This is a genomic window from Chitinasiproducens palmae, assembly GCF_900095735.1.
Lineage (GTDB): Bacteria > Pseudomonadota > Gammaproteobacteria > Burkholderiales > Burkholderiaceae > Chitinasiproducens > Chitinasiproducens palmae.
Genome location: NZ_FNLO01000001.1, coordinates 1 through 57,671, shown reverse-complemented (window position 1 = coordinate 57,671; position 57,671 = coordinate 1). Strand labels below are relative to the sequence as shown.

33 protein-coding genes and 1 pseudogene (1 of these 34 running past the window's edge) are annotated in these 57,671 nt (G+C 67.1%); 23 read left to right on the top strand and 11 right to left on the bottom strand.

The window, feature by feature from the left end; genetic code table 11:
• The 8 genes from BLU54_RS00180 to BLU54_RS00145 all read left to right on the top strand — a co-directional run.
• Positions 1 to 2,267: the 3' portion of an amino acid adenylation domain-containing protein gene (locus tag BLU54_RS00180; RefSeq protein ID WP_091903393.1), read on the top strand. 1,180 nt of this gene lie to the left of the window's left edge; 2,267 of the gene's 3,447 nt are visible here — the last part of the coding sequence; the start codon falls outside the window, past its left edge; it ends in the stop codon at positions 2,265 to 2,267.
• Between the two features lie 136 nt (positions 2,268 to 2,403).
• Complete coding sequence (locus tag BLU54_RS00175) at positions 2,404 to 4,629, top strand: TonB-dependent siderophore receptor (protein WP_211435271.1); 2,226 nt, start codon at positions 2,404 to 2,406, stop codon at positions 4,627 to 4,629.
• A 100-nt stretch (positions 4,630 to 4,729) separates the two neighbouring features.
• Positions 4,730 to 19,354 carry a non-ribosomal peptide synthetase gene (locus tag BLU54_RS00170; protein ID WP_091903389.1) on the top strand — a complete coding sequence of 4,875 codons (14,625 nt, stop codon included), beginning with the start codon at positions 4,730 to 4,732 and terminating at the stop codon, positions 19,352 to 19,354.
• The gene (locus BLU54_RS23935) at positions 19,351 to 23,421 is read left to right on the top strand and encodes a penicillin acylase family protein (protein WP_211435270.1); all 4,071 of its coding nucleotides are present in this window, start codon (positions 19,351 to 19,353) and stop codon (positions 23,419 to 23,421) included. The genes BLU54_RS00170 and BLU54_RS23935 overlap by 4 nt, the downstream gene beginning before the upstream one ends.
• A 78-nt stretch (positions 23,422 to 23,499) precedes the next feature.
• Complete coding sequence (locus BLU54_RS00160; protein WP_091903387.1) at positions 23,500 to 24,414, top strand: ABC transporter substrate-binding protein; 915 nt, start codon at positions 23,500 to 23,502, stop codon at positions 24,412 to 24,414.
• Positions 24,407 to 26,404, top strand: coding sequence for a Fe(3+)-hydroxamate ABC transporter permease FhuB (gene fhuB / locus BLU54_RS00155; RefSeq protein WP_211435269.1), 1,998 nt, complete (start codon positions 24,407 to 24,409; stop codon positions 26,402 to 26,404). Before BLU54_RS00160 ends, fhuB begins: the two co-directional genes overlap by 8 nt.
• A 32-nt stretch (positions 26,405 to 26,436) precedes the next feature.
• Positions 26,437 to 27,255, top strand: a complete 819-nt coding sequence (locus tag BLU54_RS00150) for an ATP-binding cassette domain-containing protein (RefSeq protein WP_091903385.1) — start codon at positions 26,437 to 26,439, stop codon at positions 27,253 to 27,255.
• A 118-nt stretch (positions 27,256 to 27,373) separates the two neighbouring features.
• Positions 27,374 to 29,104, top strand: coding sequence for a cyclic peptide export ABC transporter (locus tag BLU54_RS00145; protein WP_091903383.1), 1,731 nt, complete (start codon positions 27,374 to 27,376; stop codon positions 29,102 to 29,104).
• Positions 29,105 to 29,258: 154 nt separating this feature from the next.
• Here the strand turns inward: BLU54_RS00145 and BLU54_RS00140 are convergent, their stop codons facing one another.
• Positions 29,259 to 29,861, bottom strand: a complete 603-nt coding sequence (locus BLU54_RS00140) for a nitroreductase family protein (protein ID WP_235837719.1) — start codon at positions 29,859 to 29,861, stop codon at positions 29,259 to 29,261.
• Positions 29,862 to 30,181: 320 nt separating this feature from the next.
• Between BLU54_RS00140 and BLU54_RS00135 the strand changes: the two genes are divergently transcribed.
• The gene (locus BLU54_RS00135; protein ID WP_091903381.1) at positions 30,182 to 30,925 is read left to right on the top strand and encodes a 4'-phosphopantetheinyl transferase family protein; all 744 of its coding nucleotides are present in this window, start codon (positions 30,182 to 30,184) and stop codon (positions 30,923 to 30,925) included.
• Between the two features lie 5 nt (positions 30,926 to 30,930).
• On the opposite strand, the gene BLU54_RS00130 is transcribed toward BLU54_RS00135, so the two are convergent.
• Both BLU54_RS00130 and BLU54_RS00125 read right to left on the bottom strand, forming a co-directional pair.
• Positions 30,931 to 31,290, bottom strand: a complete 360-nt coding sequence (locus tag BLU54_RS00130; RefSeq protein WP_091903379.1) for a zinc ribbon domain-containing protein YjdM — start codon at positions 31,288 to 31,290, stop codon at positions 30,931 to 30,933.
• Between the two features lie 201 nt (positions 31,291 to 31,491).
• Entirely contained in the window at positions 31,492 to 32,976 is a 1,485-nt protein-coding gene (locus tag BLU54_RS00125; protein WP_091903377.1) for an MFS transporter, read from the bottom strand.
• Positions 32,977 to 33,072: 96 nt separating this feature from the next.
• Here BLU54_RS00125 and BLU54_RS00120 point away from each other — a divergent pair, with 96 nt between their 5' ends.
• The 4 genes from BLU54_RS00120 (at position 33,073) to BLU54_RS00105 (ending at position 37,124) form a co-directional block, all read left to right on the top strand.
• A complete protein-coding gene (locus BLU54_RS00120) occupies positions 33,073 to 33,633 on the top strand; it encodes a TetR/AcrR family transcriptional regulator (RefSeq protein WP_091903375.1) in 561 nt (186 codons plus the stop codon).
• Positions 33,634 to 33,811: 178 nt separating this feature from the next.
• The gene (locus tag BLU54_RS00115) at positions 33,812 to 34,663 is read left to right on the top strand and encodes a class II aldolase/adducin family protein (protein ID WP_091903373.1); all 852 of its coding nucleotides are present in this window, start codon (positions 33,812 to 33,814) and stop codon (positions 34,661 to 34,663) included.
• Positions 34,664 to 34,805: 142 nt separating this feature from the next.
• A complete protein-coding gene (locus BLU54_RS00110) occupies positions 34,806 to 36,128 on the top strand; it encodes an MFS transporter (RefSeq protein WP_170844952.1) in 1,323 nt (440 codons plus the stop codon).
• 243 nt (positions 36,129 to 36,371) lie between these two features.
• A complete protein-coding gene (locus tag BLU54_RS00105) occupies positions 36,372 to 37,124 on the top strand; it encodes a YoaK family protein (protein ID WP_091903371.1) in 753 nt (250 codons plus the stop codon).
• Positions 37,125 to 37,158: 34 nt separating this feature from the next.
• Here BLU54_RS00105 and BLU54_RS00100 read toward each other — a convergent pair whose 3' ends face one another.
• Both BLU54_RS00100 and BLU54_RS00095 read right to left on the bottom strand, forming a co-directional pair.
• Positions 37,159 to 38,202: a GlxA family transcriptional regulator gene (locus BLU54_RS00100; RefSeq protein ID WP_091903369.1), complete on the bottom strand. Its 1,044-nt coding sequence runs from the start codon at positions 38,200 to 38,202 to the stop codon at positions 37,159 to 37,161.
• A gap of 158 nt (positions 38,203 to 38,360) precedes the next feature.
• Positions 38,361 to 39,140 (bottom strand): MBL fold metallo-hydrolase, encoded by a 780-nt coding sequence (locus BLU54_RS00095; RefSeq protein ID WP_091903367.1) that lies wholly within the window; start codon positions 39,138 to 39,140, stop codon positions 38,361 to 38,363.
• A gap of 403 nt (positions 39,141 to 39,543) precedes the next feature.
• Here BLU54_RS00095 and BLU54_RS00090 point away from each other — a divergent pair.
• The 3 genes and pseudogenes from BLU54_RS00090 to BLU54_RS00080 form a co-directional block, all read left to right on the top strand.
• Positions 39,544 to 39,792 (top strand): annotated as a pseudogene (locus tag BLU54_RS00090) (MBL fold metallo-hydrolase); the annotation flags it as partial.
• A gap of 400 nt (positions 39,793 to 40,192) precedes the next feature.
• The gene (locus BLU54_RS00085) at positions 40,193 to 40,663 is read left to right on the top strand and encodes an Rrf2 family transcriptional regulator (RefSeq protein WP_091903365.1); all 471 of its coding nucleotides are present in this window, start codon (positions 40,193 to 40,195) and stop codon (positions 40,661 to 40,663) included.
• On the top strand, positions 40,653 to 41,564 hold the full coding sequence (locus BLU54_RS00080; RefSeq protein WP_091903364.1) for an NAD(P)/FAD-dependent oxidoreductase: 912 nt from the start codon (positions 40,653 to 40,655) through the stop codon (positions 41,562 to 41,564). The genes BLU54_RS00085 and BLU54_RS00080 overlap by 11 nt, the downstream gene beginning before the upstream one ends.
• Positions 41,565 to 42,594: 1,030 nt before the next feature.
• Here BLU54_RS00080 and BLU54_RS00075 read toward each other — a convergent pair.
• Entirely contained in the window at positions 42,595 to 43,644 is a 1,050-nt protein-coding gene (locus BLU54_RS00075; protein ID WP_170844951.1) for an acyltransferase family protein, read from the bottom strand.
• 742 nt (positions 43,645 to 44,386) lie between these two features.
• Between BLU54_RS00075 and BLU54_RS00070 the strand changes: the two genes are divergently transcribed.
• Positions 44,387 to 44,605, top strand: a complete 219-nt coding sequence (locus BLU54_RS00070; protein WP_091903360.1) for a hypothetical protein — start codon at positions 44,387 to 44,389, stop codon at positions 44,603 to 44,605.
• A gap of 113 nt (positions 44,606 to 44,718) precedes the next feature.
• On the opposite strand, the gene BLU54_RS00065 is transcribed toward BLU54_RS00070, so the two are convergent.
• Positions 44,719 to 45,666: a LysR family transcriptional regulator gene (locus tag BLU54_RS00065; protein ID WP_091903358.1), complete on the bottom strand. Its 948-nt coding sequence runs from the start codon at positions 45,664 to 45,666 to the stop codon at positions 44,719 to 44,721.
• 93 nt (positions 45,667 to 45,759) lie between these two features.
• Here BLU54_RS00065 and BLU54_RS00060 point away from each other — a divergent pair, with 93 nt between their 5' ends.
• The 4 genes from BLU54_RS00060 to BLU54_RS00045 all read left to right on the top strand — a co-directional run bounded on the left by BLU54_RS00060 (position 45,760) and on the right by BLU54_RS00045 (position 49,276).
• Entirely contained in the window at positions 45,760 to 46,260 is a 501-nt protein-coding gene (locus BLU54_RS00060; RefSeq protein WP_091903356.1) for a lactoylglutathione lyase family protein, read from the top strand.
• A gap of 506 nt (positions 46,261 to 46,766) precedes the next feature.
• Positions 46,767 to 47,285 (top strand): SRPBCC family protein, encoded by a 519-nt coding sequence (locus BLU54_RS00055; protein WP_091903355.1) that lies wholly within the window; start codon positions 46,767 to 46,769, stop codon positions 47,283 to 47,285.
• 314 nt (positions 47,286 to 47,599) lie between these two features.
• The gene (locus tag BLU54_RS23930; RefSeq protein WP_211435268.1) at positions 47,600 to 48,043 is read left to right on the top strand and encodes a DJ-1/PfpI family protein; all 444 of its coding nucleotides are present in this window, start codon (positions 47,600 to 47,602) and stop codon (positions 48,041 to 48,043) included.
• Positions 48,044 to 48,160: 117 nt separating this feature from the next.
• A complete protein-coding gene (locus BLU54_RS00045; RefSeq protein ID WP_091903353.1) occupies positions 48,161 to 49,276 on the top strand; it encodes an NADH:flavin oxidoreductase/NADH oxidase in 1,116 nt (371 codons plus the stop codon).
• A 1,373-nt stretch (positions 49,277 to 50,649) separates the two neighbouring features.
• Here the strand turns inward: BLU54_RS00045 and BLU54_RS23530 are convergent.
• Positions 50,650 to 50,823 (bottom strand): hypothetical protein, encoded by a 174-nt coding sequence (locus BLU54_RS23530; RefSeq protein WP_170844950.1) that lies wholly within the window; start codon positions 50,821 to 50,823, stop codon positions 50,650 to 50,652.
• A 223-nt stretch (positions 50,824 to 51,046) separates the two neighbouring features.
• Complete coding sequence (locus BLU54_RS00030; RefSeq protein ID WP_091903347.1) at positions 51,047 to 52,153, bottom strand: NAD(P)H-dependent flavin oxidoreductase; 1,107 nt, start codon at positions 52,151 to 52,153, stop codon at positions 51,047 to 51,049.
• Positions 52,154 to 52,235: 82 nt separating this feature from the next.
• Between BLU54_RS00030 and BLU54_RS00025 the strand changes: the two genes are divergently transcribed.
• Positions 52,236 to 53,141, top strand: a complete 906-nt coding sequence (locus BLU54_RS00025) for a LysR substrate-binding domain-containing protein (RefSeq protein WP_091903345.1) — start codon at positions 52,236 to 52,238, stop codon at positions 53,139 to 53,141.
• A gap of 144 nt (positions 53,142 to 53,285) precedes the next feature.
• Here the strand turns inward: BLU54_RS00025 and BLU54_RS00020 are convergent, their stop codons facing one another.
• Together BLU54_RS00020 and BLU54_RS00010 are read right to left on the bottom strand one after the other, a co-directional pair.
• Positions 53,286 to 53,618: a BON domain-containing protein gene (locus tag BLU54_RS00020; RefSeq protein ID WP_091903343.1), complete on the bottom strand. Its 333-nt coding sequence runs from the start codon at positions 53,616 to 53,618 to the stop codon at positions 53,286 to 53,288.
• Between the two features lie 363 nt (positions 53,619 to 53,981).
• The gene (locus BLU54_RS00010; RefSeq protein WP_139169362.1) at positions 53,982 to 56,549 is read right to left on the bottom strand and encodes a right-handed parallel beta-helix repeat-containing protein; all 2,568 of its coding nucleotides are present in this window, start codon (positions 56,547 to 56,549) and stop codon (positions 53,982 to 53,984) included.
• A 557-nt stretch (positions 56,550 to 57,106) separates the two neighbouring features.
• Here BLU54_RS00010 and BLU54_RS00005 point away from each other — a divergent pair.
• Positions 57,107 to 57,671 (top strand): alcohol dehydrogenase catalytic domain-containing protein (locus BLU54_RS00005; RefSeq protein WP_170844949.1); only part of this gene is annotated, 565 nt, incomplete at its 3' end.

Here is a 57,671-nt window from a genome sequence, read left to right as displayed (position 1 = left end):
TCGATCAACCGCTGGGCGACACGGAGTTGCGGCTCGAACCGATCGTGGACGGAGAAGACGGCCTGCGCGGCCTGGTCCTGCGCTATGACCCGCGTCGCTACGACGCCGACGCAATGAGGACGCTGCTCGATCAATACCTGACGGTGCTTGCCGCAGTCGTCGATGTGCCGACACGCGCCTGGCAGGACGTCTCGCCGGAACCCGTCCAGATCGTCACGCGCCGCCTGGCATGGCAGGGGCCGGCGCGCGTCGCGAGCGACGCAACGGTTGTCGCGGCGCTGCTGCGGCACGCGCGCACGCAGCCCGACGCGCCCGCGCTGGCGGACGGGCGCGGCGTTCTGTCGTACGCCCAGCTGGCGACACGCGTGACGTCCGGGGCGGCCCAGCTGCACGCACGGGGCGTGGTCGCCGGCGACCGCGTGGCGCTGCGCAGCCCGCGCTCGGTCGAGGCCGTGGTCGCGATGCTGGCGATCCTGCATGCCGGTGCCGCCTATGTACCCGTCGACCCGGCGTGGCCCGGACCGCGTACCGAGGCGCTTCTGAGACAGGTCGCGCCGCGCCTGGCGCTTGGCGACGAGCCCGTCACGGCGTCGGCGGCCGCATTGCGTTCCCCGTCCGATGCCGCTGCGCCAGTCGATGCCGCGCTGCGCTGGTGCGATCTCGATGCCCTGGCCGCGGCGCCGCTGCCCGCCGCAGGCGTGTCGGTTCAGGCAACGCCGGATGCGAATCCCGACAGCATCGCGTACGTGATCTTCACGTCCGGCTCGACCGGTCAACCGAAGGGCGTGCCGATCGGGCACCGTCAATTACTCAATTACGCGGCCGGCGTTGCCGACGAGTTGGGGTTGGCCCCGTCCGAGCGCGTGGCGCTGACATCTAGCCTGGCGGCGGATCTCGGCAACACCGCCCTGTTCGGTGCATTTGTCGCCGGCAGTTGTCTCGTCGTCGCCGACGACAGCGACATGGCCGACGCACATTCATTCGCGCGCTTCCTGGAACGCGAGCGCATCGATGCCGTGAAGCTCACCCCTTCGCATCTCGATGCACTGTTGCCGGAGTCGGGCGGTGTGCTGCCCGGTCGGGTGGTGCTGGGCGGCGAGGCGGCGCTGCCGGCCCTGTTGAGGCGCCTGCGGCGCACGCGTGCCGACGTCCAGGTGTTCAATCACTACGGGCCCACCGAGACGACCGTCGGCGTGCTGATGCATCGGTGCGGCGGCACGGACGACGCAGCGGGCATCGGCTCGGGGCTGCCGCTGACGCGCCTGCTACCGAACTGTCGTGCCTACGTCTGCCAGACAGGCCACGACGGCGCCCTGTCGCTCGCGCCGACTGGCGCCGTCGGCATTCTCTATCTCGGTGGTGCGCAATTGATGGACGGCTATCTCGGACGCGACCCCGACGAGGGTTTCGTCGCCGATCCGTGGCAAGTGGGCGAGCGGCTTTATCGAACCGGCGATCTGGCGTGCTACCTGCCCGGCGATGGCGTGTCGTGGCTGGGTCGCGCGGACCGACAGGTCAAGATCCGGGGCTATCGCATCGAGCCTGCCGAAGTCGAAGCCGCCGGTCGGGACGTGCCAGGCGTCGCCCAGTTCGTCGTGCGCGCCTGGCAAGGCGGCGGACAGACACGGCTCGCCGGCTACGTCGTCGCGGCCGCGCCGACCACCGCTCCGACCACCGCAACGGCGCCGGTCAGCGACGCTTCCGCACAGTCGGCGGCGGGCGACGACTTGCTCGCGCGAGTGCACGCTGCGCTGACGCGCGCGCTGCCTCCGGCCTGGGTGCCCGATACGCTGCAAGCGCTGACGCATCTGCCGCGCCTAGGCAACGGCAAGATCGATCGCAACGCGCTGCCCGAGCCGGCGCAAAGCGAAGCGGGCGGGCGACCGGCGCACGGGCCACTCGAACAGTGGCTCGCCAGGACACTGGCGACACTGCTCTCCCGATCGGACGTCGACGTGGAGCGCGGGCTGTTTGAACTTGGCGGCGATTCGCTGACGGTGATCCGCTACGTCGCGCGCATCACGGAGGGCTTGCGTGTCGAGATCCTGCCGGGGCTGGTGTTCGCGAACCCGAGCGTCGCCGCGCTGGCGCGCGCGATCGATGCTCAGGACGGATCGGGCGCCGCGGCGCGGCGAGCGCAGGCCCGTCTGGCCTTCGACGCGATGTCGCCCGAGCAACAAGCTGCATGGCGCGATCGGGCCCGTCAGGCCGCCTCGTCGGCGTCGGGCAGTGCGCTGGCGAACGCTGACGCCACGCAACCGTCGTGAACACGCGACACAAAGTTTGATTGATGACACAAATGATAACCGTTATCATTTGCGCGACCGTGGGCTGAGCATACGGCCTTCGGACATCGCCGCGCCAGCAATGGCGCGTCACGAAAAATTCTCGGGGGAGGAGCGGATGGAGAGTCAGGAAACGGGGCGGGCAGCGCAGTTGCCACGGCCGAGCAGAATCGCGATTGCCGTGGCGGCGCTCGCACTGGGCCTGTCGCATGCCCATGCGCAGCAGGCGCCGCAGGCGGCCAGCGATGCGAGGCCAGCGACGGCCGCCAACGACGACACCGGTGCGGCACTGCCGATGATCAGTGTGGAGGGCGAGCGCGACGCGCTCGCTCAAAGCCTCAATCCGCCGACCACCGTCGGCTCCAAGCTGCCGCTGACCGCGCGCGAAATACCGCAGTCGGTGAGCGTGATCTCGCAGGAGCAGATCAAGGAACAGCACTTCGACACGCTGAAGGACGCAATGCAGTACGCACCCGGCGTGACGACGCTGCAGAGCGACTCCGACCGCGTCCAGTACTATGCGCGGGGCTTTCCGATCGAGTCCTACCTGATCGACGGTACGCCGACCTACGTGAACAGCAGTATCTCGGTGACCGCCGCGACGTTCTCGCCCAGCCTGGCGATGTACGACCGGGTCGAGGTGCTGACCGGGCCGTCCGGCCTGATGAACGGCTTCGGCGCGCCGGGCGGCGCCGTCAACCTGGTGCGCAAGCATGCACTCGACGCGTTCTCGGCGAGCGCCGAACTGACCGGCGGCACGCGGGGCAACGCAGGCGCGACGCTCGACGTGGGCGGCCCGTTGAACAAGGCAGGCACGCTGCGCGGCCGCGCGGTCGCATCGTACTACGGCGCCGACGGCGTGCAGGATTCGACCAACACCCGCAACAAGGTGCTGTATGGCACGATCGACGCGGACCTGACGTCGAGCACGCTGCTGCGGCTGGGGGCGAGCTACACCGAGTACACGTCCAACGAGCCGTGGATCTGGGGTATCTACAGCGATGGCACTTACGGCAACCTGCCGCGCAGCCATTACTACGGGGTGGGCTGGAACCGCGACACGTTCCGCACCACTGACGTGTTCGCCGAATTGCACCAGAAACTGGGCAACGGCTGGACCGCGAAGGCGGTGCTCGACTACACGTACGACCGCTCCACGACGCTGCAGGGCAGCGCCTTCAATCCGATCGACGCCTCGACCTATATCGGCGACTACAGCTCGACCAACAACGTCGCGTCCGAGAGCAAGACCAGTATCGACGTGTCGGCGAGCGGCCCGTTCACGCTGCTTGGCCGCACGCACAAGGCGACGATCGGCGCGAACTACGCGAGCATGGTCGAGCACCAGTCGCAGTACTACGCCGACGCGAGCGATCCGTTCAACGTCGTCGGCGTTGACGTGCGCAACATCATTTATCCGGAGCCGGCCTGGCCGTATTCGCCGGACACCACCAGCCGCAACTCGACCTATGCAAAGCAGTACGGCATCTACGGGCAGGCCCGGCTGTCGCTGACCGATCCGCTCACGCTCGTGCTGGGCGGCCGGCTGGGGTGGTACCGCTCGCGCTTCTCGCCTGATCCGGTGTACAACATCTGGTCGATGACCGGCAACTCGCTCGGCACGTCCGGCAAGTTCACCGGCTACGCCGGCTTGATCTACGACCTGAACAAGAACTGGTCGGTGTACGGCAGCTACACGAGCATTTTCCAGCCGCAGGACAACCTGATGACGACGAGCGGCCAGCTGATCCGGCCGATCACCGGCGATCAGTACGAAGCCGGCATCAAGGGCGAGTTCATGGGTGGGCGCTACAACACCGCGCTGGCCGTGTACCAGATCAACCAGCGCAACCGCGCGATGCTCGATCCGGACGATCCGACCTTCTCGCATTACATTGCGGTAGGCCGCGCCCGCACGCGTGGCTTCGAGCTGTCGGGCAGCGGCGAACTCGTGCCGGGGTGGCGGGTGTACGGCAGCTACACGTACAACAACAGCCAACTGGCCGATGCGAACAGCTACGACACGATCTCGTCGCCGTTCTCGTCGATCTCGCCGCATCAGTTGTTCAAGCTGTGGACGACCTATCGCCTGCCTGAGCCGCTGCACGGCTTGACGCTCGGCGCCGGTGTCACGGCGGTCAGCAGCACCGAGGCCAGCCGCAACGGCGTGACCGCCTACCAGGGTTCGTACGCCGTGTTCGATGCCTCGGTCAGCTATGCGTTCAACAAGAAGACCTCGTTGAGTCTCAATGCGCGGAACCTGTTCGACCGTGATTATTTCGCGGCCGCCTACGCACGCGGCCAACCGCGCACCGTGCTGCTGACGCTGCGCGCTGCCTACTGAGCGCGTACCGCGTTCGCCGCCGCCCCGTACGGCCCTGTACCGCTTTGTTCCGTGTCGTGACACGCAGTGGCGGCGGGGCGGTGCCCCGAGACACGACTACATGAAAGATCTCGACCGCGACCTCCTCGACCTTTTGATGCTCGATGCCTGCGATCAGGCGGACACGATCGACACTCGCAGCGAGGCCGGCGGCGACACTGCCGACGTCGCCGCGAGCGTCGCGTCGGAGGGGGCGGCGGCAGGAGCGGGCGGCGCGGACGAGACAGGCGTCATTACCAGAGCGCCGCTGTCGTTCGCGCAGCGGCGGCTCTGGTTTCTGCAACGGTACGCGCCGGAGGAAGACGCGTACCACATTTCCCGCGTGTTCCGCCTGCATGGCGCGGTGGCCGCGGACGATATCGAACGCGCGATCCGGGCGCTGATCGCGCGTCATGCGGTGTTGCGCACCCGTTTCGACGAGGTCGACGGCGAGCCGTCGCAGACGGTGCTCAGCGGGGCACCGTTCAACCTGGCGCGGCTCGACTGGCGCGCGCCCGGTGTGCCATCGCCGATGCCGATCGCTGCGACGGGAGACCTGGCAGGCGCGACGCCCGAGCCACGGACGGACCAGTCACGGACGGACCCGCCACAAGCGTCGCTCGACGCGCAGATTGCGGTGTTCGCCCAGCGCATGGCCCGGCAGCCGTTCGCTGCGGACGCGGTGCCACTGCTGCGCGCAAGTTGGATCGACCTGCCGGGCGACGAGCATGTGCTGGTCGTCACGATGCACCATCTGATTTCGGACGCGGCGTCGAATCTCATCTGGACCGGCGAATTCGGCGCGATCTGGGCCAATCTCCGCAGCGGCGCGGCGCCGCTCGCCGGCCTGCCACCGCTGGCCATGCAGTACGCGGACTACGCGCAACGGCAGCAGGCCGGCTGGCAGGCCGGCCGTTGGCAAGCCGAAGTCGACGGTTGGCGCGACTACCTTGCCGCCCCGTTCGGCCCGCTGCAACTGCCAGCGCCGCGCGCCCGGGAAGCCGGGCCGCAGCGCGGCGTCAGACATCGCACGGTGCCGGCGCAACTGCGCGCCGCACTCGACGCGTTTTGCGCGACGCAACGCACGACGCCGTTCCCTGCCTTGCTGGCGGTGTGGCAATTGACGCTGCAGCGTTACCACGGCGACGGCGATTTCCTGGTCGGCGTGCCGCTCGACGGGCGGCATCTGCCCGGCACGGCCGAACTGATCGGTTGTTTCGTCAACACCCAGGTCTATCGGGCCGTGTTGCGGCCGGCCGAGCCTTTCGCGCAACGCGTCGCAACCCTGGATCGCGAACGACGTGCCGCGCTCGACAGACCAAACGTGCCGTGCGAAATGGCGCTCACGGGCGCCGAGCGTCACGGCGGCGACGTCGCGATGTTCCAGACGCTGTTCAATTTTGGCCGCGCCGACGCCGAGGCGCGGCTGCGCGTCGGCGACCTGCGCGTCGAGACGGTAACGCTGGCAAACGAGACGCCACAGTTCGATCTCGTCCTCGTGGTGGAGTGGGATGAGGTGCCGCGCCTGTCGCTCGAATACGATCGGGCGCGCGTGGACGGTGTGTTGGCGGAGTCGCTGCTGGCGGATTTCGAAGCATGGCTGCAAGCGGTGCTGGAGGCGCCAGCCACACCGCTGGGGGCGCTGCCGCCGCCCACTCCGCATCGGACGACGCGCGCTGCCGCCGGCAACCCGGTTGTATCGATTGCCGAGGCCGGTGCGCCAGTCGACGCGTCGCTTGAAACACAGGCCGACATACCGGTTCATCTCCGTTTCGACGCTTGCGCGCAACGCTGTCCGGACGCAATCGCGTTGGTCCACGGCGACAGTTGCGTCGACTACGACACGCTGCGGCGCCGTGCCGATCGTCTCGCGCAGCGGCTAGTCGCGTCCGGCGTCGGACCGGAAACGACGGTCGGCGTGGCGTTGGAACGCTCGGTCGAGATGGTCGTCGCCTTGCTGGCGGTGCTGAAGGCGGGTGGCGCGTACGTGCCGCTGGATCCGGCGTATCCGGCCGAGCGTCTTGCCTACATCGTCGCCGACAGCGGCGTTCGCCTGATCCTGACGCGTCCCGACATCGCGGCCGCGCTCACGGTGCCGGCCGACGTGGTCTGTCTCGATCCGACCGACAGCGACAGCGCCAGCGACAGCAACAGCAACAGCGACAGCAACGGATTGGCCGGCGCCGACGCGCGGCAGGCGGCGCCGCCGTGCGCAGTGGCGCCGACGCACCCGGCCTACGTGATCTACACGTCCGGCTCGACCGGTCGTCCGAAGGGCGTCGCGGTGCCGCATCGCGCGCTGGCGAATTTCCTGGCGAGTATGGGCGCGCGGCCGGGCTTGCGGGCGGACGACTGCTGGGTTGCGGTGACGTCGCTGTCGTTCGACATTGCGGCGCTCGAACTGTTTCTGCCGTTGGTGACCGGCGCGCGTCTGGTGCTGTCAGATCGCGACACGGCGCGGGACGGCGCTGCGCTTGCGGCACTGCTGCGCACGTCGAGCGCCACCGTGATGCAGGCGACGCCGACGACGTGGCGCATGTTGCTCGACAGCGAAGCGGCGTTTCCGACGCTGACAGCGCTGTGCGGCGGAGAAGCGCTACCGCCCGACCTGGCTCGCGCGCTGCGCGCGCGCGGCCTGACCGTGTGGAATATGTATGGACCGACCGAGACGACGATCTGGTCGCTGCTTGGCCTGGTCGGCGAAGGCGCGCCGATGCTCGGCACGCCCGTGCGGGCCACCGAGGCGCTGGTGCTCGATGCCAGCCTGCGCGAGACGCCGGACGGCGTGCCCGGTGAACTCTATCTCGGCGGCCTCGGCCTGGCGCGCGGCTATTGGCGGCGCCCCGATCTGACCGCGACCCGCTTCGTGCCGCATCCGTCCGGGCGCGACGGCGCACGGCTCTATCGCACCGGCGATCTGGTGCGCCGTCACGCGGATGGTGCCCTCGAATACCTGGGCCGCATCGACCAGCAAGTGAAGATCCGTGGGCACCGGATCGAACTCGGCGAGATCGAGGCGGCGCTGCTCGAGTGCGCGGGCGTGCGCGAGGCGGCCGTCAGCGCGAGCGAGGGGCCGGCAGGTCTGCGTCTGCTTGGTTACGTGAGTGCCCGCGCGGGCCGGGCGCTCGATCCGGACGGCCTGCGCGCGGCGCTCGCACAGCGCCTGCCGGATTTCATGGTGCCGGCGCGCATTGCGGTGCTACCGGCGCTGCCGCTCACGCCGAACGGCAAGATCGATCGCAAGGCCTTGCCCGCGATCGCCGATGCCGGCACCGCCCATGCACCGCCGGTCGGTGCGACCGAAACCGCACTCGCCGAAGTGTGGCGCTCGGTGTTGCAGCTTGCCGCGGTGGGCCGCGACGACAACTTCTTCGCGCTGGGCGGCGACTCGATCCTGACGCTGCGCGCCGTTGCGCGTGCTGCGAAGGCGGGCCTGGCAACCACGCCACGACAATGGTTCGACACGCCGGTGCTGCGCGAGCTGGCGCGCGCCGTCGAGGTGCAAGCGACGGCCGGTGCGGCCGGCAGCGTGTCGATCCCGCTGCTGCCGCGCAGCGGTTCGCCCGCCCGGCTGCCTGCGTCGCCAGCGCAGCGTCGGCAATGGTTCCTGTGGTCGTTGCAGCCTGACAGCGCGGCATATCACATCACCGGCGCCGTGCGCCTGGTGGGCGCGGCCAACCCCGCGGCGCTGCGCAGCGCTTTCGACCGCATGGTGGCGCGGCACGAAGTCCTGCGCACTACTTTCGAGATGGATGCGGACGGTGCCTTGAGCCAGTGCATCCACGCCGCGCTGTCGATCGACTGGCGCGAGCTGCGCGGCGGCGAAGCGGACGCCTCCGCCGTCGTACAGGACTGGCTCGACGCACCGTTCGATCTGCGCGCCGGCCCGTTGCTGCGGGTCGGGGTGCTGCATCTGAGCGATGCGGCCACGCCCGCCTGCATTCTGGCGGTCGCGTTGCACCACATCGTCGCAGACGGCTGGTCACTCGACGTGCTGATGCAGGGCTTCGCCGCCGGCTATCGCGCCGCACTTGTCGGCGAGGCCGACACATTGGCGCCGCTGCCGGTGCAGTACGCCGACGCGGCGGCCTGGCAGCAGCGCCAGCTGGACGAGGGCGAGCATGCCCGCCAGTTGGCATGGTGGCGCGACACGCTTGGCGACGCTGGGCCGCTGTTGCTGCTGCCGACCGACCGGCCGCGTCTGCCGCTGGCGTCGTACACCGAGCGCTCGCACGGCTTCGTCGTGTCGCCCGACTGCGCCGCCGCGCTGCGTGCGTTGGCGGCGCCACGCGGCGCAACGCCGTTCATGGTGCTGCTGGCCGTCTTCCAGCTCTGGTTGTCGCGCTACAGCGGCCTCGACGACATCCGCATCGGCGTCCCGGTGGCGGGCCGCGAGAATCCGCAGACGGCCGGCTTGATCGGCTTGTTCATGAATACGCGGGTACTGCGCGCCCGCGTCGATCCGCGCATGACCTTCGCCGACCTACTCGAACAGGCACGTCGCGTCACGCTCGATGCCGCCGCGCATCAGTCGCTGCCTTTCGAGGCGTTGGTCGATGCGCTCGCGCCAGCGCGCAGCTTGACGCACGCGCCGCTGTTCCAGGTCCTGTTCAACCACCAGCGTGACGATGCGAGCCCGCTGCGCACGCTGCCCGGTCTGACCGCCGAGCGCTTTCTGCCACGCGAGCGGGCCGCACAATTCGAACTGACGCTCACGGTGCACGAAAGTGCGGCGGGCGGGATCCGCGGCAGTTTCGATTACGCCCAGGAGTTGTTCGACGCTGCGACGGTGGCGCGGATGGTCGCCGACTTCGAGACGCTGCTGGCGGCGGTGGCCGCTGCGCCGTTGACGCGCGTCGGCGACGTGCCGATGCCAGCCGAGGCCGCGCGCATGGCATTGCTCGCGCACGGCAGTCAGCCGCTGCCCGCCGAAGACGATGCGCTGGTACCGCGCGCGTTGTCGGCCATTGCCGCGGCGCTGCCGACGCAGCCTGCCGTGGTGCTCGACGACGTGATGCTTGACTACGCGACGCTCGACCTACTGGCCGAGCAACTCGCCGCCGAGTTGCTCGCAGCCGGCGTCGGCCCTGACGTTCGCGTCGGTGTCGCGCTGCCGCGCTCGCTCGAGATGGTGGTGGCGATTCTTGCTGTGTTGAAGGCAGGCGGCGCGTACCTGCCGCTCGATCCGGACTATCCGGCCGAGCGGCGCGCGTACATGCTGGCTGACAGCGGCGCGCCGCTCGCATTGGTCGAGCCAACCGTCGCGCGGTCGACACCGCCGGCCGGTGTCCGCTACATCGCGGTGCCGCCGTTCGATCCGGCCGTCGCCGCAGCGGCAGCACGCATGGTGCGCCCGGGCACGGATCGCGCCGGCGGCGCGCTGCACGACGCCGCGAGTCGGGCGCCGGAGCGGGCCAGCGACGACGCGCGTTGCGCACACGCAAGCGACGACACGCTGGCACGACGCGGTAGCGCGTCGCTGCGCGCCGATCATCTGGCGTACGTGATCTACACCTCGGGTTCGACCGGCCGGCCGAAAGGCGTCGGTATCACGCACGGTGCGTTCGCCGCGCATGCACGCGTGTGGGCGTCGCTGACCAGGCTTGCGCCGTCCGATCGCGTGCTGCAGTTCTCGACGATGAACTTCGACGGCTTCGTCGAACAGCTGTTCCCGGCGCTGTGCGTCGGCGCCACCGTGGTGCTGCGCGGCGCCGATCTGTGGAGTCCGCAGGAATTCCAGGAGCGGGTGCGGCGACATGCGGTGACCGTGGTCGACCTGCCGACCGCCTATTGGCACGTCCTCGTGCAGGCACTGGCCGATGCGGACCATCAAACGGGCCATCAAACGGACCATCGGGCAGACTACCGAGCGGACGGTCGAGCCGACGAAAGCGGCGACGTGCGGCCGCTCGCCGGCGTGCGGCAGCTACACGTGGGCGGCGAGGCGATGGCGCCGGCAGGACTGCGCCGCTGGCGCGAGACGCGCGGCCTCGACGACATTCGTCTGCTGAACACCTATGGTCCGACCGAGGCCACCGTCACCGCGTCGGCATGGCTGGCACCCGCCGGCGACCCCGTCGCCACGCATAGCGCGGCGCGCAGACCGGTCGCCGCGAACACTGGCGCCGGTGTGGGTCTCGTGGACCTCGCCGACGCTGCCGAAGTTGCCGAAGTTGCCGAGGTTGCCGAAGTTGCCGAAGTTGCCGAAGTTGCCGAAGTTGCCGAAGTTGCAATAGGCAATGCGCTCGGGGGCCGCCGTCTGTACGTGGTCTCGCCAGACCTGACGCTGGCACCGCAAGGTGCGGTCGGCGAGTTGCTGATCGGCGGACCGCTGCTGGCGCGCGGTTATCTCGGCCGCCCCGCGTTGACGGCGGAGCGCTTCGTGCCCGATCCATTCGGCCCACCGGGCGCACGGGCATACCGCACGGGCGACCGGGTCCGCTGGCAGGCGGATGGCACGCTCGCCTATGTTGGCCGTGCCGACTTCCAGCTCAAGATTCGCGGTTTCCGCGTCGAGCCGGGCGAGGTCGAGACTGCGTTGCTCGGACAGGCCGAGATCGGCGAGGCCGTCGTGACGGCAGTGGACGGGCCGGCGGGCAGCCGATTGGTCGCGTATGTGACGGCACGCCGAGTCGGCAGCGATCGGTCAAACGATGGACAAGGCGATCCGGATGTCGATCGGAACGGCAGCGCGCCGCCGTCGATGCTCGCATCGGCGCCGACAATCGATACTGCGGCGCTGCGCAAAGCCCTCGCCGGCGGCTTGCCCGCCCACCTGGTGCCCGCGGCCATCGTCGTGCTCGATCGCCTGCCATTGACGCCGGGCGGCAAGCTGGATCGTCAGGCGCTGCCGGGGCCCGTGTTCGAGCAGGCCGAGCACGTGCCGCCCTCGAACGAACGCGAGACACGGCTTGCCGCGCTCTGGTGCGACATACTCGGCGTGGCCGAGGTCGGACGCGACGATGATTTCTTCGCGCTGGGCGGCGACTCGATCGCCGTGCTGCGTCTGGTGGCGCTTGCCGCCTCGCACGGCGTGGCGTTGCAGGCGCGGGACGTATTCGCGCATCCGACCCTCGCCAGCCTCGCCGAAGCGACGCAGACGGCGTTGCCGGCCGAAGCGATCGTGCGCACTGCGTTGCCACGCAGTGCGTTGCCGCTGTCGCATGCCCAACAGCGGCTCTGGTTCCTCTGGCATTTCGACCCGGCTGGCGGTGCCTACCATGTTGCGGGTGGCCTGCGGCTGCGGGGATGCCTCGATCGCGATGCGGTGCGGCATGCGTTCGACGCGATCGTCGCGCGCCACGAGGTCTTGCGCACGCGCTTCGTCGAGACGCCGGCCGGCGAGGATGCCGGCGCAGGTCCGGCGCGGCAGGCGGTGCACGCCGAAGCGCGCTACGACTGGACAGAGCGGACGGTTGCCGCCGCCGACGCCCCCGCGCTGGCCGAACGCTTCGCCGATGCGCCGTTCGACCTCGTCGCCGGCCCAGTGTTGCGGGTCGGACTCTGGCGTCTGTCCGACGCGGCCTACCCGGCCCACCCGGCCTACCCGGCCCACCCGGCCCACCCGGCCCACCCGGTGGCGCCGGCGTCGGCCGCGCGAGGTGGACGTGCCAGGGGCGGCGCGCGCGCGGAGGGTGACGAGTCGGCGAACGACACGCATGTACTGCTCGTGGCGATGCACCACATCGTTGCCGACGGCTGGTCGGTCGGCCTCCTGTTGGAGGAGTTCGTCGCGGAGTACCGCGCGAGACGCGAAGGACGCGTCGCGTCGCTGCCAGCCCTGTCGATCCAGTACGGCGACTATGCGGCGTGGCAACGGGCGAGCTTCGACACCGCGCAACGCGAGCAACTGCTGCGCTGGTGGCGCACCGCGCTTGGCGATGCGCAACCGCTGCTCGCATTGCCAACCGACCGTCCGCGTGGCGCGAGCCTCGCCTACCATGCTGCCCGGCAACGTTTTGCGTTGAGCTCGGCGCAGGCCACGGCCGTGCGCAATCTCGCCCGCCGTCAACGCGTCACGCCATATGTGGTGCTGCTCGCCGCCTTCCAGGCGCTGTTGCATCGCTGGTGCGGCCAGGACGATATTCGCGTCGGCGTGCCGGTTGCCGGACGCGATAATCCGGGCACGGCCCGGCTGATCGGCGTGTTCGTGAACACGCTGGTGATGCGGGCCCGCTTCGCGCCGCGCCAGTCGGTGGCGGCGTGCCTTGCCCAGGTCGGCGCGTACGCGCAGGGCGCGCTTGCGCACCAGGCCCTGCCGTTCGACGTGCTGGTCGAAGATCTGCAGCCGGTGCGCAGCGTCAGCCATACGCCGCTGTTCCAGGTCCTGTTCAACCACCAGCGCGAGGATTACCGGGTGCTGCAGACCCTGCCGGGTCTCGCCACCAGCCATTTCGATACGGGCGGCGACGGGGTTCAGTTCGAGCTGACGCTCAATGTCAGCGAGACCTCGGCGGGCGCGATCGAAGGCAGCTTCAGCTACGCGCGCGAGCTGTTCGACGCGACGACGATCGCCGCGCTGGCCCGGCAGTACTCGACGATGATCGCCGCGTTCACCGCTGCGCCGATGCAGGCAGTCGACGACATCGCGCTACTGGACGCCGCGACCGACGCTCAGCTGCGCCGCTGGGGCGAGGGCGGCCCGGCGGCGGACGACGCGCTCGTCGACACCGCGTTCGATCGCGGCGAAGCGTGGACGGGAGCGGTGCATCGGCGCATCGAGACACAGGCCGCTCGCACGCCCGATGCGGAAGCGGTGCGTTGTGATGGGCGTGTGCTCACCTACACGGCATTGAATCGGCGCGCCAATGCGTTGGCGCAGGCACTGATCGCCGGTGGCGTGACGGCCGAAACGCCCGTCGCGGTGGCGATCGAACGTTCGCCCGACATGCTGGTTGCATTGCTCGCGGTGCTCAAGGCCGGCGGCGCCTACGTGCCGCTCGATCCGGCCTATCCGGCGGCACGACTCGCTCACATGCTCGCGCACAGCGGCGCGCCGTGGTTGCTCACGACCGCGCATAGCCGTGCCAGCTTGCCCGTCACGAACGGCGTGCATTGCATCGAAGTCGACAGTTTCGATGACGCGGCGTGGCCGCACGACGCGCCGGCTGCCGCGCCGCGCGCCGGACAACTCGCTTATGTGATCTACACCTCGGGCTCCACCGGGCAGCCAAAGGGGGTGATGATTCCGCACGGCGCGTTGGCCAACTTTCTCGGCAGTCTGGCGGCACGTCCCGGCCTTGCGTCGCGCGACCGCTGGTTGGCCGTCACGTCGCTGTCCTTCGACATCGCGGCGCTGGAGCTGTTCCTGCCGCTCGTGGTCGGCGCCACGGTGGTGCTGGCCGGACGCGAGACCGCGCGCGATGGCTTCGCACTCGCGCGTCTGGCGCACGACGAACGCGCGACGGTCCTGCAGGCAACGCCGACGACGTGGCGCATGCTGCTCGCCGCCGGCGAAGCGCTGCCGCCGCTGCGGGCGCTCTGCGGCGGCGAGGCGCTGCCGAGCGATCTTGCCGACGCCTTGCGCGCAGCCGGTCTCGAATTGTGGAATCTGTACGGTCCGACCGAAACCACCATCTGGTCGCTGCTCGACCGAGTCGCGGGCGAGCCTGTGCTGGGTCGCCCGATCGCGGCAACCGAAGCGCGCGTGCTCGACGGCAATTTGCTGCCGGTCGCGCCCGGCGTTGCCGGCGAGCTTTATCTCGGGGGCGCGGGCCTGGCGCGGGGCTACCTCAACGCGCCGGCGCTCAGCGCGGCGCGCTTCGTTCCGGACCCGTTCTCCGCGCACGGCGCACGGCTCTACCGCACCGGCGATCTGGTGCGCTGGCATCATGACGGCAGCCTGCATTACCTCGGACGTGTCGACCAGCAGGTGAAGGTACGCGGGCATCGCATCGAACTCGGCGAGATCGAGGCCTGCCTGCTGGCGCAGCCGGCGATCGGCGCGGCCGCGGTCGTCGCGCGCGACGGCGGCGCGCTGCTGGTCGGCTACGTGAGTGCGGCGCCGGGGCAGCAAGTGGACGCGGCGGCCGCGCGCGCAGTGCTGGCCGAACACCTGCCGGACTACATGGTGCCGGGCGCCGTGGTGGTGCTCGCGGCGTTGCCGCTGACACCGAACGGAAAGATCGATCGCAACGCGTTGCCGGCGCCGGATTCGCTGCGGCGCGATTTCGAGGCACCCGCGTCGCGGGAGGAGCGCCTGCTCGCTGCGCTGTGGCGCGAGCTTCTTGAGGTGAACGACGTCGGCCGGCGGGACAACTTCTTCGCGCTCGGCGGTCATTCGCTGCAGGCCATGCGCCTCGTCACCGAACTCGCGCGGCGTCACGGGCGCGTGCTGTCGCTACGCGATTGCTTCGCCGCGCCGGATCTTGCCGCGCTCGCCACGCACCTGCGCGACGCCGATGACTCCGCTGCGCGCGCCAGCGACGCCGTCGCGCCGTTGGCACCCCTTGCCCCGCTGCCGCTGCGGCCGGCGCGCAGCCGGGCGCCGCTCACCGCCGCGCAGACCCGACTCTGGTTCCTCTGGCGACTCGATCCGGACAGCGCGATCTATCGGCTGACACTGGCTTTCCGGCTCGACTCCGACCCGGACGCAACGCCGCTGGAGCCGGCAGCCGTGGCGCTTGCGGTTGCCGACGTGGTGACGCGGCACGAGGCATTGCGCTGCCGCTTCGTGCAGGATGGCGAGACACCGTGGCAGGTCTATGACGACGTGGCGCCGCACGGCTGGGCCTATGAAGACCTGAGCGCGTCGTCCGACGTGGACGCTGCCGTCGCTGCAAGGCTCGCGGCGCTGGCCGCGCAACCGATCGATCTGGTAAGCGGACCGGTATTTCGCGTCACGCTGCTGCGCACTGGCGCACGCCGCCATGTCTTGCACGCCAGCACCCATCACATCGTGGCGGACGAGTGGTCGTTGCAGGTCTTGATGCGCGATTTCGCCGCTGCCTACGCGGTCCGTGTACAACAGGTCGCAGCAGGCGGCGACGCGTTGCGCGAGGCGCGGCGGCGCACCGAACGGCACGCGGCTCGCGGCACGGACGCGATCGCGTCGGCGACGCAGACGACGCAGACGACGCAGACGACGCAGACGACGCAGACGACGCAGACGACGCAGACGACCGCAGCGCTTGCCGTCGGCGAGCGCGCAGCGGGTTTCGGCGACTTCGCCTTCTGGCAGCGGCAGTGGCTGCCGCCGCAGCGTCAGGCCGCGCAGCTCGCGTATTGGCGTGCGCGGCTCGGCGACGCACATCCGGTGCTGGACTTGCCGGTGGCGCGCAAGCGCGTCGGGCTGCGAGGCGATGCGGGCGGGAGAGTCAGTGTCGAACTGAGCGCCGCGACGAGCGCCGGGCTGCGCCAGTTGTCACGCCAGGCTGGCGTCACGCCGTTCATGACACTGCTTGCGGCCTGGCAGTTGTTGTTGTCGCGTTATTGCGCGCAGAAGGACGTGCGTGTCGGCATCCCGGTGGCCGGGCGCGTGCATCCGCAGACCGAAGACATGGTGGGCTTCTTCGTCAACACGCTGGTGCTGCGCGCCGAACTCTCGGGGCTCGCCAGCTTCGGCGACCTGCTCGCGCAGACGCGCGAACGCATGATCGAGGCGCAGGCCAACCAGGATCTGCCATTCGCGGATCTCGTCGAGGCCTTGCAGCCGCGTCGCAGCCTGGGCGAGACACCGCTGTTCCAGGTGATGTTCAACTACGGCACGCGGCCCGCCGCGCCGACACGGCTGCCGGGTATGCGCTTCGCGCTGCTCGGCGCCGGCGCGCCGACCGCGCGTTTCGATCTGGTCCTCAATGCGTTCGAGGACGACGCGTTCGGTCTGTCGCTGAGCTATGCGTGCGATATCTTCGAGCGCGACGCGGTCGCTCGCATGCTCGACGCGTACGTCACCTTGCTGGGCCGCCTGGGCAGGGTCGAAGCCGGCCGCGGTGGGCTGCCGGCGCTGTCGACGCTGGCCTTGATCGCGCCGCCGCCCGGCTACCCGGCGAGTGCCGCTGGCCGCGCCCGCCATGGCTTCGAGCCGCCGGCGGCGCGCATCGCGGCGGTGGCGCGCGCGCGGCCGCGCGCGCCAGCGGTGCATTGCGAAGGCGAGCGACTGAGCCACGGCGAACTCGAACGTTGGACGCAGGCGGTGGCCAGCGCGTTGCGACGCGACGGGCTGCGTCCGGGGGAGACCGTCGGGCTGTGCCTGGCGCGTTCGGTGGCGCTGCCGGCCGCGCTGCTGGGCGTGTGGCGTGCCGGTGGCGCGTTCGTGCCGCTCGATCCCGATTACCCGCCCGAGCGGCTGGCGTTGATGATCGAAGACGCGGGCGTCACCCGCATCATCAGCGACGCTGGCACGCGCGCGCGACTGGAAGACCTGTTCGACGCATGCAGCGTGATCGATGTCCACGTGGCGCGCGCCGCGGCGGGGGGCAACGCGTCCGCTGTTGATCTTCCGCTTGGGGCAGACGGCACCGACCGCCTTGACACGCCGTTGGCCGAACAACTCGCGTACGTCATCTACACCTCGGGTTCCACCGGCCGGCCAAAGGGGGTCGCGATCGACCATCGGAGCCTGGCGTTGCATCTCGACGACTTCATCGCGAACTATCGCATCACCGAGGCGGACCGGCAGTTGCAGTCGTCGACGATCAACTTCGACGTGGCACTGCACGAGATGCTGCCGGCGCTGATGCAGGGCGGCAGCATCGAGATGCGCGGTGCGCGGCCCTGGGACCTGGCGACGACCAGCCGGCAGCTTGCGGCGGAGCGCGTCACGTTTGCGCGCATTCCCACCGCGTACTGGCAGCAATGGTTGCGCGAGCCGCCGCCTGCCGGCGCCCTCGCCACGCTCAGGCAGATCACCGTTGGCGGCGAAGGGTTGCCGGGCGACGCGCTGCGGCAGTGGCGGGCCGGACCGCTGTCGCACATCCAGCTCGATAACCTCTACGGGCCGACCGAAACCACCGTAGCCTGCATGGCGCATCGCACGGGCGACGCGGACTGCGAACAGGCCATTGTGTCGATCGGCCGCGCCTATGCGTCGCGCACTGTGTACGTCTGTGATGACGATGGCAACGCGCTGCCGCCCGGCGCGTTGGGCGAGCTGTGCATCGGCGGCGAAACGCTGGCGCGCGGCTATCTCGGCCGCCCGGCGCTGACCGCCGAGAAGTTCGTGCCGGATCCGCACCGCGGCGACGGCGCCCGCATGTACCGCTCGGGCGATCTGTGCCGCCAACGGGCTGACGGAACCATCGACTTCCTCGGGCGCATGGATCAGCAGGTCAAGCTGCACGGCCTGCGCATCGAACTCGGCGAGATCGAGGCGGCGCTGCGCGCGGTCGCGGGCGTGCGCGAGGCGGTGGTGGAATTGCGCGGCGCGGGGGACGCGCGGCAGCTGGTGGCGTACCTCACCGGCGAGCCGGACCTGTCGACGATCCGCACCGCGCTGCAGACGCGTCTGCCCGGCTTCATGGTGCCGGCCGCGTATCTGTGTCTCGACGCTCTGCCGTTGATGCCGAATGGCAAGCTCGATCGCGCGGCGCTGCCGGCGCCGCTGGCACCGGCGGCGGCCGATGACGAGCCGCCGGCCAATGCCACCGAGGCGTTGCTGATGCAAGTCTGGGGCGACGTGCTCGGCCGCCAACGCGTCGGCCGGCATGACAACTTCTTCGAGATCGGCGGCGACTCGCTGCTCGCCTTGAAGGTTGCGGCGCGCGCGCAGCAGGCGGGCCTGGCGCATTTCGCGTTGGAGCTGTTGTTCAGCTGCCCGACGATCGCGTCGCTGGCCGCGCGAATTGCCCCGGCGGGGGACGGTCCGCCCGCGTGGATTGTCCCGCTGAATACCGACGTCGCGGACGAGGCCGCGGGCAACACGCTGTTCGTGATCCACCCCGGCTACGGCCTGGTCGCCGAATACCGGCAACTGGCCGTGGCGCTGGCACCGGCAGTCCAGGTGCTGGGCGTGCAGTCACCGATGTACGCCGATCCGGGCTGGACGCCCGCGACGCTGCACGAGATGGCAAGTGCCTACGCGGACGGCATGCGGCGGGCGCAGCCGCATGGCCCGTATCATCTGCTTGGCTGGTCGAGCGGCGCGGCGCTCGCGCATGCGATCGCGGGCGTGTTGCGAGCGGCGGGTGAGACCATTGCCTTCCTTGGCAGCGTCGACGGCGCGGGGCCGGGCGAGGTTTCTTCGGTGCGCGAGCCGGCATCCGCCCGTGCGGGTACGCCGTCCCGAGCCGCCGAAACCGCGTCGGCGGAAGCGCTGCAGGTGAGCGATGCGGAGGTGGCGGAATTGCGCGCGCTGATGGCGGCAGACAGTGCGCGCTGGGTCGATGCGCTGCCGGCCGGCGAGGCGGGCGAGCGCTGGCTGCGGACGGCGGTGCGCGTCGGCAAGCACTACGAAGTCGTGACGCGTGCTGCCGCAGCCGCGCCAGGCCAGGCGCTGCCGCTGCCGTTGCATTTGTGGCTCGCGACGCGGCGCAGCACGGCCGTCGACAACGGCGAAGTGCCGGAAGGCATCGACGTGGCGACGATGCTGCGGGGCTGGAGCGATCATGTGGCGGACGTGTTCGTCGAGCCCATCGCGGCGGACCACATCGGCATCGTCGGCGATGCAACGCTTTTCGACAGTCTGCGTCGTCGGCTCGCCGAGGTGACGCGGAATCGTGGCGCGCAGTCGGGCAGGTCGCCGGCTGTGCCAGTGGAGAAGTCGACTTGAGTGGTACCTGTTTGAGTACGACCCGGCGCCTGGGCGCCTTGTTGCTCAGCGCCGGCGCGCTGGTGCTCGCCGCATGCGGGGCAACGCGGCCGGACGCGCCGCCGACGCGTGCCTCGGCGGCCGAGACGGCACAGAAGGCAGAGACGGCGACGGCGACCGCGGACGACCGCGCCGGTACGGCCGCGACACGCCGCTTGCGCGCAGCCATTTCACGCGGCGCCGACGGTGTACCGCACATCGTTGCCGACGACTGGGCGAGCCTTGGCTGGGGCACGGCGTATGTGCAGGCGCAGGATGACCTGTGCACGATGGCCGAGGCCTTCGTCACGTATCGAGGGGAGCGCGCGCGTTACTTCGGGCCGGACGGACATCAGCGCACCGCGTCGACGCTGGGGGAGATCGACAATCTCGACTCTGACTTTCTGTTCCGCCTGATCGACGACGATGCGCGTGTCGCAGCCTATCGCGCCGCGCAGCCGCCGCGCGTGCGTGCGTTGGTGGACGGCTTCGCGGCCGGCTACAACCGCTATCTCGAAGCGCTTCGCGCCGGCGGCGAAGCGGGACGCCACCTCGCATGCCGGCAGGCGCCGTGGCTTGCCGAGATCACGCCGGCCGACGTGTATCGCCGCTTGTTCGCGGCGAACATTGCCGGCGGCCTCGCCCGCTTCGGGGCACGCATCGCGCAGGCCCGGCCGCCGGCCGCGGACCGCGCAAAGGCCGACGCCGCGTCGGACGCGATGCCAATCGCCAAGCCCCGTCTGGACGGGAGCACCGGCGCCGCATCGGAAGCAATACCCAACGGGAAGACTGGCGGCGTGCTCGACGGAGATCCGAAGGCAGGCGCGCAGGCGACGCCGGACGCCCTGGGCGTTGCGGCCACCGCTTACGGCGCCGCCCGCTTCGGCGAAGCCGACCAAGTTGACCAAGCCGGCCAAGCCGGCCAAGCCAACACTGAGCGCGCCGGCCTCGGCAGGCTGGCAGTGCGTGACGGGGAATTCGAAGTCGGCGGCGGACACGGCATCGGCAGCAACGCGTTGGCGTTCGGCGCCGCGGCCAGCCAGGGCGGACGAGCCGTGTTGCTGGGCAATCCGCACTGGTTCCTCGAAGGACCGGACCGCTTCTATCAGATGCGGCTGACCGTCCCAGGCGAACTCGATGTGGCGGGTGTCGGCTTCCTCGGCGTACCGGTGGTGATGATCGGCTACAACCAGGACATCGCCTGGACGCATACGGTGTCGGCGGCACGTCGCTTCGGCGTGTTCCAACTCGCGTTGGCCAGCGATTCGCCGACCACCTATCTAGAGGACGGTCGCCGGGTGGCGATGCAGGCGGTGCCGTTGACGGTACAGGTGCGCCAGCCCGACGGCACGCTGCAAGCAGTGACGCGTACGTTGTACCGCACGGTGCAGGGCCCGGTACTCGATCTCGGCGCGCTGTCGCCGGCGCTGCGCTGGCAGGCGGGCCAGGCATTCGTGCTGCGCGACATCAACGCCGACAACTATCGGATCTTCGAGAATTTCCTGGCATGGGGACAGGCGGGCTCGCTCGACGCCTTTGTCGCGATCCAGCGCCGCATGGCGGCGATGCCCTGGGTCAACACGGTCGCGATCGGTCGGGGCGATCCGCGCGTCTGGTTTGGCGACGTCGGTGCCGTGCCCAATGTCAGCGACGCACTGGCGGCGCGTTGCACGACGCCGCTGGGCCGTGCGTTCGCCGCGCAGGTGCCGGGCGTGCCGTTCCTGGATGGCACGCGCGCCGATTGCGCGTGGCCGACCAGCGCCGAGGCGGTGCAGCCAGGTGCGATGCCGGCTAGCGCACAGCCGCAACTGTTCCGGCAGGACTTCGTCGCGAACATGAACAATACCCACTGGCTGGTGAACCCCGCGCAGCCGCTGACGGGCTTTGCCGCGGTACTCGGTGGCGAGCGCGGCGAACTCGGCTTGCGGCCGCGGCTTGGGTTCAGGATCGCGGCGGAACGCATCGCCGGCAGCGATCGCGCGGGTCCCGCGGGCGCATCCGTGCCGAGCGTTGCGCATGTCGCGCTCGACGCGCGCTCGATGTCGGCGCTGCTGTTCAAGCGCGCCGCGCTCGATGCGGTGTGCGTCACGCAGGCGCCGCATGCGCTCAGCGCCGACATCCCTGGCGGTCCACTGCCCACCGTGGTCGATCGCGACCCGCTCGGCGGCGCGCCGCTGTCGGTCAGCAGTGTCGACCTGCGCGAGGCATGCGAGGTACTGGCGCGCTGGGACGATACCGGTGGACGTGACGCGCGCGGCGCGGTGTTGTGGGATGCGTGGTGGGCGCGGATCATGACCGTGCCGGAGTCGCAACGCTATGCGCAGCCGTTCGATCCCGCGCGCCCGCTGGCCACGCCGGCAATGCTCTCCGTCGACCGGGAAACGCTGGCGCGCATGCTTGGCATTGCCGTCGTGCGTCTGCGCGAAGGCGGCTTCACGCCGCAGGCCGAGCGCGGTGCTGCACTGTATGCTGTGCGCCACGGCGTGCGTATCCCATGGTTCGGGGGCTGCGACGACGGCGGCTATTTCACGTCCGGTTGCGCCGACCAGCCGATCGAGCAGGGCGGACAGCGCATCGATGCGCAGGCGATTGCCAATACGTATCTGCAAGTGGTGTCGTTCCCGACTTCGCCTGGCGACGAAACGCCGATGCAGGCAATGACCCTGATGGCCGGCGCGCAGTCGGACGACCCCGCTTCGCCGCACTACGTCGATGGCATGCTGCGCTATGCCAGACAGCAGTGGGCGTCGCGGCCCATCGCGAAGGCGGGCCGCGCGTCGGCAGACGGAGCCGCGCCGCAGGAGCATGTACTGGACAGCGCGTCTCCGGCGCAGTCGTCGCCCACCTTCGAGGCACCGGGACGCGCCGCGCCCAGTGCGGACTGGCGTCGGCGGATGCCGTCCTGGCCCGCGCGCGAAGCCAGCGCGCTGCTGGGCATGCCGGAGGCAAGGCTGGTCGCGGGCGAAACCGGCGCGGACAGTCGCGTGAGCCGTCTCGACGTGTCGTCACGGTCGCCCGAGGCGTGGTTCGCCGACCTCGCGGCCCGCGGCCCGCTTGACGTGATGGTTCGCAACGAACAGGCGATCGCCGAGCGCGATGTGCCGAAGGGCGGCACGTTCGCGGCGGCCGGACTGCGCCGACGCGGCGATGCCGCGAACTGGCACGATGCATTCGCGGTGACCCGCTACTACCCGAGCGACGACGGTAGCGCCGAGCGGAGCGGCACCGGCACCAGCACCGGCAATGCTCGGCGCGAGGCCTATCGCGAAGTGCAGTTTTTCGACAGCGCGGGCGGCAACGTCCTGAAGCTGCATCCGCTCGGCGGAGAACGCGACCCGAGCGCGCAGCGTGCGTTCGACGCGTGGGTTGCGCGCCACCAGAGCAGTCAGGGTAGTGCGCCGGCGCGCGGCGAAACGAGCTCGGCTGACGCGGTCGACGGTGCCGACGCGCAGACGGAGGCGACCGGCGCGACGGAAGCGGTGGAAGCGGTGGAGGCGACGGAGGCGTCGACCGGTGCGGTGCGTCGGGGCGCGGCCGGCGTTGCCCGCTGTGCGGGCGACGCCTCGCAACGGTTGAGCAACGGCGCGGCCCGTCTGGGTTTGGCGGCCGCGCTGGCGCTGGTCAAGACCAATCGCATGCCGGTGCGAATCGACGTCTTCAACCCAGGTGCCGAGATGACGCATCGCGGCCGCGTGGTCGGCTTGGACGACATTGGCGGCGGCTGGCTCAGCGTACGCATGGCAGGTTATCGTCTGCACGTGCGCCCATCCGGGCTCGAAGCCGCCTGCGTGGACCGCGCGGGCGCGGTGACGCTTCTCGATGCGGTGGGCGTACCGGCGGCGGTGCTCGCGCCCGCGGCGGGAGCGGAAGCGGGTTCGCGCAGCCGTTGGCGGGCGCTCTGGGCGGCGCGCGCCATCGCGCCGGACAAGGCGCCCGGGGGTGCGTCCACGGGTGCGTTCGAGGGGGCGTCCGGCGTTGCGTCCGGCGTTGCGTCCGGTCGGGCGTCCAACGCTGTGGCCACGAAGGCGCCGCACGCGGCCGAACCATGAGAAGCTGTCCGTGGACCGGACGCGGCCGCCAGGCGTGCGCCGCCGACCTGTCCCGTCCCCGCATTTTCGGAATACTGCATGAGACGTCGTACCTTCTGTATCACTGCGCTGACCTGGGCCGCGCTCGGCGCGATGGATGCGCGTGCGGCGGCGCCGTCGCGCGCGCCACTGCGCATTCTCGCGCCCGACCGCGCGGCCACCTCGTCGCTGCTTGCGCTGGGCGTGGCACCGGTGGCGGGCGTGGACCGCGCGTTCTACAAATCGATGGGCGCCGAGCCACCGATGCCGGACGACGTCCATGTGATCGATAGCGGCGACCCGCTTGAGCCCAATCTCGAACTGATGATCGAGCTGGGCATCAACCACTGCGTGACCGCCACCACGCCAAGCATCGCCTGCGAGCGCATGGCGGTGGTCGCGCCGGTCACGCAGCTGGACATCTACACCGGCGAGACGGGCGCATTGGCGCGCGCCGCCGATGGACTGCGCACCCTGGGCCGGCTGACCGGCCGGGAAGCGCGCGCCGAACAGTACATCGCGGGCGTCGAGGCGCACATCGCCGCCACCACGGCCGCATTGCGGGCGAGCGCGCGGCCGGCGCACCGCGCAGCATTTCTCGTCACGCTGAACGACGGCGGCCGCTCGATGGTGGCCTATGGCCGCAACAGCATTGTCCACGACGTGATGACACGGGTTGGACTGCGCAACGCGTGGCGGCGCGATACCAACGAGTACGGCTTCGCGGTCGGCGGGGTGGAGTTGCTGGCCGACGCGCCGGACGCCGACATCGTGGTGGTCGACTTCGGTGCGTCGACCAGCGTCGCGCTCGACCAACTGAACGCCAGTCCATTCTGGAACCGGTTGCCGATGGTGCGTGCCGGCCGCGTGTTCCGCATACCGCTGGTCGATCTGTACAGTTCCTATCCGTGCGCATCGAGCATGTTGCGCGGCATCGACGGTCTGCTGCGTCAGGAGGCCTTCCGCCGTGTCTAGTGTGACTGTGCCGCCCGCCGCGCACGCGCGGGACCGTTCGCCCTGGCCCTTCGCGGTGGCGCTGCTGCTCGCCGCCGTGGTGGCGACCTGGCTCAACCTGCATCGCGCATTGCCAGCCAGCGGCTGGCGCGGTCTGCTGCCGGGCGCCGATCCGGACGACATGCAGCGCGTCGTCATCCTCTATTCGTTCCTGCCTCGGCTGGCCGTGTCGCTGATCGCCGGCGTGGCGTTGTCGGTTGCCGGCGCGTTGTTCCAGCACGTGCTACGCAATCCGCTGGCCGAGCCGACCACGCTCGGCGTCGCCGCGGGCGCCAGTCTGGCGATGACGCTGAGTACGCTGTGGTTCCCTGCGTGGCTGCTGGTTCATCGCGATGTGATCGCGCTGGCCGGGGCAGTGCTCGCTTTCGGCGTGGTCTTCGCGATCGCCTGGGCGCACGCGCTGTCGCCGCTGGTCCTGATTCTGGCCGGCCTGATCGTGACCCTGTGCGCCGGGTCGATCGCTTCGGTGCTCGCGCTGTTCTTCAATCAGGGACTGCTCGGCGTCTTCCTGTGGCAGTCGGGCGCGCTGAACCAGAACAGTTGGGACGTCGCGCTGACGCTGCTGCCGCGAGTGGCCGTGGGCATCGCGATTACCGCGCTGCTGGTCAAGCCGCTTTCGGTGATGGCGGTCGGCGACGATGCGGCGCGCGCGCTGGGCGTGTCGCTGCGCGGTCTCCGCTTGGTTGCCCTGCTGTTCGGCACGTTGCTGAGCGCCTGGATCGTCAGCGCGCTCGGCGTGATCGGTTTCGTCGGGTTGGCCGGCCCCGCGCTGGCGCGCCTCAACGGCGCGCGCACCCTCGGACGGCGCGTGACGTGGGGGGCGATCATCGGCGCGCTGCTGCTCTGGCTTGCGGACCAGGCCGTGCAACCCTTCCCGTTCGTGCCCACCGGCGTCGCCACCGCGCTGCTCGGCGCGCCGCTGCTGCTGTGGTTGCTGCGTCAGCTGCACGACACGCCGGCCACGCATCGTCACGACGGTCCGGTGCGGATCAGTGCCGCGCGGCGGCCGCTGATGCGCGTGCTCATCGCGTTCGCGGGGCTCGCGTGTCTGGCCTTGGCCGCGGTGCTGGTCTCGCGCGGCGTGCACGGCTGGCGCATTGACACGCCGGGCTCGCTGGGACGACTTGCCGAGCTGCGGGTGCCGCGCGTGCTTGGCGCACTCGCCGCCGGGGCGATGCTGTCCGTGGCGGGGATTCTGATCCAGCGGCTCAGTGCCAATCCGATGGCTAGCCCTGAAATTCTCGGCATCTCGGCCGGGGCGTCGCTCGGGCTGATCGCGCTGCTTTTCGCGGTGCATGCGCCCGGCGGCGCACTGCAGTTGGCCGCGGCCTCGATCGGTGCCTTGCTCGCTCTGCTGACCATGCTGATGCTGGCCCGACGCAGCGGTTTCTCGCCGGAACGGCTGGTGTTGACCGGGATCGGCCTGAGCACGGCCTTCAGCGCGCTTGCCGCGCTGTTGATGGCCAGCGGCGATCCGCGCATGGCGACGATGCTGGCGTGGATGGCCGGCTCGACTTACGGTGTCGGCGGGCTGCAGGCGGCCGGCGCGCTGCTTGTGTGCGCGGTGCTGTTGCCGGTCTCGCTGCTCTGCGCACGGGCGCTCGACGTCATGCCGCTGGGCGACACCGTCGCCCGCGCGCTTGGCCTGGACGTGGCGCGCACCCGGCTGTGGCTGCTGCTCGCCGCGGCGGTGCTGAGTGCCGCCGCGACCTTGATCATCGGTCCGATTTCCTTCGTCGGCCTGATGGGTCCGCATCTCGCGCGTATGGCGCGCCTGCGCCGGCCTGTCGCGCAAATCCTCGGCGGCGCCTTCATCGGCGCGGCGCTGCTGGTGCTGGCCGACTGGATCGGCCGCAATGTCCTGTTTCCGTATCAAATGCCGGCTGGCCTGCTGGCGACCTTCGTCGGCGGCCCCTACTTTCTGTTCCTGCTGTGGCGGGATCGTCACTGAAGCGCGTCGGCCGAGCATCGACCAACCACACCATGACTGTAATTGCAGGACAACCCTTGCCGCCCGACGCGCCGGCGGCAACCATGTTCGAGCTGAACGAGGCAGGCTTCGCGCTTCCCGAACGCACGCTGCTGCATCCGCTGACCCTGCAGTTGGCGCCGCGCCGCGTGATCGGTCTGATCGGCCACAACGGGTCGGGAAAATCGACGCTGATCAAGCTGCTGGCCCGCCAGCAGCCACCGACCAGCGGCACGATCCGCTTCGCGGGCCAGCCGCTGTGCGACTGGCAGGGCAGACCGCTGGCCAGGAAGCTCGCTTATCTGCCGCAACACACGCCGTCGGCGGCGGGGCTGCGGGTCCGCGAACTGGTGCGCTTTGGCCGCTATCCGTGGCACGGACCGCTCGGCCGCTTCGGGCCGGAGGACTACGACAGCGTCGAGAAGGCAATGGCGCTGGCCGGCGTCGAGCGCTTCGCGGAGCGGCTCGTCGACACGCTGTCCGGTGGCGAGCGCCAGCGCGTGTGGCTTGCGATGCTGGTCGCGCAGCAGGCCGACTGCCTGTTGCTCGATGAGCCGATCTCGGCACTCGACGTGGCCCACCAGGTGGAGGTGCTGTCGCTCGTGCAGTCACTGTCCCGCACGCACGGCATCGGCGTTGTCGTGGTGCTGCACGACGTCAACATGGCGGCGCGTTTCTGCGACGAGATCATCGCATTGCGCGGTGGCCGGCTGTGCGCGCGCGGCACGCCGGCGGAAATCATGACAGCGGACTGTCTCGAAGATATCTACGGCATCCCGATGGTGGTCATGCCGCATCCGCACACCGGCGAGCCGGTATGCGTGGTGCGTTAGGAGATCGGCATGGACGGCACGGGCAACGAGGAGACCGGACGATGACCGGAACACGGATGGGCACCGGGAATCGGGCGGAAAAAGGGAAAGCGGCAGGGACCATGAAAAGGACATCGACATGAGCGAGCCAAGCAAGCAGGACGCCTTCACCAAGGTTCATTTTGGACGCGAGCTGTTCCGGCTATTCCGGCCGTTCTGGCACCTCAGCGCCTTCGCAACCGCGCTCGGCGTGGTCGCTGGCCTGGCGACCGCGATGTTGCTGGCGGCGATCAACGACGGACTGCACGCGACGAACGGGGTCTCGACCCAGGCCGTGCTCAGCTTCATCGGTCTGTGCGCGATCACGCTGGTCGGCAACACGGTGGCCGGTATCGGCAACAGCGTGATCGGGCAGAAGATCATCGCGTCGCTGCGCAAGGACATTTCGGCGCGCATCGTGTGCGCGCCGATCGCCGCCGTCGAACGCTACCGCGTGCATCGCCTGCTCGCGACGCTGAACAGCGACGTCGACACGGTCAGCGCGTTCACCTTCAACTTCCCGAGTTTCGCAGTGGCGGCCGCCGTCGCGATCGGCTGTATCGTCTACATGGTCGTCCTGTCGCCGCTGCTGTTCGTGATCGCGGCCGTGGCGATCGCGGTGGGCGTGGCGATCAACCAATACGCTTCGCTGCGCTGGGACTATCACTACAAGGGCGTGCGCGGCGCGCAGGATGAATTGCAGAAGCAATATCGGGCGATCACCGAAGGCGCGAAGGAGCTGCGCCTGAACCGCGACCGTCGGCATCGTGTGTATGGCACGCAGCTCTCGGGCGCCGCCGACCTGATCGGCGAATTGAAGATACGTGCGATGCGCCTCTACTACGGCACCCACGCGATCGGTACCACCCTTTTCTTCCTGGTCATCGGGTTGATCGTGCTCGAACAGGCGCAACTTGGCGTCGACTCGCGCGTGGTGAGCGGCTTCGTCATCGTGCTGCTGTACATCCGCGGTCCGATGGACATGCTGACCGGCGGCCTGCCGACGCTGATCCAGGCCCGTGTTTCGTTTCAGCGCATCGCGGAATTGTCCAGTCAGTTCGAGAATCGCGAGCCGCGCCTGCTCGCGCCGTCCGAGGCGACCCCGCGCGCCGCCGCCGCGCCGCTGGAATCGGTCTGGCTGCGTGACGCGTCCTATGCGTTCCCGCCCGCGGGCGATGCGCCGCCGTTCAAGCTGGGGCCGATCGACCTGCAGATCCAGCGCGGCGAGACCCTGTTCATCGTCGGCGAGAACGGCTGCGGCAAGACCACGATGATCAAGCTGCTGTTGTCGCTTTATTCACCGCAGTCCGGCGCCTTGCTGGCCAATGGGCAGGCGGTGCCGGATGACGCGCTGGACGATTATCGGCAGAACTTCTCGGCCGTGTTCTCGGACTATCATCTGTTTGACGATCTGGTCGCGAGCGATGCCACCACGGTGGCGCGCGCCACGCGCTATCTCGAACAGCTTGAGCTGAGCCACAAGGTCAGCATCACCGACGCGGCGTTCTCGACCACCGATCTGTCCGCAGGGCAGCGCAAGCGTCTGGCGCTGGTCCATGCCTATCTGGAAAACCGTCCGTGGATGGTGCTCGACGAGTGGGCAGCGGACCAGGACCCGACGTTCCGCCGCTATTTCTACACGGAGATGCTTCCCGACCTGAAGCGGCAGGGCAAGACCCTGATCGTGATTTCGCACGACGACCGCTATTTCGGCCTCGCCGACCGCGTCGTGCGACTGCACCAGGGCCGTATCATGCGAGTCGAGAGCGGCAGCGCGTTTGCGTACGAGCCGAACGTCGGCGACGCGGCAGAAGTCGAGACCGGAGGCTGAGCGAAACGCCGCGCGCGGGACCGGGACAACCGCTGCCGCGGTGGCTCCCGCAGTGGTGAATGGAGTGGCCGAAGAGGGGGCCGAAGAGGGGGCCGACGTGCCGGCGCCGGCGCCGGCACCGGCACCGGCACCGGCCGGTGTTGCGACAGTCCGACTAGAAGGACGCGCGGCCCAGCCATTCGCGCACGTGTGCGTCGCGGCGAGGGCGCTCGACCGGCTCGGCAGGCTGGGCAGTCGAGCCGATCAGCAGAAAGCCGACCACTTGCTCGTCGGGCTCGAAGTCGAGGGCGGCATGCAGATCGCGATCGTAGGTGTCGGGACCGGTCACCCAGAAGGCGCCATAGCCCAGTGCGTGCGCGGCATTGAGCATGTTCATCGCGGCGGCGGCGACCGACAGCAGTTGCTCCGTTGCGGGAATGCCCGGACGCGCTTCGACCGATGCGCCAAGGACGACGATCACGGGCGCAGCGAAGGCACGCTCGCGACGCCACGCCTGTTCCTCGCGGGGCGTCGCGGGTTCGCGCTGGCAGGCCAGCTCGACCATCACCTCGCCGAGTTCCGCGCGCGCATCGCCGCGGACCACGACGAAGCGCCAGGGCCGAAGGCGGCCATGGTCGGGCGCGCGAAGCGCACAATCGAAGATCACGTCCAGGTCTTCGTCGCGCGGCGCCGGGTCGACGAGCGGCCAGCGCGACTGACGCGACAGCAGTACATCGAGTGCGGCGCGGCGCGGATTCGCCGATGTCTCGGAAGACATGGCGCTCGCGGTGATCGAGGAGGGATGGCTCAGCGTCATGGTGCGTTTTTCTCGCGACAGATTCGGTGGGTTGATGATCGAACAGATGCGCAAACGATGCAAACGATTCTCATTATGACCATGCTCCGAACAGTGCAAGCGAGGCTTGCCAGCTCCCGGCGAATGCGACACGACGCGACGGCGTGCGCTTGTTCGACCGCGCGAGGCACGCCCTGCCGTATCCGCGCTGCGCGCAAACAGCCCGCGCTCAGACAGCCGCTGGCGATGGCCGACGCCCTCGCGTGCCGGCATCGGCGTCAGTTGCCTGGAGGCCGGTACCGATGAGCGACGTCATGGTGGCGCGTGCGCGTCTCCTGCCGGCTCATGGACGCTGGCCCGCCGACGTGGACGTATGGGATATCGATCTCGCCGGTCAGCCTGAGACACAGCGGCACCTGGACGCCGCCGAACGCGCGCGGACGGCGCGCTATCTGCATCTGCGCGACCGTGTCCGTTTCGCGGGTACGCGCTCGGTGCTGCGCGAGTTGTTGGGCGCGTATCTGAACGAGTCGCCATCGGCCCTGCGCTTCGCCGTGTCGGGCAACGGCCGGCCCGAGCTGGCTGCCGGCTTCGGCGCATTGTCGTTCAACGTCTCGCATGCAGGGGAGCGGGCGTTGGCGGTTGTCTCTCGGAAGCGCATCGTCGGCATCGACATCGAAACACGGGACCCCGGGCTGGACTGGCAACCGCTCACCCGTCTGGTCTGCACCGCCGCCGAACACGCGGTGCTCGCGGCGTACGACGTGGACGCGCGACGCGACGCGTTCCTGCGCTGTTGGACAGCCAAGGAAGCCATCCTGAAAGCCCTCGGGCTGGGCATCGCCGAAGGCTTGCTGGCTGTCGATACCTTGTCGGCGCTCGCTAGGCCCCGGCGGCCGCGCGTGCTGGACCGCGGTCGCTTCGAGGCGGCGCGCAGATTGGCGTTCGACTGGATCGAGGACCTGGCGGGTTACGTTGCCTGCGTGTCATTTGCGGCGGAAGCGGCCGATCGCAGTCTGACGCCAACAGCCCTGCCAAGCGCCTAGGCACGTCACACCTTGCGGACGAATTCCGTTTTCAGGCTCATTGCACCAAAACCGTCGATCTTGCAGTCGATGTCGTGATCCGCATCGACCAGGCGAATGTTCTTCACCTTGGTGCCCATCTTGACAACGCCGCCCGAGCCCTTCAGCTTGAGATCCTTGATGACGGTGACGGTGTCGCCGTTCTGAAGTACGTTGCCCGCGGCGTCGCGATAGACCTTCTCATCCGCGCCCGGCGCGCCTTGCATGTCGCTCGATGCCGAACCGTCGGCAGCCCATTCGTGTGCGCACTCGGGGCAGACCAGGAGCCCTGCGTCCTGGTACGTGAACTCTGACTGGCAGGCGGGGCAGGGGGGCAGTGCGCTCATTGGCATATCTCGGCGAGCCCTTGGCGGGCAAAGGCCCGAAGTATACCGGGCGCCACCTCGGCGATCTCTGATGCGTCACGGCCGGCGATGCAGCGGTACGCCGATTCCGTGGCCCGGAACGCCGAACCGACGCCGAACCGACGCCGAACCGACCCCGAAGCAGCCCCGAAGCAGCCCCGAAGCAGCCCCTGAGCTACGCGGTCACGTGGCGATGCGGCGCCCGCTGCGGCAACGGAAACGGATCAGCATCGCGGTGACGAAAAGCAATAGCGAGGCAACCGCAAGGACCGCACCGAAGCCTAGCTCGAACGCGTGCCGCGCCTGGGCGGCGAGCCGGGCCCCCGAAGCCGCGTCGACGTCTTCGGCCAGGCGCAAAGCCGCATCGAGACTGTCGCGCGCGCCCGGAGAGACACCGGGCGGCACCACGAGTGAAGCCGCGTACACGGCCGACAGGATCGTGCCCATCAGCGTCACGCCGATGGCACCACCCAATTCGTACGAAACTTCCTCGATCGAGGCGGTCATTCCCGCCTGTTCGGCGGCGGCGTTGAGCATTGCCGTGGCGGACGCGGCTGTCATGGTTGCGCCAAGGCCGGCGCCGATCATCGCCAGACCCGCCACCTGCGCGGGCAGGCGCGCATCGCGCAGCAGCAGATAGACGAACATGCCGAGCGCCGACGCCAGCAAGGACCAGAAGAGCATGCGCTGGCTGCCGACGCGGCCAATGTAGCGGCCTGTCAACGGCCCGGCGATGAACGACGCCAACGCCAGCGGCAGCAGGCACAGCCCGGCCTGCAACGGCGACAGCGACCAGACCAGCAGCAGGCGCTGGCTGAACGACAGTTCCAGACCGACCAACGCGGCGGCGCTGATCAGTGCCGCGACGACGGCATTGGTGAACTCAGCATTGCGAAATATCGAGAAGTCCAGCATCGGCTGCGTGCTGCGGCGCTGTCGCCTGACGAAGCAGGTCATCGCGGCGATGCCGATCGCGCACGAAAGGAGGGCCGCGGGCCAGTGCGGACGCGGCGCGCCGGCGGTCTCGATCGCATGAGCCAGCCCCACCATGCCGACGGTGGCCTGTACCGAACCGACCAGATCCCATTTGCGGGTGCGATTGCCGGGCATCGCGGGGACAGCGTGCAGCGCGCATATCAAAGCCAGCGCGACGATCGGTACATTGATCAGAAACACCGAACCCCACCAGAAGTGTTCGAGCAGGAGGCCGCCGACCATTGGACCGAAGGCGGCGCCGCCGGACGCGACGGCGGCCCATACGCCGATCGCCATCGCGCGTTCCCGTTCATCGGAGAACGCCAGCCGGATGATCGCCAGCGTGGCAGGCATCATCATCGCCGCACCGATGCCGAGCATGGCCCGCGCCACGATCAATGCCGAGGCCGACGGCGCGAACGCAGCGCCGATCGATGCCATGCCGAACACCACCAGCCCGGCGAGGAACAAGCGCTTGTGACCAAGACGGTCGCCCAGGGTGCCCATGCCGAGTAGCAGCCCCGACACCACCAGCGCGTAGCTGTTCAACACCCACAGTTTCTGGGATGCCGATAGATCGAGAGCCCGCGTCAGCTCGGGGAGAGCCAGGTAAAGCACGGTGATATCGATCACGAGCAGCAGCAAGGCGCTCGACACGATCGAAAGGATGAACCAGCGTCGAATTCTGTACATAGTGCACCATCTGTTCCCTGCCAATGCGCGGCATGGGACACATGGCGCGGCAGATTTAGTTAAAATACGATCGTATTCTAACCGAGGAGAGACGGCATGGCGAGGCCGAGCAGGATAGACCGCAACGACGTGCTCGACGCGGCCGAAGCCGTGGTGCGCGATCGAGGTATTGCGGGGGTGACCATCGGCGGCGTGGCGCAGGCCGCTGGCATCAGCAAGGGCGGGGTGCAGGCGATATTCGGCAGCAAGGATCAGTTGATCCACGCGATGTACGAGCGATGGAGCGGCGAGTTCGACCGGGCCGTCGCGGCGCTCGCGGGACCCACGCCGTCGCCGGTGACCGCGCTGCGCGCGCACGCCGAAGCGACCCGACGAACCGACGAAGCGCAGGCCGACCGTGCGGCCGCGCTGATGACTGGCCTCCTGACCGCGGAGGCATGGCGCGCCTATCCCGCTGAGTGGTACCGCGAACGGTTCGACCTCGCGGATACCGGTACAGAGGAGGGACGTCGAGCACGGATTGCGTTCCTGGCAACAGAAGGCGCGTTTCTGCTGCGCAGCTTTGGCTTCCTGAACATGAGCGACGAGGAGTGGCAGGCGATTTTCGCCGATGTGCAGGCGCTGCTATGCAATGCCGAAGCGCGTCCCGAGCGCTAGATCGTGACTGCTCCCTGAACGTGGGCACGGTTCGGTCCTTGGGCGGTCGGATGCAGCATGGTTATCGATCTGCAGATAGGTGAGCCTGGTTCATCCGTCGATGAACATCGATCGTTTGTCATGACGGACGACGGCGGGGATGATGGTTCCACAATCACAACATCAGGAGGCCCCAGCCATGGAAGCAATCATCGAACGTCCCGTCAGCGCGGCCAAGCCGATCGATCTCGGCAAGCGCACTTCGATCTATCAACCGGAACAGGAAGGGTTGATTTTTCCTGAAGTGCCCGTGTTCGCCGATCCTGCGGCACACCGCCAGCACTTGAAAGAGCGGCTTGTGGCCGCGTGCCGTGCATTCGCGCTGCAGGGTTTCGACTACGGCTTCGCCGGACATCTGACAGTGCGTGATCCGGAGCACCCGGAGCTTTACTGGACGAATCCGATGGCCGTCCATTTCTCGCAGGTCAAGTTGTCGAATCTGATCCTTGCCGATCACCAAGGGCGGGTCGTCGAAGGCAGGCATGCGGTCAACCGCGCCGGCTTCGTGCTGCACGCCGCGGTCCACGAAGCGCATCCCGATATCGTGGCGATGTGCCACGCGCACACGGTGTATGGCACCGCGTTCGCGGCGCTTGGCAAGAAGCTCGAACCGATCAGCCAGGACGCGGCCGCGTTCTTCGAGGATCACGTGGTGATCGGCGACGAGGCGGGGCAGGTGGCTGTCGAGGTCAAAGCGGGCCACAAGGTAGCCAACGCATTCCTGGGCGTGAAAGCCGCGATCCATCAGAACCATGGCCTGCTCACTGCCAGCCGGCACAGCATCGAGTCGGCCGCCTTCTGGTTCATCGCGCTCGAACGCTGCTGCCAGCAGCAACTGATGGTGGAGTCGACCGGGTTGAAACCCCGTCTGGTGTCGGAGGAACGCGCTCGGTACAGTAGGGAGCACGTCGGCAGCGATTACATCGGCTGGCTGCATTTCCAGGCGATCTGGGAACAACTGGTCGCGACCCAGCCCGACATGTTCGACTGAGCGACGCGCCGCGGCCAGGGCTGCACCCCGCACTGAACGCAGTACCACGTCCCACCCTGCGATCCCCGCAGGCGCCGTACGTGCCGCTCCGCGCGCGACGTGACGGAGCGGTATCGATCACTACAAAAAGCAGGAGACAGCCATGAACACCTCAGAGCATCCGTTTGCGATGCCGCCCGGTCACGCGCACGAGGACAAGGACACGTCGGCGCTGTATGCGAAAGTGACGTGGCGCTTGATCCCTTTACTGTTTCTCTGCTACGTCGCCGCCTATCTCGATCGCGTCAACGTCGGTTTCGCGAAACTGCAGATGCTGCAGGAGTTGCACTTCAGCGAAACCGTCTACGGCATCGGCGCGGGCATTTTCTTCATTGGCTACTTCGTCTTCGAGGTGCCGAGCAACATCATCCTGCACAAGGTCGGCGCGCGCTTGTGGATCGCGCGCGTGATGATCACCTGGGCCGTGATTTCGGCCTGCATGATGTTCGTGACGACGCCGACCGTTTTCTACGTGCTTCGCTTCCTGCTTGGCGTGGCCGAGGCCGGGCTGTTCCCGGGCGTGATCCTCTATCTGACTTATTGGTATCCGGCCGAGCGCCGCGGCAAGATCGTCGCGATGTTCATGACTGGCATTCCGGTCTCCGGCGTGCTTGGTGGACCATTGTCGGGCTGGATCCTGCATGCAATGAGCGGTTTCGGTGGCTATTCGGGATGGCAGTGGCTGTTTCTGCTGGAAGCCATTCCATCGCTGGTGCTTGGCATCGTGATCATCCTGAAGCTGGACCGTGGCATCGAGCAGGCAAAGTGGCTGACACCAGACGAGAAACGCATTCTCGCGCGCAATGTCGCCGCCGATGCCGAAGGCTCGCACGCCGGATCGTTCCGGGACGGCATGACACGCCCGATCGTGTGGGGGCTCAGCGCGATCTATCTGTTTTTCATCATGGGACTGTATGGCGTCGGATTCTGGCTGCCGACGCTGATCAAGGGTTCCGGCGTGACCGATCCGCTGTCCATCGGCCTGCTCACGACGCTGCCCTATGCCGCCGCGGCCATTGCCATGGTGCTGGTCGGCCGCAGCTCCGATGCGCGACGTGAACGCCGCTGGCACGTGACAGTGCCAGGACTGATCGGTACCGTGGGGTGGTTCGTCACCGTGTCCGCTGGCAGCCACAATATCCCGCTTGCCATGATCGGGCTGACCGTGGCGACGATCGGCGTCATGACCACGCTCTGTCAGTTCTGGTGCCTGCCGACCGCCGTGCTCGCCGGCGCCGCGGCGGCCACCGGTATTGCAGTGGTGAATTCGGTCGGCAATCTGGCAGGCTTCATCAGCCCATACGTGATCGGCTGGATCATCGACAAGACGCATTCGACCGATCTGGGCGTGTACACGCTCGCCGCCTGCCTGGCCATCGGCGGTCTGCTCGTGCTGTTGATGCCAAAGCGCCTGGTGAATCGCTGACGGCAAGGAATCGGCGTGGCATGTCGGAGCCTGGGCGCCGCGCCCGACCGCCATGCCGATTGGCGCAGCGCGCGGCGCTCAGCGACGACCGGCAGGACGCCACTTGTACGCCCTGGCGATGCGCGCGGGTCCGGGCAGTAGGCCAGGCGTCGTGCGTCCCTGGCGCCGATGGGCGGCACATTCGATGAAGTAAGTGCTGTCACCTGAGGCATACTGCGGTTTCTGGCGCTTACGCGAATCATCATGTTGATCCACCACGGAGCGGACCGGCCGGCGCGGCTGGATCGCAGGCTGGCTTGCAGCCTCGCGTTGATTGCGGGCGCGCTCAATTCCGCCGGCTTCTACTCCCTGGGTTTCTTTGCGGCCAACATGACGGGGAATGTCTCGACCGGCGCGGACAAGATCGCGCTCGGCGACGTCTTCAGTGGCGCGGTCTACCTGCTGCTGCCGGTCGCGTTCATCTTCGGCGCCGCCCTTGCGACGATGCTTGTCGAAGCCGGATTGCGCCGGCGCATCGCCCGTATTTTCGCGCTGAGCATCCTCGCCGAGGCCGCGATGCTGTGCGTGCTTGGCGTGCTCGACATGCTGGATCACGGCCGCGGCACCGTGCTGATTCTGGGACTGAGCACGCTGATGGGCTTCCAGAACGCGGTGGTCACCCGCATCTCGAATTGGCGGGTACGCACGACCCATATTTCCGGCATGTCGACCGACATCGGCATCGGGCTCGGCATGTTGCTCACGATGGTGCGGCACCGCGAGGCTTCGGCCAGCCGCGTCGAGCATCTTGAGCGGCTGCGACTGCACGGCATGACCGTGCTGGCATTCTGCGTCGGCGGCGTGCTCGGCGTGATCGCATACAAGGCTCTCGGTGGCGTGCTGCTGTTCATCGCCGCGGCCCTCTTGGCGGCGGTAACACTGCCCGGCCTGCTGCGGCGACCGCTGCGGCCGGTGCCGCCCGCGCCGCCCGCGCCGCCCATGAAGCAGGAACGGTGACCCACCTGGTTGGCCTGGTCAGTCTGATTGGCGGTTAACCGGTTGCCGCTTTCGCACCGGTCTGCGCGTCGCTGCCGCCCGGCAGGGCCAGCGCGTCATGCAAGAGAGCGCACGCCTGGCCGCGCGGGGCTGGCTCACCGAAGGTTCGGCGCCACTGTCGGGGTGTGACCGAGAACGCGGTCTTGAAGTGCTGCCGCAGCGCCGCCGCCGACTGGAAGCCGACCAGCTCCGCGATTGCCTCGACCGAGTGACCCGTCGACTCGAGCAGCTGTTGGCTACGCTTGAGCCGCTCGGCGACCAGCCAGTCGCCGACCGACAGACCGGTTGCCTTCAGGAAGTGGCGCGTCAGCGTGCGCCGGCTCATGCGCGCGCGCGCCGACAGTGTCAGCAGGTCGTGCGCCTCGGCGAGATGGCCGCGCAGGTGATCGAGCAGGGCGTTGATCGTCGCATCCTGAGTCGAGGGCGCGACCGGCTGCTCGATGAACTGTGCCTGGCCGCCTTCGCGGTGAGGCGGTATCACCATGCGGCGCGCCAGCTTGTTCGCAACCGCGCTGCCGTAGCGTTGTCGCACCAGATGCAGGCAGCAGTCGAGTCCGGCACCGGTGCCGGCCGAAGTCAGCAATGTGCCGTCCTCCACATACAGCGCATTCGTGTCGAGCTGCACGTCCGGAAAGCGACGCTCGAAATCACGCTCGTACTCCCAATGCGTGGCGGCTCGCCGTGCCGCCAGCAGCCCGGCGTAGGCCAGCACATACGTGCCGAGACACAGGCCGACGATCTGCGTGTTACCTGCGTGCGCCGCGCGGATTGCGTCGAGCAACGGCTCGTGCGGCCGCTGCGCGGGATCATGCCAATAAGGCAGAACGACGATGTCGGCGCGCGCGATCGCAGCCAGATCGTAAGGCGCGTCGATCGACAGACCCGCATCCGATGTCAGTCGTCCCGGCTCGCCAGCGCAGACCATCACCTCGAACAGGCGCTCTCCGGCCGCCCGGTTGCTGAAGACCGCGTGCGGCACGGCGAAGTGAAACGGGCTGAAGTGATCGTTCACGACGATCGCGACGCGAGGGACGGTCATGGATATCGAGTGGCACGTGATTCGACCCGCGGCGGCGTGATGGCGATTCGGCGGACCATGGTTGGCGGTCGACGCCACCGGCGTCCGCCTCCGCGTCCGTCAGCGTAGCCGCCTCGGCGCAGCAGCAACCTGCGGGACGCCCGCCATGATTGCATATGCTACGCGAACACGTAGCTATCGCCGTCTTCCGGGATGCGGACGACGTGCTCCAGGCTACGGTCACGCACAAAGCCGCGCAGCGCCGCACGACTGAGCACGCAGTGGCCGAGCGCTTCGAGATGCACCGCAATCAGTTCGGCACCCGGCGCGGCCCGGTGGACGCGCTCGATGTCATGCTGCCCCATGATGATCGACCCGTGGACCAGGTTGTGAGCGTCGCCCGCATTGAGCACCACGACATTCGGTGCGTGCCGGGCCAGCGCCGTTTCCACGTGGCGGTGCCAGACGGTGTCACCAGCCAGGTAGACCGTGGGCTCGTCGGCATGTGCGAAGACGATGCCGCATGTCTCGCCGAGTCGCGCCGCCCACTGCGGATCCGCGTACAGCGCGTCGCTGCCATGCTGCCCGGACGTCTTGAAAAGTCGGATGCCGTCGAAGTCGGTTTCCTCGCCAAGCACCTGCACACGAGTGAACCCTTGCGCCGCGAACAGTGCGGCGTCGCGCGCGTTCTGCGCTAACAACAGGCGATCCTTGTCGATCAGCTTCTGCGCTGTCGGGTCCCAATGGTCGATGTGCGTGTGCGTAACGATGACCGCATCGACGTCCAGCACATCACGCGCGGGCAAGGGCAGATCGACCAGCGGATTCCTGAGTTCACTGTTCGCGTAGCCGCCAAAGCCGTCGTAGCTGCCTCGCTCGGCGAGCATCGGATCGACCAGAAAGCGCTTGCCGGCATACTCGACGAGTGCGGTCGCATTGCGAATGTGGGTGTATTTCATGGCGTGTACCTCGCGACGGATTGCTTCCAAGCGACGCGGCCCTGTGCCTGTGTTGCACAAGCTTCTCGCGGTGCTTGTCCGCTTTGTCCGTGCATTTTCCCCGCTCGATGGTCGCTGCGACAGTGGCCTGCGAGACAGCTTTCGTCGGAACTGAGCCAATCCATGCGCCGGGAGCATTGCGTTCGGCCTGTGAACCTTGCCGGACCGTCTCGATCGTGGCGCTCCAACGGCGTCGTCAAACCGTCTCGAACCGTGGCGGACGCCATCGGTCATGGACGCGTTCGCGGCGCGACTGGAGGAGGCGATCTGGCGCCTTTCAGGGCTGACAGCGCGCACTCGCTGCTCTAGCCACGCGGCGTCCATCATCCAAGCCCGGAACAGACCGTCAGCCAGGAATGCCCAGATGAACGATACCCAATTCCCGCACCAGCGGATCGGCGCGTTCTCGATCACTGCGATCAGCGACCGTTACCTGGCCGCGAGCCTCGACCTGCTTTGCAACATCGACCCGCTGGATGCGTCACGAATGCAGGGAGAAGCCGGTGCGAGCGATCCATCCTCGATCCACATCAATTGCTATCTCGCTCGGGGCAGAGGCCGCACGGTCCTGATCGATGCGGGCGCCGGTGGCCGAAAGCGATGGCGCCCGCGCCAAAATCGTCGCGATTATCAACCGCGCTGGGACGCCGTGAACGTCGGAACCCGCAGCACGGCTGTCGGCAACGCGACGGTCAGCGTCATTGCTGGGATCGGCCGGCAGCGATCGGCTAGCCTGCCGCGTCGGAGACAACCGTCTGCCACGGATATTCGATCGGCAAGCGTCAAGCCGCTCACGGTGCCAGCCGAGAAGCCGGTGATTTGTCAGGAGATCGGGGCAAGGAAGGTGAAGGCGATGGACGAGCCGTCGTAACCACGGCGGTGATTGCTACTTTGTGGAAAATCGGCTCGAAATCAGCTTGAGGACTGAATACCCGCTCGGCGAGCAGCGGACGCCGACAGCGGTTGTGCAAAGCGCTATGCAAAACCGCGTTTCATGTACTAATATAAGTTACATGAAACCTGATAGCAAGCTCTCGTCCGTGCTGCATGTCCTGCTGCACATGGCACACAGCGGCCGACCGCTCACGTCGGAGCAGCTCGCGGTCTTTCTCAACACGAACCCGGTAGTGGTGCGGCGCACGTTGGCGGGCTTGCGAACGCTCGGCTACGTGGATTCCGCCAAGGGGCACGGCGGTGGCTGGACCTTGAGCTGCGATTTGGCGAGCGTGACGTTGCGGGATGTCTACGATGCGGTAGGTGCGCCTACCGTATTTGCGATGGGCAACCGGGTGGAGGCACCCCAGTGCCTGGTCGAGCAGGCGGTTAATCACGCGCTCGACGATGCACTGCAGGCCGCCGAAGCACTGCTGCTTGCACGGTTTGCGGAGATCACGCTGGCGGACCTGTCGGCGGACTTCGATCGCCGCTTTGCGTTGGTCAAGGCGCAGGGCGGGACATGCACGGAGGTAAGACATGACCAATGAGCACGGCAAGGCCGGCTACGACGCGATCGTTGTCGGCGGCAGCTATGCAGGGCTTGCGGCGACGATGCAACTGGTGCGGGCCCGACGGCGGGTGTTGGTGCTCGACGCCGGCGAACGGCGCAACCGCTTCGCTGCCACGTCGCACGGCTTTCTAGGACAGGACGGTCGGCCGCCAGCGGACATCGCCGCACAAGGTCGGCGCGAGGTGGAAGCCTACCCGACGCTTTCGTGGCAGGAGGACTTAGCAGTCCTTGCGGAAAAGCAGGGGGATGCGTTCTGTGTGGCAAGTGCCAGCGGAAAACGCTTCGTCGCTCACACCTTGATCTTGGCGAGCGGGGTGATCGATGAACTGCCCGACATCGATGGGCTGGCCGAGCGTTGGGGACGCAGCGTCTTTCATTGTCCGTACTGTCACGGCTATGAGCTCGACCAGGGCCGGATCGGCGTGTTGGCCGTCGGTCCGGTCTCGATGCATCATGCGCTGATGCTCCCGGATTGGGGACAGGTAACGCTGCTCACCAACGCGAGCTTCACGCCCGACGCCGCACAACGAGCCGCGCTGGCGCAGCGCGGCGTAACCGTCGAAGCGTGCGCGGTGGCTCGAATCGTCGAGCACGCGGTGGTCGAGTTGACGGACGGGCGGCGTCTTGCCTTTGCCGGCTTGTTCACTGCAAGCCGAACCCATGTCGCGAACCCACTGCCCGCACAACTCGGTTGCGCGTTTGATGAAGGCCCGATGGGTCGGTACATCCGCACCGACGAGACGCGAGAAACCAGCGTTCAGTCCGTCTTCGCATGTGGTGACGTCGCCCGCACCGCAGGCAATGTCGCATTCGCCGTCGGCGACGGTGCGATGGCGGGCGTCGGTGCCCACCGCCGTTTGATGTTCGGTAGGGGCTGAGCCTCTCCGACGCGAGGCTTGAGCGTTCGCCTGCTGCGAGAGATGTCAGGTCGGCGATGGCAGCGGACGGCGCCCGCCCGGCCGTTGCTCATCGTCCTGAAACGGGTGTGTGACCGATGCGGCCGGCAGCGTTGTTCCGGGCACGCCGTACCGCCTGCCCGGATTCCGATCAGTGGCCGACCGTGCGTATGTCCGGTGCCAGCGCGCGCGGACCGCGCTCCGATTCGATGGGCCCCGCCGTCGGCGCGGGGGCGGCGCTCGCCGGGCCGGGCATCGTGACGCTGCGGCTCTGCATGCTCCGAACAGCCTTTGCCATTCGCGTGACTTGCTTGTACCAGTTTGTGGGCGGCAGCGTCGGCCGCTTGACGGTGCTTGTCGTCGATGGTGTTCGCATCATGCCTTCTCGTCGCACAGATTTTTACATTCTCGGTGCTCGTCCCGACGGCCGCTGTTCCGTAGCGGTCATGCGGTTTGCCTGTGACGAAACGCGTCAGGGCATGTCACGATTCCTTCCCAGTGCCGCTGCCCTGGCTCCAGCCATCTCGGTTTCGTTGGCTCGACGCAGGAACACGGTGACGTCTATCCACCGCAATCGTCAGCGGCCGGTACATGTCATACAGGTGGCTGATGCAAATCGCTCAATGCAACAGCCGCGACGTGTCCGATAAATTAACCGATGAGGTATTACAAGCACAGACGCCGATGGCACACGGAGGAGACGCGTGGCTGGATTCATCCTGGGCGCCTGGCGTGACGGTGCGCGATCGCAATCGCAATCGCAATCGCAAGCACGAAGCGGCGCGTTATGCGGACCGGGTCCGCGCTCCCACGCCGCGACCGGATCCAGCTGAGCCCTATCGGCGACCTGTTGTGAGCATCCGCCCCGGACGCTAGACGTTGGCCGGCGACGTCCGGCATGTTCTCGGAACGGCAGCGCGCGTACGTTCGCTTTGCCAAAACGTCGCGCGGCGACGGTATCCCGACATGAACGCGTCGACGCGTTGCGATGCCTGCGCTGCAATCGCGCCTGTCACGCGTCACCCGCGCGCGGCCGGCGTGCCAGCAGCGGGCGCTCGATCAGCCGGTGAAAGAGACAGCCAATCAGCAGTACGGTAGCGATGCACGCGGTAATGCCCAGTCCGTGCAGGCGAGCCGGATCAACGATGCGTGTCAGCAGCGTGGCAGTGCCCGAGCCCACGGCGACATGGAACAGCCACATCGGATAGGATGCGTCGCCGAGTGCGGACAGGCAGCGAGGCACTTTGATCCCGACAATGCGTTCAAGCGACGCGAGACACCAGACGGCCAGGATGCCGATTATCGCGAAACACAGCGAGTCTCGCGCATGCAAGGTCTGCTGCCAACTACCCAGGCCGAGCGTCCATGGCGTCGCCACGAACAGCATGCCGGCCAGCAGTGCGAAAATTGCGGGAATGCTGCTTACCTCGTCCTCCATCGCTTTCGCAGCGAAGGCGCCACCGATGAATTCGAGCGCAGCGAAGCCGAAGAAGAGCGCCGGCCACCGCTCGTCGATGTCAGCCAGAAGCCGACCGAGATAGATCACCGACGTCCACACCAACAGTCCGACCACCAAACGTCGGCCGCCCATGATGGCGAGTAGCAGCGCGAATACAACGTAGCAGTAAAGCCCAACGGAAAGGGCGCGCATCTGCGCGAGCAGCCAGTCATCCGCGCAGTTGAATGCGGCTGGCAGCAGTCCGAGCTGTGACAACAGCGATGCATGCGGCGCTGCCTCGATGAGAGCGCGGGGTGTCGCGCCTGACTGCAATAACGCGACGGCCATGGCCAGCCAATAGAGTGGGTAGATCCGTATGGCGCGTCGTAACAGGAAGCGTGTGGCAATTCTGGCGCCGCCACTGCTCCTGCCGTAGCGAACCGTCACGACAAAGCCACTCAACACGAACAGCAGGTCGAATGCCGCGCTCTCCAGGCGCGTGATCATGCGCGGAATCCACTGCGTACCGAAATAAGTCCACTCGATCGGATAGAGATTCGCCAGAACGACCGCCATCGTCGCGGCAGCCCGCAGTGCCTGCAGATTCTCGTAGCGTTGTGTCATGGCGTTGTCATCGACTAGGTATTCCTGCGCGTTGCGCCGCCGCGATCGGTGCTTGGTGGCTGCTTTCCCGATCGACATTCAGTGCCTATGGCCGCGCCGCGCGCATTGCACCTACGGTCGAGCACAACGTTGACAATCGGCCGGGCACGGATAAGGGAGCGGTGGCTGCGTTTCGGGAATGTCCAAGGAAACGGCTTGCTCGATATGAAGATTTCTCAGCTTGAATAGTGAAGATGTATCGCGAAAAAGCGTTCATGAGCAATTGCCACAATTGCTTGCATTCGTCGGGGCCGCGTGCGGTCTCTGACCATTCCGACCATCGGCGCAAGCGCCGTTGCATCCATCGACGAAGGAGCACGGCTGCTGCAGTAGTGATCCCTATTTTCAGTGGGTGCTGCCCGAACCGATCGTCGGCGGTATTGGGCTGCTAGCGCTCGGATCGCGCCACCCGACGGTCGCCCCGACCTCCTTGAGCAGGCTGATCTTGAGCTCTGGGTGGCATTGGGGCTGATCGGGTCGATTGTGAACGGGTGCTTTTTTCGATGAGGGACTATTCCGGTCACGGACGAAGTCGGAGAATCAGGTCTAGTCGACGTCCGCTCGTGCGCCAGCGGACATCTGCCAACCTCGAACTGCTCAATTGTTCGTTTGGGCACGCATGGCAGAATGCGCATCCGAGTCGGACGCTTAGCGTCAGGCAACGCTATGTACACGTCGTCTGGCGGCCGGTCGATCGCCGACGGTGCGGGGGTGGGCATGCCGGGGCTTTGACGACAAGCGCAACGACCTGCCACGTCAGCGTGCCGACTTTCAGGCCGAGCATGATCTGGGCAGGCTTCGCGGGCAGTGCATCGCTGCCACCTACTGGCGTAGCGTCACGCTCGCTAGCGGGCGCTATGTCGTGCTCGACCACGGCGTGGGCTTTTCGCTCGCGCCGCGGCAAGCGCTGATCGAATGGTGATTGGGGCGGCCACTCGCCGTGACAGCACGGCAGCGGTGCGTCGAGGGAGAGTCGGCCGCGCGGGTTAGCTCGCCGGTGACTTCCGTCTTCCTGTTATTCCGTCGGTCTTGCAGCTAGTTGCGCTCTCTGATTTCTTGACTCAGTGTGCGCGATTTCGTCCCACTAAAGGCAACGCCTGCAGGACTTTGATTGAACGGCGGTCCTTGCCGCAACTGGTTCAAGACCCACGAGGCGCGTGCGGAAAGAGGCCACTCGGCTCGGTGGATGAGCCGCAAGGTATCGACCACCGGCGTACCGCATTCGATGACCTGAATCGCATCAGCGTGGGCGAACGCCTGGCGGGCGTGCCGCGGGATTACCGTGAAGCCCAGCCCGCGTGCAACCGGCTCCAGAATCAGAGCGATCTGATTACTGAAGCCGTGTTGCGGCAGGTTGCGCACACCCGGGTTGCCGGGAAAGCGGCGCGCCAACAGACGGGTGGCCATGGCCAACCCATCGGGATGGTCGATGAAGCCCAGTCGCTCCAGATCGCTCCAATTCTTCACGTCGTTTCCTGCCGGCACGACGAGTTCCAGCGGGTCATCGGCGAAAGGCGCGGACACGAGGCGAGCATCTTCCGGCACGAAGGTGACGAGACCCAATTCGTACTGTTTGTGCAGCACACCGTCCAGGACGTCTTTATCGGGGGCGAAACGGTGGCGAATCACCAAGCCGCGATGCCGTTGCTGCAAGGTCAGTAGCAGCGGATACAACGCCAGCCCGACACTGCCAGGCGTAATCAGGCTGATTTCACCGCTATCGGCCTTCGCATCGGAGAGTCGCAGTTGCAAGCGCCTGTCCGCTTCTTCGATCTCATTGCAATAGCTCAACATGGCGGTGCCGGCCGGCGTCAGTTCGATGCCCCGCGCCCGTCGGATCAGCAGCGGGCCAAACTGTTCCTCCAAGTGCCGTATGTGCTGGCTCACTGCAGCTTGCGTCAGACCCAGGCGGTCGGCGGCACGTGTGAAGCTCCCTTGCTCGGCTAGCGCCCTGAAGGATCGCGACCACTGCGGAGCAATCATAACGAAGTATTATGTGTTCGATAATGACCCATTAGAGCATGCAATGGTGCCCGTGGGTTAGGATGACGCAACGGTTTCTTGTTCGGAGGTCCTATGCCCATCCCCTACCCGCGCAGCTTCTCTCATATCGGCCTGTCGGTTACGGATCTGGACGGCGCGGTCAAGTTCTACACCGAGGTGATGGGGTGGTATTTGATCATGCCTCCCACCACCATCACCGAGGACGACAGCGCCATCGGTGTGATGTGCACTGACGTGTTCGGCGCCGATTGGGCTTCATTCCGTATCGCGCACCTGTCTACGGGCGACCGCGTTGGCGTCGAGATTTTCGAATTCCGTAATGCGGAGAAGCCGACTGAGAACTTCCAGTATTGGAAAACCGGCGTGTTCCACTTTTGCGTCCAGGATCCGGACGTGGAGGGACTGGCGGCCAGGATCGTCGCCGCTGGCGGCAAGCAGCGCATGCCGGTGCGGTATTACTACCCTGGCGAGAAACCGTATCGCATGGTGTACATGGAAGATCCGTTCGGCAACATTCTTGAGATCTACAGCCACAGCTACGAACTGACCTATTCGGCCGGCGCCTATCAATGAGCAATGCGGCACACTACCAAGCCTGGCATTGGCGCGGTAGTGTCGAAGCACTGGAGTGAGTCCGGAGCACGTACTCGCGCATCCTCTCGCGGCAGGGAAAATACTGGCGCGCAGCGTCGGGAACGGCCTGCATCCGGTTGACTGGGAGACTCTGAGGGCGGCACGTTGCACTTGCTGCCGAGCCACGCACCGGCGTTGGAACGAGCCGGCGGGGAGTGACCGTCGTCGACGGCGTGCCGCGCCAATGGTCGGCACGGCTTGGTGGGCATTCACGTCGCGCTGCTGCGCAACGGGTCGTTCTGCCGAATGCGCGATGGTTGACGCCCCGGCCCTGCGCGGCTGCTGGCGTGCGGCACGACTTCGATGTACCGCAACGCCTGCGCGACAGTCCGCGTAATGACAATTTTTCCGCGCTGCAGCGCGTTGGAGTGCGGTAAGGGTAACGAGCAAACGCTTACTCGGGGCACAACAAAGCAATCCTAAATGTGAGGAGTCTAGCCGTGAAGATGAACGCCATTCTGTGGCCCGAGGGCTACGTACCTGGATTCACCGAGAATTTCGCTTCCAATGAGGTTATCGTTGCCGGCCTGAGTGCCGCGGAAGTCTGGCCGCTGCTGGCCACGCCGTCGTTGTGGCCGACCTATTACAGTAATTCGGCCAACGTTCGCTTCCATGACGGCAAAGGTCCCGTGCTGGCCGACGGCGATCGATTCTATTTCGAAACTTTTGGCTTTCCCGTCGAGGCGCAGTGCAACGAATACGTGGCCCCGGCCGTGGGCCAGCCCGGCCGCGTGGCGTGGCACGGTTGGGCGGGCGAGGTCGGCGGCGACGAGCGCCTGGACGTGCATCATGCTTGGCTGGTGGAAGACCTCGATGGCGGCCGCGTGCGCGTGCTCACGCAGGAAACCCAGAAGGGCAAGCCGGCACAGCAACTGCACGATGCCAAGCCGAACCCGATGATCAACGGCCACCAAGACTGGCTCGACGGCATTGTCGCCGCTGCGCGCACAACCAAGCGGCTGTAAGTCCTCGCGATCGGGCGATGGCGCTTGCCGTGTACGTTCCGTGCCAAATTCAGAGAACGGCTCATGCGTTCCACTGCTGGCACCATCGAGATTCTGATCGTCCTTACCTTGCAGGCGACTATGGGCGACACCTCGCATCCGACCGGTGTCTGGTTTGAGGAATTGGCCGCGCCGTATGACGCCTTCCTCGATGCGGGCGTGGAAGTCGAGGTTGCCTCCGTTGCCGGTGGCAAGTTCCCGGTGGACCCGCGGTCGGTCGACGCCGAGGGCAAGAATGCGCTTGCCGTCGAACGTTCCTCAATGACGAGACTGAAATGGGAAGACTCGAACGTTCGGTCAAGATCGACGATATCGATCCCGGCAGCTACTCGGCCGTTTTTCTGCCCTGGGGCCACGGCACCATGCGGGACATCGCTTCCAGCTCAGTATTGGGTGCACTGTTGAGCAACGCCTGGGCCGAAGGCAAGGTCATCTCGGCTGCGTGCCACGGCCCGGCCGGCCTGATCAACGTCAGGGACGTCACCGGCCAGCCCTCGGTCACCGGCCGCCGCGTCAGTGCCTTCGCCGATACCGAGGAGCTTGCCGCAGGTTTGGACAAGACCGTGCCCTTGCTTCTGGAGAGCCGCATTCGGGAGTTTGGTGCCACCGATGAGAAAGGCCGCGACTGTCAGTCGTCTGCGATCACGGACGGCACGCTGTTCACCGGAAGAACCCCCAGTCCTCTCAAAAAGTCGCCGAGCTGGCGCTGCATGCATTGAGAGCCGGCAACTGACCCATACGCTCGCCATAACGACAACTCGTTATGCGCGTGGACGAGCGCCGTTCCATGAGTGTGTTTGTCCTTGCTCCACAACCGCAATATCGATTATCCGCCCATGTCCGCACTGTTCACCCCGTTCAAGCTGAAGGACGTTACCCTTCGCAACCGCATCGCAATTCCGCCGATGTGCCAGTACCAGGCCCACGAGGGCTACGTGAACGAGTGGCACTTGGCGCACTACACCGGCATGGCCCGTGGCGGTGCCAGCCTGGTGATCGTCGAAGCCACCGGCGTTTCCCCGGAAGGCCGCATTACACCCGGTTGCACCGGTCTGTGGGAAGACGGGCAAATCGAGGGCATGGCGCGCATCGCCGCGGCCATTCGCGCGTCTGGCGCCGTGCCCGGCATCCAGATCGGCCATGCCGGCCGCAAGGCGAGCGCCAATAAACCATGGGAAGGCGACGACCACATCGCTGAGGGCGACCGCCGCGGCTGGCCGATCCTGGCTCCTTCGGCGATCGCCTTCGGCGGTGGCCTGCAAAAGGTGCCGCAGGCGATGACCGTCGATCACATCGCCCGCGTGAGGGACGATTTCATCGCGGCCGCCAAGCGCGCGCTCGCAGCCGGCTTCCAGTGGCTTGAACTGCACTTCGCCCACGGCTACCTGGCGCAGAGCTTCTTCTCGCCCATCGCCAACCGGCGCACTGACCAGTACGGCGGCAGCGCGGAGAATCGCGGTCGTTTCCTGCTGGAGACGATGCAGGCCGTGCGCGAGGTGTGGCCCGAACACCTGCCGCTGACCGCCCGCTTTGGTGTGGTCGAATACGACGGCCACGATGACACCTTCTATCCCGAAGCCGTCGAACTGGTGAGCAAGATGCGCGATAGCGGCCTGGACCTGATCGACGCCAGCATTGGTTTCTCCACGATGAACGGCAAGACTCCGTGGGGAGCCGGCTTCTTCGTGCCGGTGGCCGCGCGCGTCAAACAGGACACGCGCATGCCAGTCGCCGCCAGTTGGTGCATCGACGATCCGCATCAGGCCGATCGAGCGATCGCGGAGGGCAAGATGGATCTGGTTCTGATCGCCCGCGCGCACCTGGCAAATCCGCACTACCCCTACCAGATCGCGCTGGCGCTGGGCGAGGAGACGCCGGCCAACGTACTGCCGGCTTCATATGCGTATTGGCTTTCCCGCTACCGGGGCCCAGGCAAGGGCGCCGCGCAGTGACCAGATGGCCCGACGCGTAGCAAGCGGTGCTTGCTTTGCTCGGCGTTCGGCGCGTTGCGTCGGAAGAGCGCCTTGAGCCGTTGCGCATGCCAACTGACGCTACGTGATTCACGATGACGGCGTGGCTTCTCGCTCGTCCCGTGGCGGCTCTCGACCGGACAGCAGCCAGGCAAGCAGCTTGCCGCGACGGGCCCCGGCGGCGTATCGAGGCAGGGTTGGCCGCGACGCCGGCTGGCCGCCACTTGCCCGGCTGGCTTCGCCTCCATGGTCTGAACGTGACTTGGCGCGTAACGTTTCGGTGACTTAAGAACGGCGCTTCCCGGCGGATTAGCATCGATCAGCGTGAAGGCGAACCAGCGGCCTGCCATGCCGGGAAGGCACCCGCCAATCTCAGCGCGCTGCGACCCCGCGCGACGCGTCGCGACGGCCGACGACACCACGCAGGCGGAATCTCGACGGTACGCAACGACAGGGGAGGTCGGCTCAGTTCGTCCAGCCGAGCAGCCATTCGTTCCAGAGGCGAAGGGATAGGGCCCGGCAGTTGGCCGTCCACGAAGCCATCGCTGGGGCGCACGTCCAACAGCGCGACTGCATCATCAGAAAGCCGGCGCAGCAGCGCCGCACCGGTAGGACCTTCCAGCCTCTCACGGCCCTGCACGCCAGCCATGGCGAGCCGAGCAAAGCGGGCGCGGCCCGTTGCCAGGGCTCGCTTGTTGTCCTAGAGCGCTCACGGATCGCGCTTTGCGCTAGACGAATTCACTTCTGCTCGGATGCACGTATCGACAAGGACGAGGTGCTCTTTTCGATGAAATCGCCCGCGCCTGCTCCGTCGTTTTAGCAATTGGCGCGAGTCGCGAGTCGCGATGCGCGATGTGCAGCGGACCGTTCCGCACTCGTGGAGAGAGGCGGCACACGAATCGCGCGGAATGGCTCCCGCAAATCGCCGAAGATTCGCGTTGTTACTGGATCGAGCGTAGCGCAGTCCGCTTGCGGCAGTGGTTAGCCAGCCAAGCACGGCGATTGCCAGACGATCTCGTATGTGTCCATCGGTATCGATTGAGCATTTGAACTGCTGCCCGTCCGCACGGGCGTCGTACGCGAAATCATCATTTCAGACACTGTTACGCGGCCTCGGCGCATGGATGCATAACGTCGTTGCGGCGATGGCTGGGTTGGCGCGATACGTGCACCATCCTAAGCCTGCAAACGCGCGCAGCGCGGTTCGCCGACTGGGATGCCGTCGCGCCTAGCATCACGCGCATAAGCCGTGCGACAAAATGCGGATACCAGTGCAATAGCTCATGCATGCCGTCGACCTCGATTGCCTGCTTTGCAGGCATCTTCAGCGCATAGCCTTATTTGCATCGACGCCTTCAAACCATTGCACACGTTGACTTGAGCCTGAACTCATCGCCTGCACGCGCTTGCTCGTGACGCACCTGTGCGCTCAATGCTTTTTCGTTGAGTACCCTGATTGCTTTGCTTTCGAGATCGCGCTCAGCCGACGGCTGCTCGAGCGGCATTTCCTCTACCTCTAACGCCTTCAAGGCATCTCATTCCATCGTCAACCGTCTCACCAATAGCTTGCGCCAGCGTAACGCGATGCCTCACTCAAGCGCTGACGGTTGAGCGCGTCCGGCATCGGCCGCGCGGTCGCCGCTGGCAACAGTTACACGATTCTCTCGTCTCAGTGCCGGCGTGTTTCAACGACGTCCTAGCGTCGATGCATCACCGTTCGAGATAACATTCGTTTTATATCTGAGGAACGTCTCACACATTCGGTCGCGGCGCGCGCGTTTCCTCAGGCATGCAGATCCGCCCCCGTGCTTCCTGCCATTCGCGCAACAGCGTCTCCATCAGCGTCGCAGCCGGCATCGCTCGGGCGAGCGGCGCGCCCTGTCCTGCCCAGAACACACCGAAAGCGTCGTCCCCCGCCGCGGTTGCCGCGGCGCTGAGCGCTTTGGCCGCGTCGTAGGCGATCGGATAGTCGGGCGCGAGATCGGCGGGCGGCAGATCGGTGTGCATGCGATTGACGATGCCGCGCGCGGGACGCCCCGAAATCGTGCGGATGACGCGGGTTAAACGCGCGGCCTCGCTCAGCAACGCAGCTCGGTAGGCGTCACTGGCGCCCGACTCATCGCATGCGACGAAGGCGGTGCCAAGTTGCACGCCTTCGGCGCCGAGTGACAAGGCCGCGGCGATGCCGGCGCCGTCCATGATGCCTCCCGCCGCGACGACTGGCACGCTGACCGCCCTCACTACCTGACGCACCAGTGCCAAAGTGCCCAGTTCGAGATCATGGTCCGCGTCGAACACGCCGCGATGACCGCCGGCCTCGATCCCCTGGGCGACAACGATGTCGATGCCCGCCGCTTCGATGGATCGGGCTTCATCGGCAGTGGTGGCGCAGGCCATCGTGACGCTGCCGGCTGATTTCAGCGCCGCGATTGCGTCGGAAGACGGCAGGCCGAAGTGAAAACTGACTACCGGCACGCGTGCTTCGATAAGCACGTCGAGCATTGCAGCGTCGTCGAGAAAGCTGGTGTACGGCGACTGCAGGCGCGCCGGCGCGGTGCTACCGTACAACGCAAAGTGGGGCGCCAGCGCGGCCAGCCATGCAGCTTCGCGGGCCGCGTCGGCACGGGCGCGACGGTGGCAGAACAGGTTGACGTTGAAGGGCCGATCGGTGAGCGCGCGTACCTGCCGTATCGCTGTCTCCGCCGCGGACGCGCTACTTGCGCCCAGGCCGAGTGACCCGAGGCCGCCTGCCGCCGAGACGGCACTGGCCAGCGCCGGCGTCGAGACGCCTGCCATCGGGGCCTGAATGATGGGCTGAGTGATGCCAAGCAGTTGAGTCAGTCGAACGCTTGCCTGCATGAATGCTCCTCGGATCGATCAAGCTATCTCGAATCGTGATTATTCGGTTATTATCGATCTTAATTTGAGATGGAAGCAAGCTGTGGATCCGACAACGCTGAAGATTTTTTGTGTCGTGGCGGACGAGCTGAACATGACGCGCGCTGCGCAACGGCTGTCGCGCGCGCAGTCGAACGTGACAACACGTATTCAGCAACTGGAGCGCTCGCTGGATGCGACGCTGTTCGTCAGGCAGGGAAAAATGCTCAGCCTGTCCGAACAGGGTGAGACATTCCTGCCCTATGCGCGTGCTCTGGTCGCGACGGCGGAGGAAGCCCGGCAGGCGGTGCATCCGGGCACGCCGCGTGGACCGTTGCGTATCGGCTCGATGGAGAGCACGGCGGCGAGCCGTTTGCCCCCCGTGCTGGCGGCCTTCAATCGGCGGTGGCCCGAGGTGAGTCTGAAAGTGCGTACGGGCGCTTCGCGACCGCTGGTGTCGGCACTCGCCGACCGTGCGCTCGACGCAGCATTGGTAGCGCTGCCGCTGTGGCCGGGTGATATGTCATCGTACGATGCAGCAAGCCTTCGCATGGCGGGGCGGGCAGTCTTCCAGGAGACCCTGATGCTGGTCCGTCCGGCAGGCGCGAGAGAGCGCACGTTGTCCCTGGCGGCTTTCCCGGAAGGATGTAGCTATCGCGCCGCCGCGCAGCACTGGTTCGCGTCGTCGCGTCGAGCAGGCGGCGCAGGTCTCGATATTCAGGACGTGCCTTCGTATCACGCGATGCTTGCGTGCGTCGCCTCCGGCGGCTGCTTCAGCGTGATGCCGGCGAGCATGCTGGCCTTGTTGAGCGTACCGCAGGGCGTGGAGACGGCACCGCTGTATTCGATCAGCACCTGGTTACTGTGGCGAGAGGGATTCCGCAGTGCTGCGCTGCGCGCGTTCGAGGCGGCGCTTGGCGCGGATGACACTGCTGCACCGGGCGCGCCGGCTGAGAGGTTGGGCTTGTGATGGCAACGGCCGGCGCAGCGGCCGATCGCAACCGCTGAAGGCGGCGAGGCGGTCCGGGTGTGGCAGTCGGCGGCGCGCCCGCGCCCCGGCGGCAGAAGCCGCATTTCGATGACGCGGCGCCACGGTGCTTGCGAGGCTGGCGGTTCAGATCTCGTGGTTGATCTGGCGCTCGCCCGGCTCCTCCTCGAACGGCTCGATCGTCGCGGGCTCGTCGCCGCGCGCCTCGCCAAGCGCGGCGGTCGCGTTCGGCGTATCGACGTCGATCAGGTTTTCCACGGCGGCGACGCCGGGGCATCCTTCTGCGATCTGCGTGATCGGGTGCAGCATGCGGCGTAACGGTACAGTGCCGGTCAGGCGAACGGTTCCATCAGTCACCGATACGGTGACATCGTCGGTGTCCAGGTCGAGGCGTCGGGTCAGCCGCTCGTTGAGCATCTCGGTAATCGACGCATCGTCGGTCGAAAGGCTGTCGTTCATCGTCAGTCTCCAGTTCGTTGCACTATTCTCGCCGAAAATCAGCGCACGGCGAAGCCATGCTCAGCCGCTCTCCGCCTCAATGGTACCGGTAGACGACCATTTGAAGGCGTTTGCCCGGCGGCGGACAAGGGATTTCCGGACGACCGTCCTTCGAGCTGCCCGCTCCGACATTTTGGCGTGCCGCATCGGAGATTTGGGACTCGTCCTGCAGAAGCGCTGCCACCCTGAGCGCGGCCGACGAGCCGTTGGTGACTGGGCGATCGGGCGACAGGCCAGCGGCGAGCAGCCTGCGATCCAGCGACAGCGACGCAAGCCGCGACGCTGCGCGGCGATGCGAGGGCACCGGTACGCGCGCCGGCCGCCCTATGCCGATATGACGCCATATTTCTTCCACCCGGATTGTGCGTCGATATAGACCTCTCCCTCCGCGCCGCCCGCCTTTGGATAGAGGTAAGGAGGCAGGCGCATCCCTCGCACTGGCTTCACGGAGGCAGCGAGTCGGCCGCTGGTGTTCGGTTCGGGCATCGGAGAAGCGGAGAACCCGCCTTCGAAGCCATTGGTACAGTCGTATTGCACCGGGCCGTAGGGCGCGCCGCTAGGGCACACCACGCAGTGCGCCGGTCCGTCACTGACGTTGGCCGTGAACGACGGCGCTTGCAGGTTGTAGCCGAAAACCAGGGCAAGGCCCTGCGCGTTTCCAGTGATGGTGTTGGCATGCCACGACTGGAGGCGCTGCGCTTGCTCGCTCTTCGAGAGCGCCGGCACGGTTGGCTTGGCCGTGCCCGAAAGCTGAAACACATTGCCTTCGACCCTGCACTGCTCGCCTTCCACCCAGAGCGGAATTTCGGCGATCGCCGACTGAAGGTGAAATGCATTGTCCGATACGACCGAACGCTTGGCTAGCGACGAGACGTGCAGACAGCGTCCGCCGGGGCAACCCTCGGAACGAACGAAGGTGTTTTTTTCGACGACGGAATTCCCGATTTCGGTCGTCACGTCGAAATCGCCGTAGAAGCTGTTCCGTGCGATGTGCGCTCCCTCGGAGGGCGTTTTGAACGAGCCGAAATTGAATTTGATGCGCGCTGTCGAGAATGAGATGTGGATGTTCGATGTGTACGCGAGGGCCGTCGTGTAGGTCGTCATCGTCTCGGTCACGGATGCTACGTCTTTGCCATAGAAGAATCGATTTCCCGAAATCGTCGGACTTTTATCCAGTCTGCTCGCGCCCCCTGTCGCGACAATGGGTCCCGCCCGGGTACCGCTGAACCAAACGGTGTTGTCAGCGATCGTCACCGCATCACGCGAGAGGCCGAATGCCGGATACGCATTTGCGGTGTGGATTGTGTTGTCTCGTATCGTCAGACCGGTGCTCGACGGTCCGTCTTGGCCGAATGTGTGTCCGGGTATGTGTGCACGTACGGTTTCCAGGCCGTTCTGCGGGCATCGGATTGAGCCGCACTGCAACATGTCGACATAATTGTGCTCAATGACGCCGGTTGTGCCGCTCGCAAAGATCGGCAGATAGCAGTTCAGTACGCAGTTGTCGGATATGGTCGCCACGACGTCGGCTTCCGTCTTGATGCCGATCACGTAACCGTAGACCGTGTTACCGCGGATGACGGTCTTTCGATTGCGATTGTCCCGCCTTTTCTCGGAATTCACCTTGCTGCTCGCTTCGATAAGGCCATCGAACGGTGCGACAGGTTTTATCTCGTCGATGTTCATCGCGAACTCGGCCCACACGCCGATGTATCCGCACAGCGTGTCCTTCATCGCTTGGCCGTTGTCGGGCGACTTGAAGTCGACCAGATATCGGCGCTCGTTCCACACGATGTTGTTCTCGATGGTCCCGCCGTAGCCGCCGGAAACGAAGATGCCACCGCCGTCGCTGTCCCGGCTCATCGAGCCCGTGCGTGAGACGACGTTGTTGCCGGAAACGTTGATCAGCTGGTTGTCCGCGAAGATCGGATCGAGGCAGCCCTTCGCGAGGATGCCGTTGCCATACACGTCCGCGATTCGCATGCAGCGCACCTCGGGCCTGACGACATGCTCGAAACGAATTGCTTGCGTACCGACTGAGTGCGGGGTGGGATGGGTCTGTCCCAGTGTCGCCAGATCGGTGCCGCCTTTGTTGCGTTGCCGCTGATAGCTCATGCCGACCTTTTGACCGTCGAAGATGCACGGCGGCGCGGGCTGTGCGACCGACTGGCCCGTATAGGAAAACAGCACTGGCTCGGTGACCCAATCCCGGCCGCTCGGGCGCGATGGCGGATCGACGTTGTCGTAGGACAGCAGTGTGTACCCTTCCGATGTAATGACGAACGGCTTGGTCTGGGCGTCCGCTTTCAATGCGTAGCGCGTCGTGCCGCAGTTCACCTCGCCAGGTGGCAGGCAAAGCGCGCCGCCGGTGCGCATGACGGCCTCGTATGCGTGCGCAAGCGCGTCGCCGCAGGCGCGGCCGTCACCGGACACGCCCCACCACTTCGCGAGGAGGGGACCGGAGAACACGCGCCGTCTGCGGCGTCCCTGCCCATCCCGAAGCGTGAGCACGCCATCCACCGGTCCTGATGTCGCAGAATCGATCACGAAATCGCCGCCGCGTAGCGGATCCGTCACGGTGACGATTTCAGCGTTGCCCTTGAATCCCATTAGTGCTTCGAGGGTCTCCAGGCGGTCGCCCGCAGCCTTATCAACGAGCCTGCCGACCGTGGTCGCATGTTCGACCCCAGATCGGTAGACCCGCACTTCGTCGCCGGGCTGCACCGGCTGGGTGAGCGGGGGTACGCTGCTGCGCGTTGGCGTGCCGGTCGTCGGCGCCGGCAGAACGTTTGGCGCCGCGTGCGCGTCTCGGATCAGCACGCCGCTCAGCATGCCGCCGACGAAGGTCTTGAGTGCTTGTCTTCTCTTTTGCATGGTGATGAATGGCGGCAACGATGTCTTTATCTTGCAAGACTGGCCGCGTGAAAGTGGTAAAGCGTGCACTGCCCGAGGAACGGGCCGGCTATCAGACGGCGCCGATACGACCGTGCCTTTGGGCGCGTTGTTCGCCGAGCGGCCAGCCGGCTCACCGCATTCGCGGCGCAGCGATGACGGTCGCATCGGGTGCCGGAGCAGAGGGACTGGCTCGGACCGGCCGCTTATCGTGCCCTGCGCGCCATTCGATCCTCACAGTTGGCCACCCCGGAGGTAGGCGTCCCGGATAACCGGACCGTGGGGCAAACCCGAAGGGAAGCAAGTGCGAGGCCAAGCGCAACGACGGGCATCGCACTGCGCGGTCAATCCATGACGCAGAGCGGGCTTCGGCATTGGCCCGATCCGTGGCGCCAAGCGGCTGACCTTTTATCGGGTCGCGCACCGCTCGCCGCATTCAGGACTGTGCAAACTCTGCCAACCTGTCCGCGCGGACGGACAAAATTGGGCCGGCGCATCGCCGTCGGCGCGCGCGACGCGTAGCGTCCCGGTTTTCATTCGCAGTGGGAGAGCCAAACATGAAGACCCGAGCAGCGATCGCCTGGGAGGCGCAGAAGCCGCTGAGCATCGAGGAAGTGGAACTGGCGGGGCCGAAGGCCGGCGAGGTGCTGGTCGAGATCAAGGCAACCGGCATTTGCCACACCGACTACTACACGCTCTCGGGCGCCGATCCGGAAGGAGCGTTCCCGGCGATTCTAGGACACGAGGGGGCCGGCATCGTGCGGGAAGTGGGGCCGGGCGTCAGCACGCTGCGCGTGGACGACCACGTGATTCCGCTCTACACGCCGGAGTGTCGGCAGTGCAAGTTCTGTCTGTCGCGCAAGACCAACCTGTGCCAAGCGATCCGCAGCACGCAGGGGCGCGGCGTGATGCCGGACGGCACCTCGCGCTTCTCGCTCGACGGGCGCCCGATCCTGCACTACATGGGCACGTCGACGTTCTCGAATTTCATCGTGGTGCCGGAGATCGCGCTGGCGAAGATCCGCCCGGACGCGCCGTTCGACAAGGTCTGCTACATCGGCTGCGGGGTGACGACCGGGGTCGGGGCGGTGGTGTTCTCGGCGAAGGTGGAGGCGGGCGCGA

Bases quoted from the DNA above. Each gene is read 5' to 3' on its own strand.
- BLU54_RS00115 (WP_091903373.1), top strand. From the start codon at position 33,812: ATGGAAGCAATCATCGAACGTCCCGTCAGCGCGGCCAAGCCGATCGAT.
- BLU54_RS00120 (WP_091903375.1), top strand. From the start codon at position 33,073: ATGGCGAGGCCGAGCAGGATAGACCGCAACGACGTGCTCGACGCGGCC.
- BLU54_RS00020 (WP_091903343.1), bottom strand. From the start codon at position 53,618: ATGAACGACAGCCTTTCGACCGACGATGCGTCGATTACCGAGATGCTC.
- BLU54_RS00085 (WP_091903365.1), top strand. From the start codon at position 40,193: ATGAAACCTGATAGCAAGCTCTCGTCCGTGCTGCATGTCCTGCTGCAC.
- BLU54_RS00065 (WP_091903358.1), bottom strand. From the start codon at position 45,666: ATGATTGCTCCGCAGTGGTCGCGATCCTTCAGGGCGCTAGCCGAGCAA.
- BLU54_RS00075 (WP_170844951.1), bottom strand. From the start codon at position 43,644: ATGACACAACGCTACGAGAATCTGCAGGCACTGCGGGCTGCCGCGACG.
- BLU54_RS00105 (WP_091903371.1), top strand. From the start codon at position 36,372: ATGTTGATCCACCACGGAGCGGACCGGCCGGCGCGGCTGGATCGCAGG.
- BLU54_RS00055 (WP_091903355.1), top strand. From the start codon at position 46,767: ATGAACGCCATTCTGTGGCCCGAGGGCTACGTACCTGGATTCACCGAG.
- BLU54_RS00135 (WP_091903381.1), top strand. From the start codon at position 30,182: ATGAGCGACGTCATGGTGGCGCGTGCGCGTCTCCTGCCGGCTCATGGA.
- BLU54_RS00080 (WP_091903364.1), top strand. From the start codon at position 40,653: ATGACCAATGAGCACGGCAAGGCCGGCTACGACGCGATCGTTGTCGGC.
- BLU54_RS00145 (WP_091903383.1), top strand. From the start codon at position 27,374: ATGAGCGAGCCAAGCAAGCAGGACGCCTTCACCAAGGTTCATTTTGGA.
- BLU54_RS00125 (WP_091903377.1), bottom strand. From the start codon at position 32,976: ATGTACAGAATTCGACGCTGGTTCATCCTTTCGATCGTGTCGAGCGCC.
- BLU54_RS00110 (WP_170844952.1), top strand. From the start codon at position 34,806: ATGAACACCTCAGAGCATCCGTTTGCGATGCCGCCCGGTCACGCGCAC.
- BLU54_RS00095 (WP_091903367.1), bottom strand. From the start codon at position 39,140: ATGAAATACACCCACATTCGCAATGCGACCGCACTCGTCGAGTATGCC.
- BLU54_RS00130 (WP_091903379.1), bottom strand. From the start codon at position 31,290: ATGAGCGCACTGCCCCCCTGCCCCGCCTGCCAGTCAGAGTTCACGTAC.
- BLU54_RS00045 (WP_091903353.1), top strand. From the start codon at position 48,161: ATGTCCGCACTGTTCACCCCGTTCAAGCTGAAGGACGTTACCCTTCGC.
- BLU54_RS00175 (WP_211435271.1), top strand. From the start codon at position 2,404: ATGGAGAGTCAGGAAACGGGGCGGGCAGCGCAGTTGCCACGGCCGAGC.
- BLU54_RS00170 (WP_091903389.1), top strand. From the start codon at position 4,730: ATGAAAGATCTCGACCGCGACCTCCTCGACCTTTTGATGCTCGATGCC.
- BLU54_RS00150 (WP_091903385.1), top strand. From the start codon at position 26,437: ATGACTGTAATTGCAGGACAACCCTTGCCGCCCGACGCGCCGGCGGCA.
- BLU54_RS00030 (WP_091903347.1), bottom strand. From the start codon at position 52,153: ATGCAGGCAAGCGTTCGACTGACTCAACTGCTTGGCATCACTCAGCCC.
- BLU54_RS00140 (WP_235837719.1), bottom strand. From the start codon at position 29,861: ATGTCTTCCGAGACATCGGCGAATCCGCGCCGCGCCGCACTCGATGTA.
- BLU54_RS00100 (WP_091903369.1), bottom strand. From the start codon at position 38,202: ATGACCGTCCCTCGCGTCGCGATCGTCGTGAACGATCACTTCAGCCCG.
- BLU54_RS23930 (WP_211435268.1), top strand. From the start codon at position 47,600: ATGGGAAGACTCGAACGTTCGGTCAAGATCGACGATATCGATCCCGGC.
- BLU54_RS00160 (WP_091903387.1), top strand. From the start codon at position 23,500: ATGAGACGTCGTACCTTCTGTATCACTGCGCTGACCTGGGCCGCGCTC.
- BLU54_RS00060 (WP_091903356.1), top strand. From the start codon at position 45,760: ATGCCCATCCCCTACCCGCGCAGCTTCTCTCATATCGGCCTGTCGGTT.